This window comes from Sediminibacillus dalangtanensis, from assembly GCF_017792025.1.
GTDB classification, from domain to species: Bacteria; Bacillota; Bacilli; order Bacillales; family Amphibacillaceae; genus Sediminibacillus; species Sediminibacillus dalangtanensis.
Genome location: NZ_CP046956.1, coordinates 690,215 through 747,885 on the forward strand (window position 1 = coordinate 690,215; position 57,671 = coordinate 747,885).

The 57,671-nt window shown below is 42.4% G+C and carries 51 protein-coding genes, 1 tRNA gene and 1 pseudogene (1 of these 53 cut by a window edge); 31 read left to right on the forward strand and 22 right to left on the reverse strand.

Going from position 1 to position 57,671, the window contains the following annotated elements:
• From ERJ70_RS03625 to ERJ70_RS03635, 3 genes are all read left to right on the forward strand, one after another.
• Positions 1-134, forward strand: partial view of a VOC family protein gene (locus tag ERJ70_RS03625; RefSeq protein WP_209367215.1) — the 3' end only. The gene continues 205 nt to the left of window position 1, outside the view; the window shows 134 of its 339 coding nt (coding positions 206-339); its start codon lies beyond the left edge, outside the window; it ends in the stop codon at positions 132-134.
• A 3-nt stretch (positions 135-137) separates the two neighbouring features.
• Positions 138-320 carry a glycine zipper domain-containing protein gene (locus ERJ70_RS03630; RefSeq protein WP_209367217.1) on the forward strand — a complete coding sequence of 61 codons (183 nt, stop codon included), beginning with the start codon at positions 138-140 and terminating at the stop codon, positions 318-320.
• A 282-nt stretch (positions 321-602) separates the two neighbouring features.
• Positions 603-1,088, forward strand: coding sequence for a hypothetical protein (locus ERJ70_RS03635; protein ID WP_209367219.1), 486 nt, complete (start codon positions 603-605; stop codon positions 1,086-1,088).
• Positions 1,089-1,264: 176 nt separating this feature from the next.
• Here the strand turns inward: ERJ70_RS03635 and ERJ70_RS03640 are convergent, their stop codons facing one another.
• The 3 genes from ERJ70_RS03640 to ERJ70_RS03645 all read right to left on the reverse strand — a co-directional run bounded on the left by ERJ70_RS03640 (position 1,265) and on the right by ERJ70_RS03645 (position 2,554).
• Positions 1,265-1,486 (reverse strand): hypothetical protein, encoded by a 222-nt coding sequence (locus tag ERJ70_RS03640; RefSeq protein ID WP_209367220.1) that lies wholly within the window; start codon positions 1,484-1,486, stop codon positions 1,265-1,267.
• 77 nt (positions 1,487-1,563) lie between these two features.
• Complete coding sequence (locus ERJ70_RS20105; protein ID WP_256439072.1) at positions 1,564-1,698, reverse strand: hypothetical protein; 135 nt, start codon at positions 1,696-1,698, stop codon at positions 1,564-1,566.
• A gap of 370 nt (positions 1,699-2,068) precedes the next feature.
• The gene (locus ERJ70_RS03645; protein WP_209367222.1) at positions 2,069-2,554 is read right to left on the reverse strand and encodes a GyrI-like domain-containing protein; all 486 of its coding nucleotides are present in this window, start codon (positions 2,552-2,554) and stop codon (positions 2,069-2,071) included.
• Positions 2,555-2,662: 108 nt separating this feature from the next.
• On the opposite strand from ERJ70_RS03645, the gene ERJ70_RS03650 reads away from it, so the two are divergent.
• The gene (locus tag ERJ70_RS03650; protein ID WP_209367223.1) at positions 2,663-3,625 is read left to right on the forward strand and encodes a helix-turn-helix transcriptional regulator; all 963 of its coding nucleotides are present in this window, start codon (positions 2,663-2,665) and stop codon (positions 3,623-3,625) included.
• Between the two features lie 182 nt (positions 3,626-3,807).
• A pseudogene (locus ERJ70_RS20160) lies at positions 3,808-4,022 on the forward strand (NUDIX domain-containing protein); the annotation flags it as partial.
• Between the two features lie 179 nt (positions 4,023-4,201).
• Here ERJ70_RS20160 and ERJ70_RS03660 read toward each other — a convergent pair.
• On the reverse strand, positions 4,202-5,593 hold the full coding sequence (locus tag ERJ70_RS03660) for a sensor histidine kinase (protein WP_209367225.1): 1,392 nt from the start codon (positions 5,591-5,593) through the stop codon (positions 4,202-4,204).
• Positions 5,590-6,294, reverse strand: a complete 705-nt coding sequence (locus ERJ70_RS03665; protein WP_374099748.1) for a response regulator transcription factor — start codon at positions 6,292-6,294, stop codon at positions 5,590-5,592. Before ERJ70_RS03665 ends, ERJ70_RS03660 begins: the two co-directional genes overlap by 4 nt.
• 145 nt (positions 6,295-6,439) lie before the next feature.
• Between ERJ70_RS03665 and ERJ70_RS03670 the strand changes: the two genes are divergently transcribed.
• From ERJ70_RS03670 to ERJ70_RS03680, 3 genes are read left to right on the forward strand one after another with little or no spacing between them, the layout of a single operon-like run.
• Positions 6,440-7,198 (forward strand): ABC transporter ATP-binding protein, encoded by a 759-nt coding sequence (locus tag ERJ70_RS03670; RefSeq protein ID WP_209367230.1) that lies wholly within the window; start codon positions 6,440-6,442, stop codon positions 7,196-7,198.
• Positions 7,195-7,917 (forward strand): ABC transporter permease, encoded by a 723-nt coding sequence (locus ERJ70_RS03675; protein WP_209367232.1) that lies wholly within the window; start codon positions 7,195-7,197, stop codon positions 7,915-7,917. The genes ERJ70_RS03670 and ERJ70_RS03675 overlap by 4 nt, the downstream gene beginning before the upstream one ends.
• An 11-nt stretch (positions 7,918-7,928) precedes the next feature.
• Positions 7,929-8,702, forward strand: coding sequence for an ABC transporter permease (locus ERJ70_RS03680; protein WP_256439073.1), 774 nt, complete (start codon positions 7,929-7,931; stop codon positions 8,700-8,702).
• Between the two features lie 312 nt (positions 8,703-9,014).
• Here ERJ70_RS03680 and ERJ70_RS03685 read toward each other — a convergent pair whose 3' ends face one another.
• The 6 genes from ERJ70_RS03685 to ERJ70_RS03705 form a co-directional block, all read right to left on the reverse strand.
• Positions 9,015-11,183: a peptidase domain-containing ABC transporter gene (locus ERJ70_RS03685; protein WP_209367236.1), complete on the reverse strand. Its 2,169-nt coding sequence runs from the start codon at positions 11,181-11,183 to the stop codon at positions 9,015-9,017.
• 28 nt (positions 11,184-11,211) lie between these two features.
• Positions 11,212-14,418: a type 2 lanthipeptide synthetase LanM family protein gene (locus tag ERJ70_RS03690; RefSeq protein WP_209367237.1), complete on the reverse strand. Its 3,207-nt coding sequence runs from the start codon at positions 14,416-14,418 to the stop codon at positions 11,212-11,214.
• 105 nt (positions 14,419-14,523) lie between these two features.
• The gene (locus ERJ70_RS03695) at positions 14,524-14,670 is read right to left on the reverse strand and encodes a lacticin 481 family lantibiotic (protein ID WP_209367238.1); all 147 of its coding nucleotides are present in this window, start codon (positions 14,668-14,670) and stop codon (positions 14,524-14,526) included.
• Positions 14,671-15,241: 571 nt separating this feature from the next.
• A complete protein-coding gene (locus tag ERJ70_RS20110) occupies positions 15,242-15,370 on the reverse strand; it encodes a hypothetical protein (RefSeq protein ID WP_256439074.1) in 129 nt (42 codons plus the stop codon).
• Between the two features lie 24 nt (positions 15,371-15,394).
• Positions 15,395-16,657: a helix-turn-helix transcriptional regulator gene (locus ERJ70_RS03700; RefSeq protein WP_209367240.1), complete on the reverse strand. Its 1,263-nt coding sequence runs from the start codon at positions 16,655-16,657 to the stop codon at positions 15,395-15,397.
• A 618-nt stretch (positions 16,658-17,275) separates the two neighbouring features.
• The gene (locus ERJ70_RS03705; RefSeq protein ID WP_209367242.1) at positions 17,276-17,764 is read right to left on the reverse strand and encodes a hypothetical protein; all 489 of its coding nucleotides are present in this window, start codon (positions 17,762-17,764) and stop codon (positions 17,276-17,278) included.
• 97 nt (positions 17,765-17,861) lie between these two features.
• Between ERJ70_RS03705 and ERJ70_RS03710 the strand changes: the two genes are divergently transcribed.
• Positions 17,862-18,449 (forward strand): vWA domain-containing protein, encoded by a 588-nt coding sequence (locus ERJ70_RS03710; protein ID WP_209367243.1) that lies wholly within the window; start codon positions 17,862-17,864, stop codon positions 18,447-18,449.
• A gap of 224 nt (positions 18,450-18,673) precedes the next feature.
• Here the strand turns inward: ERJ70_RS03710 and ERJ70_RS03715 are convergent, their stop codons facing one another.
• Positions 18,674-19,723: an NAD(P)/FAD-dependent oxidoreductase gene (locus tag ERJ70_RS03715; protein ID WP_209367244.1), complete on the reverse strand. Its 1,050-nt coding sequence runs from the start codon at positions 19,721-19,723 to the stop codon at positions 18,674-18,676.
• 306 nt (positions 19,724-20,029) lie between these two features.
• On the opposite strand from ERJ70_RS03715, the gene ERJ70_RS03720 reads away from it, so the two are divergent.
• Positions 20,030-20,851 carry an SDR family oxidoreductase gene (locus tag ERJ70_RS03720; protein WP_209367245.1) on the forward strand — a complete coding sequence of 274 codons (822 nt, stop codon included), beginning with the start codon at positions 20,030-20,032 and terminating at the stop codon, positions 20,849-20,851.
• Between the two features lie 43 nt (positions 20,852-20,894).
• Here the strand turns inward: ERJ70_RS03720 and ERJ70_RS03725 are convergent, their stop codons facing one another.
• The 3 genes from ERJ70_RS03725 to ERJ70_RS03735 form a co-directional block, all read right to left on the reverse strand.
• Positions 20,895-21,740 (reverse strand): aldo/keto reductase, encoded by an 846-nt coding sequence (locus ERJ70_RS03725; RefSeq protein ID WP_209367246.1) that lies wholly within the window; start codon positions 21,738-21,740, stop codon positions 20,895-20,897.
• Between the two features lie 390 nt (positions 21,741-22,130).
• Positions 22,131-23,141, reverse strand: a complete 1,011-nt coding sequence (locus ERJ70_RS03730) for a FecCD family ABC transporter permease (protein WP_209367248.1) — start codon at positions 23,139-23,141, stop codon at positions 22,131-22,133.
• Positions 23,141-24,166 carry a FecCD family ABC transporter permease gene (locus ERJ70_RS03735; RefSeq protein WP_209367250.1) on the reverse strand — a complete coding sequence of 342 codons (1,026 nt, stop codon included), beginning with the start codon at positions 24,164-24,166 and terminating at the stop codon, positions 23,141-23,143. Before ERJ70_RS03735 ends, ERJ70_RS03730 begins: the two co-directional genes overlap by 1 nt.
• 139 nt (positions 24,167-24,305) lie before the next feature.
• On the opposite strand from ERJ70_RS03735, the gene ERJ70_RS03740 reads away from it, so the two are divergent.
• Positions 24,306-25,289 (forward strand): iron-hydroxamate ABC transporter substrate-binding protein, encoded by a 984-nt coding sequence (locus ERJ70_RS03740; RefSeq protein ID WP_209367251.1) that lies wholly within the window; start codon positions 24,306-24,308, stop codon positions 25,287-25,289.
• Positions 25,290-25,357: 68 nt separating this feature from the next.
• Here the strand turns inward: ERJ70_RS03740 and ERJ70_RS03745 are convergent, their stop codons facing one another.
• Complete coding sequence (locus ERJ70_RS03745; RefSeq protein ID WP_153465510.1) at positions 25,358-25,552, reverse strand: DUF4177 domain-containing protein; 195 nt, start codon at positions 25,550-25,552, stop codon at positions 25,358-25,360.
• Positions 25,553-26,085: 533 nt separating this feature from the next.
• Here ERJ70_RS03745 and ERJ70_RS03750 point away from each other — a divergent pair.
• Entirely contained in the window at positions 26,086-26,868 is a 783-nt protein-coding gene (locus ERJ70_RS03750; RefSeq protein WP_209367252.1) for a hypothetical protein, read from the forward strand.
• 76 nt (positions 26,869-26,944) lie between these two features.
• Here ERJ70_RS03750 and ERJ70_RS20170 read toward each other — a convergent pair whose 3' ends face one another.
• Together ERJ70_RS20170 and ERJ70_RS03760 are read right to left on the reverse strand one after the other, a co-directional pair.
• A complete protein-coding gene (locus tag ERJ70_RS20170; protein ID WP_309507298.1) occupies positions 26,945-28,786 on the reverse strand; it encodes a YecA family protein in 1,842 nt (613 codons plus the stop codon).
• Between the two features lie 132 nt (positions 28,787-28,918).
• Positions 28,919-29,287, reverse strand: coding sequence for a winged helix-turn-helix transcriptional regulator (locus ERJ70_RS03760; protein WP_209367260.1), 369 nt, complete (start codon positions 29,285-29,287; stop codon positions 28,919-28,921).
• A gap of 121 nt (positions 29,288-29,408) precedes the next feature.
• Between ERJ70_RS03760 and ERJ70_RS03765 the strand changes: the two genes are divergently transcribed.
• The 10 genes from ERJ70_RS03765 to ERJ70_RS03810 all read left to right on the forward strand — a co-directional run bounded on the left by ERJ70_RS03765 (position 29,409) and on the right by ERJ70_RS03810 (position 40,688).
• Positions 29,409-30,467: an LLM class flavin-dependent oxidoreductase gene (locus ERJ70_RS03765; RefSeq protein WP_209367262.1), complete on the forward strand. Its 1,059-nt coding sequence runs from the start codon at positions 29,409-29,411 to the stop codon at positions 30,465-30,467.
• Positions 30,468-30,490: 23 nt separating this feature from the next.
• Positions 30,491-31,549 (forward strand): LLM class flavin-dependent oxidoreductase, encoded by a 1,059-nt coding sequence (locus ERJ70_RS03770; RefSeq protein WP_209367265.1) that lies wholly within the window; start codon positions 30,491-30,493, stop codon positions 31,547-31,549.
• Positions 31,550-31,561: 12 nt separating this feature from the next.
• Positions 31,562-32,128 (forward strand): NADPH-dependent FMN reductase, encoded by a 567-nt coding sequence (locus tag ERJ70_RS03775; protein WP_209367268.1) that lies wholly within the window; start codon positions 31,562-31,564, stop codon positions 32,126-32,128.
• Positions 32,129-32,657: 529 nt separating this feature from the next.
• Complete coding sequence (locus ERJ70_RS03780; protein ID WP_209367271.1) at positions 32,658-33,938, forward strand: hypothetical protein; 1,281 nt, start codon at positions 32,658-32,660, stop codon at positions 33,936-33,938.
• A gap of 133 nt (positions 33,939-34,071) precedes the next feature.
• A complete protein-coding gene (locus ERJ70_RS03785; RefSeq protein ID WP_209367273.1) occupies positions 34,072-34,248 on the forward strand; it encodes a DUF1801 domain-containing protein in 177 nt (58 codons plus the stop codon).
• A gap of 172 nt (positions 34,249-34,420) precedes the next feature.
• Positions 34,421-36,148 carry an alpha-amylase family glycosyl hydrolase gene (locus ERJ70_RS03790; protein WP_245208109.1) on the forward strand — a complete coding sequence of 576 codons (1,728 nt, stop codon included), beginning with the start codon at positions 34,421-34,423 and terminating at the stop codon, positions 36,146-36,148.
• Positions 36,149-36,160: 12 nt separating this feature from the next.
• Positions 36,161-37,318 carry a glycerate kinase gene (locus ERJ70_RS03795; protein ID WP_209367275.1) on the forward strand — a complete coding sequence of 386 codons (1,158 nt, stop codon included), beginning with the start codon at positions 36,161-36,163 and terminating at the stop codon, positions 37,316-37,318.
• A complete protein-coding gene (locus tag ERJ70_RS03800; protein ID WP_209367276.1) occupies positions 37,315-38,943 on the forward strand; it encodes a sodium:solute symporter family protein in 1,629 nt (542 codons plus the stop codon). The genes ERJ70_RS03795 and ERJ70_RS03800 overlap by 4 nt, the downstream gene beginning before the upstream one ends.
• A gap of 10 nt (positions 38,944-38,953) precedes the next feature.
• Complete coding sequence (locus ERJ70_RS03805) at positions 38,954-39,496, forward strand: hypothetical protein (protein ID WP_209367278.1); 543 nt, start codon at positions 38,954-38,956, stop codon at positions 39,494-39,496.
• Between the two features lie 58 nt (positions 39,497-39,554).
• Positions 39,555-40,688, forward strand: coding sequence for a CdaR family transcriptional regulator (locus ERJ70_RS03810; RefSeq protein ID WP_209367280.1), 1,134 nt, complete (start codon positions 39,555-39,557; stop codon positions 40,686-40,688).
• A 405-nt stretch (positions 40,689-41,093) separates the two neighbouring features.
• On the opposite strand, the gene ERJ70_RS03815 is transcribed toward ERJ70_RS03810, so the two are convergent.
• A complete protein-coding gene (locus ERJ70_RS03815; protein WP_209367281.1) occupies positions 41,094-42,860 on the reverse strand; it encodes an alpha-glycosidase in 1,767 nt (588 codons plus the stop codon).
• A 295-nt stretch (positions 42,861-43,155) separates the two neighbouring features.
• Between ERJ70_RS03815 and ERJ70_RS03820 the strand changes: the two genes are divergently transcribed.
• The 6 genes from ERJ70_RS03820 (at position 43,156) to ERJ70_RS03845 (ending at position 51,104) form a co-directional block, all read left to right on the forward strand.
• Positions 43,156-44,430: a sugar ABC transporter substrate-binding protein gene (locus ERJ70_RS03820; RefSeq protein ID WP_209367283.1), complete on the forward strand. Its 1,275-nt coding sequence runs from the start codon at positions 43,156-43,158 to the stop codon at positions 44,428-44,430.
• 73 nt (positions 44,431-44,503) lie between these two features.
• A complete protein-coding gene (locus ERJ70_RS03825) occupies positions 44,504-45,832 on the forward strand; it encodes a carbohydrate ABC transporter permease (RefSeq protein ID WP_209367284.1) in 1,329 nt (442 codons plus the stop codon).
• Positions 45,832-46,671, forward strand: a complete 840-nt coding sequence (locus ERJ70_RS03830) for a sugar ABC transporter permease (protein WP_209367285.1) — start codon at positions 45,832-45,834, stop codon at positions 46,669-46,671. Before ERJ70_RS03825 ends, ERJ70_RS03830 begins: the two co-directional genes overlap by 1 nt.
• 85 nt (positions 46,672-46,756) lie before the next feature.
• Positions 46,757-49,111, forward strand: a complete 2,355-nt coding sequence (locus ERJ70_RS03835) for a glycoside hydrolase family 31 protein (protein WP_209367286.1) — start codon at positions 46,757-46,759, stop codon at positions 49,109-49,111.
• Between the two features lie 35 nt (positions 49,112-49,146).
• Positions 49,147-50,166 (forward strand): LacI family DNA-binding transcriptional regulator, encoded by a 1,020-nt coding sequence (locus tag ERJ70_RS03840; protein ID WP_209367288.1) that lies wholly within the window; start codon positions 49,147-49,149, stop codon positions 50,164-50,166.
• Between the two features lie 353 nt (positions 50,167-50,519).
• Complete coding sequence (locus tag ERJ70_RS03845) at positions 50,520-51,104, forward strand: spore coat protein (RefSeq protein WP_209367289.1); 585 nt, start codon at positions 50,520-50,522, stop codon at positions 51,102-51,104.
• Positions 51,105-51,190: 86 nt separating this feature from the next.
• On the opposite strand, the gene ERJ70_RS03850 is transcribed toward ERJ70_RS03845, so the two are convergent.
• Positions 51,191-52,009 carry an alpha/beta fold hydrolase gene (locus tag ERJ70_RS03850; RefSeq protein WP_209367291.1) on the reverse strand — a complete coding sequence of 273 codons (819 nt, stop codon included), beginning with the start codon at positions 52,007-52,009 and terminating at the stop codon, positions 51,191-51,193.
• A 163-nt stretch (positions 52,010-52,172) separates the two neighbouring features.
• Here ERJ70_RS03850 and ERJ70_RS03855 point away from each other — a divergent pair, with 163 nt between their 5' ends.
• Positions 52,173-52,616 (forward strand): hypothetical protein, encoded by a 444-nt coding sequence (locus ERJ70_RS03855; protein WP_209367292.1) that lies wholly within the window; start codon positions 52,173-52,175, stop codon positions 52,614-52,616.
• Positions 52,617-53,002: 386 nt separating this feature from the next.
• Entirely contained in the window at positions 53,003-54,784 is a 1,782-nt protein-coding gene (locus tag ERJ70_RS03860) for a methyl-accepting chemotaxis protein (RefSeq protein ID WP_209367293.1), read from the forward strand.
• Positions 54,785-54,833: 49 nt separating this feature from the next.
• On the opposite strand, the gene ERJ70_RS03865 is transcribed toward ERJ70_RS03860, so the two are convergent.
• Together ERJ70_RS03865 and dat are read right to left on the reverse strand one after the other, a co-directional pair.
• On the reverse strand, positions 54,834-55,340 hold the full coding sequence (locus tag ERJ70_RS03865) for a DNA topology modulation protein (RefSeq protein ID WP_209367294.1): 507 nt from the start codon (positions 55,338-55,340) through the stop codon (positions 54,834-54,836).
• Positions 55,341-56,294: 954 nt separating this feature from the next.
• On the reverse strand, positions 56,295-57,164 hold the full coding sequence (dat, locus tag ERJ70_RS03870) for a D-amino-acid transaminase (RefSeq protein WP_209367295.1): 870 nt from the start codon (positions 57,162-57,164) through the stop codon (positions 56,295-56,297).
• Between the two features lie 324 nt (positions 57,165-57,488).
• Between dat and ERJ70_RS03875 the strand changes: the two genes are divergently transcribed.
• Positions 57,489-57,562, forward strand: a tRNA-Gly gene (locus ERJ70_RS03875).
• Positions 57,563-57,671 lie beyond the last annotated feature (109 nt).

Genomic DNA, 57,671 nt, shown 5'->3' on the forward strand with positions numbered 1-57,671 from the left:
ATATTAAGAATACATATGTAAATTTAAAAGAAAAAGGTGTAGAAGTAACTGAATTAAAAGATGATGGTGACAATACGTTTTTTGATTTTTATGATTTAGATGAAAATAAATTGCAGGTTTGCTTTTGGGAGTAAATGATGAGCAAAAATAAAAAAACTACAGGGGATACTTATCTAGGGGTTGGAATTGGTATAGGATTACCTTTAGGAGCAGTGCTAGGGTTACTGATATTTGATGAGCTAGCAATCGGAGCGGGTATAGGTTTGGTTTTCGGAATAACAATTGGAACAGCAATTGACTCAGAGAATAAAAAAGAATAAAAAGTATTTATCCGTAAGCGGGCAGTTAGCTGAAGAAGTTATTAAATATAGGACTACACATCTTGGACATATCTTAAGTGAGATCCTTTTATTATCAACTGTTCTATTTATCTAACCTAAATACGCTTGTTTTTCCGCATGCTAAAATCATTGCCAATTTGATTGTTACGTTTAATGCTATTGATGGTGGCAGTGTAAATCTTCTAGGAAGATAAAGATGTTGTTACCGGTGGCAGACTTCGATGGAAATTTACGATCGGATGAAAGGGACTGGTGATTAATATGAAAAGACTGAAGTATCTAGCCTTTGCGTTAGGTATAATTTTTCTGTCCGTATATCTTTATCAGAATTTCATTTATTATATGATCCCATTCAATCCTATAGAGGAGTATGCAACGGAATCCACAGTTGACTTTCATCTTACGCAAAATCTCTCTGACGGTGAAGAAGTCAATGCAAAAAGCCACGATCAGAAAACTTGTAATTTAATTTTGGAGTATCTTAGTAACCTGAAGTTAAAACCATTAAAGCATAAGGATGCACGGAACGCGCTTGCTAAGAAAGAAAATGAGACCTATTTAACAGGAATGCTAAAGTTTGATCAGTCAAGGGAAATATTTATTTCAGACTTATTTTTAGATGACCCTGATGTCCTTCATATTAGTTCTTCAACAGCCGGGTTCAAGGGAGAAGGTTATTATAAAATTGTAGATTCTACGTTTGATTATGACTATATTATTAATTTGATTGGCAAAGAGGAGAAATAAAAGAGGATATATGGGAACGACACGCTGATTGTAAATCTTTGATGTGCACCTTAACCAGAACCTTTTTTCCATTTCAGAAATAGAAAAGCCCCGTCTTGTAGACGGGTTATAATTGTTAAAACCGTCTACAAGTGGGGCTCGGTATTACTTCAGATCGGTTGGTTTCTTTTTACTTATTAAAGTAATATCCAACCACCATCTGTATGAACCGCCGTAACCATTCCGTTTCCTTGAACAATTCTAAATCCTTCATCAACAAATTCGAGGAACAGTAAATCAACCCTTATAAGGTCATATTGTGGATTGTCATCGAAGAAATATTCGAGTTGTTGTAAATAATCTTCGCCATTTCGGCAAACTTCAATAACGAGAGCACAGTCATTTCCTATGTTACCCATAGCTGAAACTACTCCAGCTGCCAAGCTGACAGGAGTGGGCAACATAAAGGCAAACGATAATACGGTTGCAAACGCGTTTAGACCACTAACAAGTTTCCCTCATCGACATAAGTGAAGCCTTGCATTCTAATTTCATATTGCGCCCTTTTAATCTTGTATAGATTATCACGGGACATCGTGAGATTTCTAATATATTCTGTTCTGCGACCCATAACAACATCCCCTTTTTTCGCTTATTATTGTAAGAGAAACTTCGTTGGCCAACTTAAATCGTCTTACAATATATAAAGGGGATTTACTACGTTAAAAATCAACCAATCTTTTGAAAAATTTCTCGTTAGAAAGTCAAAAAATCTATAATAATCTATCCTTTCCATTAAGTACAAGCAAATCCCCTGGGAAATTTATCACATTTCCCGAGGATAGATGCTTCCATTAAAGAGTTTGGGGCATATAAGGATGTTGAGAGTAACCACGGGTCCATATAGATGTGTTTGGAAGCAGACATATTTTCACCGGTTCCTGTTTACCAGACTTTCCTGATTTTCTTAAGCGGTACGAACTGACTGCGATTTCTATCCTTTATTTCCTAACCACAGGAATCCACATTTCACCAAAAACGAGGCCGTCTCTTTTTCCCATTTCCACTATAGCATTTGGTCCGCCGACATAGGCAAAGTCCGTTGCTTCCGGCAATACTTGCCCAAAGGCAATTCCGGAAACATGGTTGTTCAGTTCATCAGCCGTTTTTCCTTCCCCTTTGACAACCAGGTATTCCCCTTTTGGAAATTCGATCACTCTGGCTTCTTCTGGAACTGGTGCCGATTCTTTTGCCATGACGCCGGCATAATGCATCATTTTGTTGTTCACTGCTTCGTTCACGGCAAAAATGTAGTCATTGACAGCTATGGATTTTAACGTGTCCAATCTTCCATCCTGGCTGGCGGCCTGCCAAAAGTCTGCTTTTTCTTTGCTCAAGCTGGCAAAGTCCCTATAATCGCTCTTCAGCTCCGTTCCTAAACCTATTACCGTAAAACCGTCTTTTTGTTCTAAAGAATAATCTGCCATATTCAAAACCTTCCTTTATTTAGATTTTCAAGTGAATTGTCTGCATCACTTGTTACGTTTATAATAACGTTAAATAGTATCAAAAAGTGATACCTTTTGGAGGACGCAATGAAAAAAGTTGAACGGATTAATCTTATTATGCGGTATATCAACAATCGTGCCTGCTTTACCATCTCTGAACTCATGCAGGAATTTAATATTTCCCGTTCGACAGTGATTAGAGATATCCGGGAAATAGAAGCTATGGGAATGCCGCTTGTCTCCGAGGCAGGAAGGGATGGCGGATATTTTGTCATGCATAACTCCGTCCTGCCCGAGGTCCGGTTTACTGACGACGAAGTCAAAGCGCTATTCATTGCCTTTATGGCCACACGAAATCAGCAGCTTCCTTATTTGAAGAGCAGGCAGTCCATAGCAGAAAAATTACTCGGTCTTATCTCGGAAAGCCAGCAAGATGACCTTATTTTTCTAAACCAGATCCTGCTTTTTGAAGGGACCAATCCACATAACCCTGACTTGCTTGATCTTTCGGACATTCCCCATCCTTTGGTGGAGAAACTCTTCCAAATGTTGCTTTTAGACAGATGTTTAGTCATTACCCTCAAAGAAGAAAAGGAGACAAAAGTTTTCCCGATTTATCTTTTGCACCTTTATCACGAAAAAAGTCTTTGGCTGATAGAAGGCTTTTACTTAAAAGAAGAAAAGAAGCAGATCTTTTCTGTCGACCGAATCATTGATATTCAACCTTGCTCGATGGAAAAAAGACTAAGCGAGCAAGAAATCTTCTCAAAACTAAATGAGCGGAAAGAAGCGACCAATCTTGTCCTGATTCTAGGTCCAGAAGCAATAGGCCAGTTCAAAAAATACCATCCAATAGACATGTCTCTTTCCTATACGGATCCTTACCAAACGACAGCGGTACTTAAGACATTCATCAACGTAGATCAGCCCGAAGAAGTGAAGGAAATAACAAATTGGTTGCTTTTCCTTGGAGAGGATATCGAGATTAGAGAAATGCCGGAAAAAGTTTTAGCGTCTTTGCAGGGGAGAATAGGGTTATTCTGCCCTTAACAGGGAGTGGCTAAAACAAACCATAAGAAGATTGGACTGGTACCAGCTATACAAGAACCATGAAATTACCTCATGTCATCCTGCAAAACGGAAGCGAGATCTTTTTCCTTAATTGGCGTGTTAAACTTAATTAAGAGATAGACTCTCGGCATTTATAAAACTTATCTAAACGGAGGAATGGTATGGAATATTACAAATACCTCAGACAATTCATCGGGCACAGACCTCTTATTTTGCCGGGTTATGTGGTGATTATTTTAAACGAACAAAATCAAGTATTATTGCAAAAATACGGGATGGAAGTTGGGGACTGCCAGGCGGACTGATGGATTTGGGAGAAAGCTTTGAAGAAGTGGCAAAAAGAGAGGTTTTCGAAGAAACTGGATTAACTATTGAAAACCTGACATGAATCTATGTATTTTCTGGCTCTGAATATTATTTAAAAGTATCAAATGGGGACGAGTTATATTCTGTAACCGCTGTTTACTATACAAGGGATGCCAGGGGAGCGGTGAAAAATCCCAAGGATTGAAAATAATTCCTTGGGATGAGTGGGGAGATGTGTCAATAGAATTATTAAGTTACAAGAGGAATGAAAATTTCGGTTTTTAATCCCTTATCCTTCCGGCGGCTAATATCCACATATCCTTGATGAATCAAGACAATCTCCTTGACAATTACAAGGCCGAGCCCTTTTCGATTATCAGGATTTCGGTTAGTAGAATGGAAAAGACTCCTCATCTTGTTTAATTCCTCTAAATCAAGCCCTTTTCCGGTATCTTCAATGGTTATACTCATATATCCTTTATTTTTAGCCAACGCCACTGTGATGTCGCAGCCATCAGGGTTATGTTTTATACTGTTTAGTATCAGGTTGCTAAATGTTCTTTTAAGCAGGCTTTCGTTGCCTAGGACTTTTAGATTGCTTGTAACGTCTTCTGTTTTTAAATGGATAGTGTAGTTTTGATCTAATCCTCTATTAATTATTTCGCTTAGAACTTGTCTTATTGTTTTTAAGGGTGATATTGGCGTTTTGTTAAGTGACATACCGTTACTTTCTAAAAGGGATACCAGATTGAGGTTTTCTACCAGCTCTTTTATGATAACGCTTTGTTCGGATACCACATTTATCCGTTGTAAATCCTTTTCTTTTAATTCAGGACTTTCCTTCAATTCTTCTGCATAGCCCAGTATCAGAGACAAAGGAGTCCGAATGTCATGTGAAATTCCTTTAATCCAGTTCTCTCTGTTTTCTTCCTTTTGAACCAGAGCCCTTTCTCTTTTTTGCAATTCATCTGAAGTCTTGTTTATACTATCTGCGATTTCCTTAAAAGGCTCATTCGCTTGTAAATGTATCGGTTTTCCTTTAGGAAGATCCGTAATTCCGTTTACAATTGGTAAAATGGATCTTTTCATTCTCTGTGACAATATGAGATATAACATTAGTAGTAACAAGAGATTTATGACGACAATCCAAGTGATAAAAAAAGGTATATCTTTCAGTAAAGGAATTGGTATTTCGTTATTTATGCGTGTATAGCTTTCTTTTGGATACCCTATTACTAGTAGACCTTCTTCATGTTCCCATACGAAAACCGGATAGTCTTCAAGATAATATCTGGTGAAATGGGCGATATCACTTAGTTCGTATTTCCTGGGTATTTCATTCGGCAAGTCAAGTTTCCAAATAACTTCACCGGTGGTATTTTGTATTAACATGCCCCAAACTTCTTCATCTTTTAGTTTTTTCTTAATGGAATTTTTTAATTGGTACTGTCCTTCCTGATTAATCAATCCATTTTTTGTCTGCTGGAGGATCTCTTCAGGAGACTGGTCTTTTTTTTGATAGCTTTGTATATTTGAGTATAAAATGCCTGCATAGATCAACATATTAATTATTAATAAGGAGATGGAAAGGAAAAAAGTTAAGAAAATGAATTTCTTGATTTGAAAAGCAATTTTCTTCATATTGGTGGATATCCTTTATTTTCGGTTATTAACTTATATCCAAGCCCTCTCAATGTAATTAAGGATACGGGTTTGGAAGGATTTATTTCAATCTTTTCTCTTATTCGTCGAATATGTGCCATAAGTGAATTTTCATAGCCCCAGACATGATTCTGCCAAACTGTCTCGCATAAGGAATCAATAGTTACAATTCGACCTGCATTTTTATTTAATTTGTCCAGGATTTTAAACTCTGTTGCAGTTAAAGGAATCACTTCTCTGTTTTTGGTGACGTGACCTGTGTGAAAATCAATAGTACTGTACTTTAAAGGGACAACGGAGCTTTCTGGATAAACTCTTCTTAAAATCGCTTCCATTCGCAAAATTAATTCTTTAGGTAAGAACGGTTTGACAATATAATCGTCAGCACCTAAAGAAAGTCCTCTTAATTTATCATCATCTTCTCCTTTAGCGGAGAGGAAAATAACAGGGACATCTGATTTGCGTCGCATAAAGTCCAGCAAGTCGTAGCCAGATCCGTCCGGAAGCATGATATCAAGAATTACAATTTCAGGGTTAAAAGCCATGAATAATTTCCTCCCTTGAAAAACACTTCCGGTAGCTTCAATATGTGTAAACCCATAGTCTTGGAGGATAGAAGTGATCATACTTTGCAGTTTTTCTTCATCGTCAACTACCATAATTTTTTTATCAATCATCATTACCTCCCTCATTATAAGTTTATCATACAAAATTAATGTCTTGATGACGTATTTGGAAAAAGTAAGGTAATTGTAAGGCTGATAGAAGTTTAGCGTAAGGTTATATTGATATACTTCTTTTTAAAAGAAGCAAAGGAGAGTTTGTATGAATATCATTGAAACAAATAACCTAACAAAAAAGTATAAAAACTTCACGGCCGTTAACAAGATTAATTTGAATGTTAAGAGGGGGCGAATTTACGGTTTTTTAGGCCCTAACGGTGCAGGTAAATCGACAACAATGAAAATGTTGCTTGGAATTACCAAACCTAATTCAGGAGGCTTTCATATTAACGGTATGTCTTTCCCAAAGGACCGCGAACAAATTTTGAAAAGTATTGGATCCATTATTGAAAGCCCCTCTTTTTATGGGAATTTAACAGGAAGAGAAAACTTAGAAATTATCAGGCGGATACTTCACTTGCCTAAAGAATCCATTAATCATAGCTTAGAATTAGTCGGATTGGAGGAATTTGGAGATAGGTTGGCTAAAAAATATTCTTTGGGCATGAAACAACGATTAGGTATTGCTTCAGCCATCATCGGTAATCCCTCTATCTTGATTTTAGACGAACCTACAAATGGATTGGATCCGATTGGGACCCATGAAATACGGAACTTGATAGTATCTCTTCCCCAAAAAATGGATTGTACAATTTTTATTTCTTCCCATATGTTATCAGAAATACAACTGATGGCGGAAGATGTAGGGATTTTAAATAAAGGGAAATTATTGTTTGAAGGAAGCATGGATGAACTCAATGTAAAAGCGGAAGAGGAAGGATATGGTTCGGAAAATCTGGAAGATATGTTCCTCGGTATGATTCAAAGAGACAATCAGAAAGATAACAGGTTGATTGTATGAAGTCATTGGTAATTGAACTGAAGAAACAACGAAGAGCAGGAGTAATTGAAGTTTTGATATTGGGAGGAATAGCTGGATCTGTATATTCGGTGATGAACTGGTTTGTGCGTAAAGAATTTTTTCTTACAGCAGATAATCCCATGTCTACATTACTGACCCAATTGTATGGGGTTATAATTTTAATGAACATATTCGCTATTATTGTAAGTGCCAATAACATTTACCATATGGAATTCCAGTACAAAGGGATAAATAAAATACGTACCTTGCCGATTAAAATTTCAGCTATCTTTACAAGTAAATTAATTATCCTGATATTCACCCTGTTTTTAGCGTACACAATGGAATACATCACTCTGGCTATTTTAGGAAACCACTTCATTCCTACAGGTTCTTTTGATTTATCTACACTTTTTAAGTTTGCAGTATATTCTTTTCTTATAGCAGTGCCAAGTCTGACTTTTATGCTTATTATTTCTATGCTTTTCACCAACATGTGGGTCACGATTGGAATTGGAGTAGTTGGTTTTTTCAGTGGTATGTCCATGGTCAATGGTGATAGCATAGTTAGCTTGGCTAATCCTTTTGTTCTTATTTTAAAGCCAGCTGTGAGTTTGTCATCAGATGTTGATGTGTCCATATTGCTAATATCGGTTGTGGAGTCCTTTGTTTTTGTAATAGTGGGAAGCATGATAGCAAATAAAAAAATGTATGAATAGGGGTTTGATAAATGAATTTCTTTAATTTAGTGAGGATAGAATTTATGAAGGTAAAGAGATCGAAAATAATTCCTATATTGGCCATATGCCCGTTTTTGATTGTAGCTACTGGAATCAATAGTTTGTTGAATTATATCTCTCCCGAAACAGAAGGGGCATGGCAAGCAATGTTTGTACAAAGTTGTCTGTTGTTTTCCTACTATTTACTGCCATTCACCATGATTGTTGTATCTGTCTTAATATCACAGAGAGAAAAAGCTAATAAAGGTATTTTAAAAATGTTGACACTGCCTGTAAACAGACAAAAAATTTCTATGGCAAAATTCGTAGTCTTTCTGTTCTTTTTGTTTCTACAGGTTGTTATTTTCTTTACGCTCTTTCTACTGGTTGGACTATATGCTTCTAACAACATCGGCTTGCAGGAACCTGTTCCGTACTTCTATATAGTAAAGTGGAGCCTGATTATATTTTTCACTGCAATCCCTCTTGTTTCGATTATTTGGCTGCTGACTGTTATGTTTCACAAAGTTGTTCTGACAATTGGATTAAGTGTTCTGATGGTTATTGCCTCTGTATTCGTAGCGAATGTAAATCTAGTTTGGACCTTGTTCCCATTCAGTTACAGCGGGAAGTTTGTATCAGAAGAGTTAAGCAGAGTTTCAAGCGGTATTAGTGAACTGGATGTACAACTCTTCCCTTTTATCCCTTTTGCTGCTGTAATCACCTGTTTATGTTTATTGTTGGCTTCCAAGCGATTTGGCAAGAAAGAGATGAGGGTTTATTGAATTAGTGCAAATAATTTAAACTATTATTAAACTGTTACTTTTTCGGATTCCATTTATCCTATGAATGCAGGTATGACAAAACGCTGAAATGCTTGATAAGCAAGATTTCACATTAAAGAAAATTCCTAAAAAAATCACAGTGTCGCCTAAAATATTTATTAGGAGAGCTTCTCTCTAAGGAAGCTCTCCTTTGTACTTTTAGTTATGGATCGGCTCGAACTTAAGTAAGGGAGATAAGGGAAAACGGCATCAACCAAATTAAATACACACATTAAAGTATGTTTCTCAATGCTTGGCTTTGTTACTCTTTCTTCAGACACTTATTATCCCTTCTTTGTCTATAGAGCTATTTGAATAGAGGTTTTGATATTTACTGGAATAAATCATAAGTTCCTCATGGGTACCCACATCAACAATCTGTCCATCCTCCAACACAATTATCTGATCGGCATTCTTCACTGTAGACAGTCTGTGTGCTATCACTATTCTTGTACAATTCAGAGATTGAATACTTTTTTCGATTCTTGATTCTGTAATAGAATCAAGTGCACTAGTTGCCTCGTCTAATAACAAAATAGAAGGGCGTCCTACAAGAGCCCTTGCTAATGCAATTCTTTGCTTTTGCCCACCTGAAAAGTTAGAACCTGTTTCTGAAACCACTGTGTTAAAACCCATAGGCATGTCTTTAATGTCATCTGTAAGGGCAGCCATTTCTGCAGCCCATTCAACATCTTCCGAAGTAACATCCTCTTGATTAATTATGATATTTTCGTAAACCGACTTATTAAATAAAAAGTTTTCTTGTAATACCACACCAATGTTTTTTCTGAAAGAGGATTTATTCAAATGCTCATATGGAAGTTCGTCAAAGAATATTTCTCCTTTAGTAGGTTTATATAATCCGACTAACAGTGCAGCTAAAGTACTTTTTCCAGATCCTGATTTCCCTACAATAGCAACTTTTTGTCCAGGGTCTATGTTCAAGGATACATCTTGAACTACTTCATGTCCGTTATCATGGTATTTAAAATAGACGCTGTTTAGTTTTATCGCCCCTTTCAATTCCTTAATTTCAAGTGTATTATTCTCTTTTTCTACGGGAGACTTTAAAACGTCATCTATTCTGTCTAGCAATGCTTGCATTGTCACAATGTCATTTGCTAAAGTAGCTAAAGAATTTAGTGGACCTAGAAAAGACATGGAAAGAGACTGAAAAGCAAACAGTGTGCCGAGAGTAATATCGCCTTGCTGGATTTGATAAATACCTAACATAACAACTACCAAGGGAGCTGTATAATGAAGTGCCTTTGTTACAGTATCAATTTTAACCTCAAAGTCCGCTTTCTTCTTAGTTGAGCTGAGTTGTTGTTTGAACAGCTTCTCCCATTTTGTATATATTTGATTCTCTATACCTAACGACTTAACAGTTGAGATCCCACCAAGAACCTCCGTCATAAAGCTGCTGGTCATTGTTTGATTGTTAATCTCATCCTTTGTTAAGTATTCTAAATGTTGTTTAGAAAAATAGACTGTTAGTACTTGCATCAGACCAATGCTTAATATAGTAAGTGCTAGAAGCTTCGATTCAATCAGCATATATCCGAATATTACAACTACCAAAAAAATATTAATGATAGATGAAAGTAGTTGTTGTGATAAAAACTCTCGTATTCTTATATTACTATTTGCTCGATAAATCAAATCACCACGAGATCTAAGTTCAAAAAATTTGTATGGCAGTTTGAATAAATGTGACACAAATCTATTCATTAGCTGCTTATCAAGTGAGTTTTGCAATCTTACCACCGAAAAGTTTTTTATTGCCAAGAAGCAAACTTGAAAAATGATAATAGAGAAAAAAGCTAATATTAATTGTAGTGCTCTACCTTCTAATTTTTCTGTTACCGTTAAATCAATAATATATTTCGTAACAATTGGAACACCCACGGCCAACAACTGTAGCAGGAGAGATATAAGCAATATGTAATACAGCAGTTTTTTGTGGGAGAACACAACATTTATTATACTGAAATTTCTTTTTTGTTTTTTTTGTTTGAAGTTCGGATTTGGCGCTACATCTAAAATAACGCCAGAAAATGATTGGCTGAAGGAATCTTTGTGTAATTTTATGCGCCCTTTGGCGGGATCAACGATATAGATAATATCTTTTTTAACTTTATCAATTACTACGTAGTGGTTCTCATTATAAAAGGCAATGGCAGGTAATTGCATATTATCACTTCCGAGTAACTCGGTAGGAACTCGTTTAGCAGTGGCAGCTAAGTGGAAGCTTTCGGCTGCTCTTTTGATTTGCAAAAGGTTGATTCCATCCCGGCCGTTACCAAAGTATTCTCTTAGTTCCGTTAAACCCACATCATATCTATAATAAGATAAAATCATGCTTAAACAGCAAATTCCGCACTCATATCGGTTCAATTGTTTAACTACGGGAATTTCAACCTTAGTTTTTCTGGCTAACATTTAAATCACCTCCCATGTTGTCCAGTCTTTAATGATTTGGCATCTCTAGAACCCCTAAAACAGAGGGGATACTGTTATTGTAGAATCTTAGTAACTGGTAACCTATTCCTGATAGTCCAACCATAAAATTAGGGGTCTGTTGGCCACCGGGAATTCCACATTTCCAATTATTTTTACCATCTTTATTTACCTTTAATATAATTTCGAAAGCTTTTTTATAGGCAAAGTCCCTTAACGCATAATCATCATAAAACTTAGAGGATAATAGAAGAAGTTCTAAGTTGCCTAAATCTCCATGACACAAGCTGTAATTTAATCCGGTAATACCACTAACAACAGTCTTCTTAACAGCTCGATCTAAATCAGTAGTAACTTGACTATCTTGATAGTACTCAAGCATTTTTAGTCTTCCAAGACCAATACCGGCAGCTCCATTACACCAATGGACAACTGATTCAGCTTTATGATCGTTATCAAATAATCTTAAATCTAACCAGTTATTCAACTCCGAATCATATAACGAATTTTCATATTTTAAACTTGCTTGTCCCGCGGACAAGTATTTTTGGTTTTTCGTTTCTTTTGCCAGCATCATCAGTGCTAATGCGATGCCTGCCGAACCATGAGATAATCCTGAAAGTGGGGGCATATCTTTATTTTTAGGCAGTAACCAACCATATCCAAATTTATTACTTACGGCATGTTTTAATAAATGGTCTCCACATTTCACCGCTACACCTCTTGCTTTATCGTAATGAGTTAAATGATAAAAATTGAGACAAACAATTAAGGTACCTGCACTTCCATTTAATAAATCAAAATTTTTGTCTTTATCAACATTACGGTCTATAACGTCCACAAGTTCTTTGGCTTTATCTAAATATGTTTCGTTACTCCAGAGTTTAGATAAATGAGATAAAACATAAATCGCTGAAGTATATCCTGAAAAAGCTGATGTATATTGCCTTCTGGTCATCATCTGTTCTTTTAAAGCTGTTTCAAGACAAGCCTCGGAGATATCCTTGAACTCTTCTAATTTAGACTCACTTGCTAAATACGCATAAAATAAACTCATACCCAATAGTCCATTATACAATCCCATATCCATTACCTTATATTGAAGCTTTTCATCAGAATTCATTCCCATACCAAGCCATGTTACATCCTTTTTATCTTCCCCCCATATAGCGTCTTTTTTCATTAGGCTTCCTATTTTAATTGCTTCAGTTAAGAATGCCTCTTTGTTGATTTGTTCCGAGTCCACTTTATTGAGAGGTTGTTTTTGTTTACTTTCCATCATAAGATCTTTACTAATATAATGTTTAGTCAGCAAAGACTCTTCAATAAATTTGATTTGCCTTTCGCAGTCTTCCAAGCTTAAATTATTTAGTTTTTTTAATACTAATAATAGGCTATCCTCTTTTATAACGTTTCTTATTATCTGTTTTTCATTTCCTACGAGGTTTGTAGAGTTTATTTTACAACTGAAGTAGGGAATGTCTCCTATTAGCATTTCTTTGCATTCAGAAGAAATAGTTTCTATCCTGTCAGGCAGGTCCTTCGCTAAACGCCATAGAAAATCAAAAAGATTTACTCTGTCTAATCCATTTTTAAGGTATTTAGGGTGTGTACTAGCTTCTAGTAACCAGCTATAAACAGGTGTATTTCTTAGTATTACTCTCACGGTGTCCTCTTTGAAGTGATGTATTGGTCCATCGGTAGATAACAACTCTTCAAGGTTTTCCATAGTTATCTTGTAAGTATTACGAAATCCATTTTTGATTCTTTGTACGTGATCAGTCGAATCTATTATTTCCTTTTTAAAAACAGGTAAATTGTTACCTTGTGGTGAATGAATAGTTTTCTTTACAATTTTCATATTGTCTGTGTTTTTATTTACTATCATCGGTCTGACTAGCTGTCTGCTTTTTCCACCACCCAGACCACTCACATCCAAGTCATAAATTACATCCTCTGCAAACACCGGGAGAAGGCTTGTTCTAATTACCGAGTTGGAGATAATATCGATAGCTTTCTTAGTGGATGAAGTAGTATAACTTTTATTTGAGTTAGATATCACATTATGAAAGAGGGATTCCAAATCAATAAGAAAGGGATGTTCTCCCTGGGCAATTATATTACCATAGTGAAAATCGGTCGCGTTTAGTAAATATAAAACTGCTAAATATTGACCTTGTCTTTCAAAAAAGTTTTCAACTTCTTCCTCAGTAGAACACTCCTTGAACTCTATATAATCTTGCCAACCATAATCCTTGCGATTAATTGTCGATAAGGTGGCAAATTGTTTATTAATGCCTTTAGCGTTATACCATTCTAAGAGTTTTTGGAAGTGTAAATCTATCGATAATGATCTCGGTTTGTAAAGAAGTTTTTCACCGTTGAGGAAAGATAGCTTTAAAACGCTACCACTGTTATGTGCGTCACCAGTTTGTTCAATATTAATTACACGGTCATATGTTTTATTAAATCTTTGCTCTATGTGGTCCATATCCATTAAATATCTATTTAGTGATTGGATAATATTGGTGATTATATTCGGAATGCTTTCACATATCAAACGACCTAATAAGGGGTATTCCAGCAGTAACGTGAGTACCTTTTTCTTGTTACCAAGCTTGTAGGTCAAGAAAAATTCATATCTTTCTTCTGGTGTGTCCCCGATCAATTCATCATTTATTCTGTTAAGTTCATAAATAAGGGTTTTTCCAGCAAAGTTAGTAATCTGACTAACAACTGCTTTAAATACGATTTCTATTAGAACAGAATAATCTAATACCTTTTCATATATTGTATGATTAACTTTAACCTTCAGTGAAGTTTTTGCTTTTTCGAGGAAAGGGATCATGAAGGTTTTAAACGGAAAATCATTATTATTTATAAAATCTTGTTCTTCTTCACTTAACTCTTCATTGTTTTCACTGAAGACAGATATTAAATAATGATACCAACTGTATTCTTTGGGATTACTTTCCGTATATTCATCATTTATAAGATTTAAAAAAAGATCATAAGATATTTTGTCTTGTTCCAAACGTAATTTAATCAAATCATTATCGTTTTCCAGTCGACTTAACCACTGTACTAGTCTATCTGAGTTAGGGATGGGTGGCTTGTCCTGTATATTCTTAATAGACCTTTCTGTTAAATAAAGTGCTTTTGACCATTCCGTATTATTGAGCATAGAGTCCAATGTATTATCAGTTTTTTTAAGCAAAAGATCACCTTCAATTTATGTTTTAATAAGAAAAGAACGCTTTTAAAGCGCTCTTTTCCAAGAAAGTTAAGTAAATATTCATAGATGAAGTGCATGTAACTTCTTTTAGAAGCAGCAGGTAAAAATAAATTGCCAAGTGTTCATGTGACATTCGTGAGAGACAGTGGAGATAGCACCATCCGCACCTACGATATCTGCTAATTCCTCATCCGAAATGTCTTGGATTGCTTCTAGGGCTTTGTTTTCTTTCATCTTAAGTCACCTCCAAATAGATTTTAAGATGCATCTTGGTTTAGAATATAGCAGACTTTATATTATTGGTAAAACAGGATATTTTTTCAAAAAAATGTTAGTAATATATGGTTAACCCATAATTCGGAATAATCGGGAAAGTTTCCGAAGTAGAACGAAACATTTACGTTTTTTTTCTAGGTTGATTTATCAAAATTGAAATAAACTTTTCAGAATGTTTTTTACATAAAAGAGAATATATAATATAATGAAAAGTTAGGGTTTACATTCAATTAAATCTATTTATTTTTAAAATTCTTGCCTTCAAGATTAATCTTTTTTTCTTTTAGTCATGTTTGAGGACAGAACTCAATTGATGAAGTTGATTTTAATTCTATTGGACTTACTTGGTTGATTGAGATTTTTTCATCAAATCCGTATTTTTAGTGACTAGCTTTTTTGATGATCTAAATAATTTTTTATATTTATTTTTTTAGTGCACAGCATTGTTATAGATTAATGTTAAAGGAATTTATATCTTAAGAAATAAACAAGGTGCACAGAAGCCTGTTCACCTTGTTTAAAGAAGTATTCAACTTTCAAATTCGATACTATCATGGTCAGGATGTTCTTCATAGGCAAAGTGCGTTTCGTCCATCATAGTGGAGAGTCCCAAGAGTACAACTAAAGTTAATACGGTAGTAACGAGTATTTTTCTCATAAGTAAACAGCCTCCTAAATAATTTTATATATTTACTTCCATTGCAAAATTAAAATACATTGCTGATAATTTATACTTCCGTTTACTAAAATAATGTTCTCCTAAAAGCTTATAATAGCTAAACTTTTGGTGATGTAACCCCTTTGATTCTAGAAAAGGGATGATTTTATTAAGTATCAATTCTTCCAAGGCATCATTGTCACCTTTAATTAAATGCTTGTACACATCAAATTCATGTTGGTAAATATGGCTTGTTTTTATATGCGAGAGAAGACTCAGACCAGTTTTCATCCATTTTTCTGCGTTCCTAAGATCGCCTATTTGATAGTATTCTTTCATTAAACTTGCAATAGGGGTTATATGGTGCGGTTTTGGTTTATTAGCCCTTAGTTCATAGCTTTTCAAGAAATACTCTAAAGCCTTTGGTGAGTGATTGATCTTTGAGTAGAGGTTACCTATATTTTGCACTGAAATAGATAAAAGTTCTTCATCATCAGTTTTTTCAGCAATATATTGGGCTGACTGATAACTTTCTAATGAGTTTTTGATGTCATTTATGCGTAAGTAAGTTATACCTAATAATATATGACACTGTGCACATTTTTTTAGATTGTAATATTTTTGATAATATTTCAATGCCTTGTTTGCGTATTTAAAAGTAAAAAAGGATTGATTAGTGTGGCTTGCTGATAATGCAATCATATAATATAGGCTGCCTTTTTCTTTTAATTGGGAGTGGCAAACGTCATTGATATAATCTTTGGCTTCTTGAAAAGATTCTAGTGCTTTTTGATAAGCTAAATTATAAAAAAAGTAGTAACCCCTGAATTTAAGCCAATAATATTTTTGATTTCCGGATAAGTTTTTAGAATGGCTTTTCAAGTATTGGTATTGCTCATGTGCCTTCTTTTTATCTTTTAATAGAATATAATATCTAAGCTTATGTATATCTATAAGTAGCAACACATTATTATCAGTTATTAAATCGTGGTGTGAATTAATTTGGTGAAAATTCTTTTTCATTTCTTCCAAATTTTGTTCAAATAAATTTTGAAACCAAATGTTACAAATCTTGTTCATTCTTTCGCTTTTTTCAGAAACAGGATCAATCTTGAGTTTTTTACACAAGAGATTAATAATTTCATCAGGAGGTTTTACAAAGCCATTTTCAATTTTAGACAAATAAGAATTAGATATGATCCCTTCTGATAATTCACTTTGTGTCAGGCACATTTTTTTCCTATAATATTTAATCCTATTTCCAATCTCCTTTGTTATTTTCGTCACACCTTTCTTTTTGTTGATTTAAAACTGATATGTAAGTTGTATAAAGCGTCATAGCATCCTAATAACTCTTAGATGCTGATTTAGGAGATTTTACTAAAAAAGTAAATTCTAGTATCTATTATATTAGTAAATGCTGATTAAGCCAATTGCATTTATAACTTTCTCAAATAATTTTTCTATACGATAATCTTCGTGAATTATTGTCTTATTTTAAGAAAATTTTCCTTTTTGACGGGCCTTTATAATTTTTATTGATAGAATACCTTGTAGTTTTATTGGCAGAGTGAAAGGGATTGTGAATAATAAGTAATAATGTATATTTTCTATATAGCTTCCCTGTAGAGTGAGATGATTGTTATTTTATGTAAACTTTTCTAGTGCACTCCATAAAGAAGTTTATATTAATTCTTTAAAGGGAAGTAAATCTTGCTTCTATTGTTCCTCCTAGTTTGTTTATTACGTAATCATCACACTACATGGTTATTCCTGCCAAGAATAAGCAACAATTTATAAAGATCAATTTACTCTCTCCAAAGGTGGCCATGTTTCGGATTCTTAACCAGTTTTTGATTGCAAAACAGAAAGGTTGTATTTAAGAAGCATTCTTTAAACTGTCGTTTACCACAACGTCTTTACTCCCATATATTCCAGCGCCTGGTTCACTTCGTCGACATCATACGTGCCGTTTTGCAAACAAAAACGGATGACGAGGTCAAAGGGATCATTGTATGAAAGGGAATAACCGGCGGCATCTAACAATTCTTCGGTTTTTGTTTCATCTAATCGCAATCCGATTGCTAGAGTGGCAACGGTTTGTTTGCTTGTTTTGTAATCCGGGTTGGATCTGATTTTGGAGAACAGTCTTCTGTCGAGTCCGGCCCGTTTATACACCTCAGAATCGGTATATCCTTTCTCGTCGATGAACGCAAAGAGTGTTTCAGAAAAGGAGGGGGACTGGTTTTCCTTTATATAGTCTTCTAAATCCGCTATATTCGTTTCGCTGTCTACGGAAAAGATACTTTCTGACTCATATAGCGGCATGTTCATGCTGATTCGATGCATTTCCACATATTCCTGCAACGCTTCCAGCGTGTTTTGATCAAGCATGATCGGGCCTCCTCATTGTCGCTTCACAGGCGACCTGTTCCTTTGTTTTTGTTGTTAACATTATAGAATCGAAAGCATACGAAAGGATGAGGAATCGATGAAACAAAAGGTGACGGAGATTATTTTCTTACTCGATCGGAGCGGCTCGATGAGCGGTTTGGAAAGTGATACCATTGGCGGCTTCAATGCTATGATGGAAAAGCAGCGCCGTTTGGAGGGCACTACGACAGTAACCACTGTTTTATTTGACCATGAATACGATATATTGTGGGAAGGGATGGACGCGGAGCAAGCTGTGTTGACAAGCAATGAATATGTTGTCAGAGGTTCGACCGCCTTGCTGGATGCTGTTGGGAGGACGATTCTAGATGTCGATCGACGACATTCACAAGCAGGATTTGAAGACAGACCGGATGAGGTGTTGTTTGTCATCACTACCGATGGAATGGAAAATGCCAGTAAAGAATTCAGCTATGAAAAAGTGCAACGCTTGATTAAGCGGCAAAAACAGCTGCACGACTGGCAGTTTATTTTTCTGGGGGCTAACATCGATGTGGCAGTCGAAGCGAGCCGGATGGGGATCGAGGAAGAAGATGCCCATGCATTTGAAGCGTCCGCCGAGGGCATGGCAACCATGTATGATCAGGTAAACGAAATGATGATGGAGAAGCGAAGCAAACGATGATACAGTGCCTGAGCTCCAACACCTTATCCGGGCATGGTTAATAAATTAGCCGTCTTGATTTATAAAGGTTATGGGAAGCGTATGGAATCTGGCGCAAAGATAATGGAAAGAGGAAACAGACGATCACCTCCGATCGATACTTTTACTGAGAGATTGCCAATATTCCATAGTAAACCCGGCAGTCCAAAGAGGGCTGTCGGGTTTGCCATTTCAGTCGACCTTGTTTATTTCACCATCTGGTTGATCAACGCCTTGTTGCGTTGCTTGAAAATATCGTTGTGGGAGGATACCATGCCGTACTCTTGGGCATCCGGCTCAATATATTGCTTTGCCCGGTTGACGGCATTGGCTGCATCCTGGAAAGCACCGGCGATGAGGTGTACTTTCCCGTCATATTTGAGAATATCTCCGGCAGCAAACAGTCCGTCCACCGATGATTCGCTTGACGGGGTTCCCTCGATAAAATAATCGTCGCGTTTTTTTATGTCCATGGAGCAGTTTTTCAACAGCTCCGTGTCCCGTTCGTAGCCATGGTTGATGATGACTTCATCAATGGGAAGTTCGGTTACTTCGTTTGTCAGGTGGTTGGTCAACTCCACTGATTTTATTTTCTCTTTTGTTTTACTTGCGACCAATTTGGTGATGGAAGTGTGGAAGTAACATTCCGCCGGACTGTTTTTCAACTGTTCGACCTGCGCTTCATGTCCCTTGAGAGCATCCTTTCGATACGTTAAATAAACCTGTTTGGCGAATGGGATAAGTTCGTTTGCCCAGTCTACTGCAGCATTTCCTCCACCTGAAATAATGACGGTTTTATCCTTGAATTGATTCAAAGATTTCACCGTGTAATGCAGGTTGGCTACTTCGTATTTTTCCGCACCGTCGATTTCGAGCTTTTGCGGCTTCAATATACCACCGCCGACAGCGACGATGACCGTTTTTGAATAATGTTTTAGTCCGGCTGCCGTATGCAGAACAAAATGGTTTTCATCGTTCCGGGTGATTTTCACGACTTTTTCATTCAGTGCAACTGTCGGCTCAAAGGTAAGCCCTTGTGCAACCAGTTGCTCTATCAGTTTTTCACCAGAAACGGGGGTCAGGCCCCCGACATCCCATATCATTTTTTCCGGATAGACATGGATTTTGCCGCCGAGATGCGGCTGATATTCGATCAGTTTTGTTTTCATCGCCCGCAGTCCACTGTAAAAAGCGGAATATAATCCGGCAGGACCGCCTCCTATGATGGTCACATCGTACAATTCTTCTTCGTTCATTTTCTTCTCCTCCTTGGTTGAAAAGTATTGATGCGGTGGATGTAAGTAGCGACTTCTCGAGCTGTATGTAATGAATCATCGTTTAAATGATAATGATTTTCAATATCAATTAAATCTTACCACAAGCAAAGAAGTAACTCAATAACATGTGATAGAAGTATCGAAAAGAGAATGGGAAACGAAACTCCGTATTTCTTGAGATTTACGGTATTTCCTTCAAGCGATATATGATTGCAAGCTGTTTAAAACAGGGACAGACGTGGAACGACATGAAAATACAACCCCAATGAAAAAAGGAGGAAGAGCATGGGCAAGTTAAACGATAAAGTGGCGGTCATCACAGGCGGTGCGACCGGCATCGGAGAAGCGACTGCAAAAGTTTTTGCGAACGAAGGTGCGACGGTAGTGATAGCGGATATCAAGCAGGAAGAACTGGAAGGTACTGCGAAAGAAATCCGGGATAATGGAGGCACTGTGAAAACATACCGGGTTGATGTATCCAAGGAGGAAGAAGTGGAAGGCTTTGCTGATCAGGTAAAAGAAGAATTTGGACGGATTGATGCTTTGTTCAACAACGCAGGGACGGATCAAGAGGGCGGAAAAGTACATGAATACCCAGTTGAACTGTTTGATGAGATTCAACAAACGGACCTGCGCGGTACTTTTTTGATGAGCAGGTATTTTATCCCGCTGATGCTCGATAAAGGAGGCGCGATCGTCAACAACGCGTCGATGTCGGGCAGCTTTGCCGATTTAGATCGTTCTGGCTACAATGCGGCAAAAGGGGCGATCATTAATTTTACGAAATCCATCGCGATTGACTACGGAAGGCAGGGGATCCGGGCCAATTCCGTTTCGCCGGGTACGATCGAGACGCCACTGATCGACAAGCTTGCTGGCACGAAGGAAGAGAAAAGCGGTCGGCAGTTCAGGGAATCGAATAAATGGCTCGCACCGATAGGGCGGCTCGGTGACCCGGAAGAAATCGCAACGGCTGTTCTGTTTCTGGTATCTGATGACAGCTCTTATATGACGGGACAGGACATGATTGTCGACGGCGGAATAACCGCTTATACGTGGCCAGGAAAAATGGTCATGGACGATAGCTGGAAAAACACCACAGAATAAAAAGAGAGTGTTCATCCCACGTGCAGGATGAACACTCTTTTTTTTAATACTCTTCGTAAACGGCAGGATCCTGGTCGTTGATACGTCCGTCCGGTTTGGTCATGGAGGAAATACTGTTCATTTCCGCGTCGTCCAGTGAGAAATCAAAAATCGAAATGTTTTCCAGTTGCCTGTCCGGATTTGCGGATTTCGGGATAGAGATAGCCCCTAATTGATAATGCCAGCGTAACACGACTTGTGCCGCTGATTTTTGATGGCGTTCTGCGATTTGCTGGATCGTAACTTGCTGTAGGATGTCGTTGCCATGTCCAAGCGGACTCCACGATTCTGTCTTGATGCTGTTTTTTTCATGCCACTTTCTTTGTTGTTCTTGGTTGAAGTAAGGATGCAGTTCGATCTGGTTGATGCTTGGTTTTTCTCCCGTTTCCTTCTCCAGTCTTTTTAAGTGGTCGGGAAGGAAATTGCACACGCCTATCGAGCGGATCAGGCCCTGTTTTTTTGCATCGATCAATGCTTGCCATGCTTCTACGTAGTGATCCTGTTTCGGATTGGGCCAATGAATCAGGTAGAGGTCATAATAATCCAGGCTGGCACGATACAAGGATTCCTGCACTGTTTTGATTGCTTTGTCATAAGTTTGATAACGTCCCGGTAATTTGGATGTGATGCGTAGTTTTTCTCGGGGAACAGCACTGCGTTTCACCGCTTCGCCAACCGTACCCTCGTTTTCATAATTGTAAGCGGAGTCGATCAGCCGATAGCCGTTTTCTTCGATAGCACGCTGGATCGCAGTCGCGCCTTCATTGCCGTTAAGGGCATACGTACCCAAGCCGATTACCGGGAGTTCCAAACCATCATGCAGGGTCACTTCTGGAATTTGGTTGTTCATTCTATTCGCTCCTTTCTATCATTGATTTATAAGATTATCATAATTCGGACTATTTTTCCTGCTATTGAATCGGAGTGCTGTTCTTGATTATATAAAAATCAGACCCCGAAAACGTAGCGGAGGCAAGATACGGAGACTCCAACGGGAACAGCACGAGCTGAAAATCCCGCAAGAAAGCGTCTTTTGCTTTCTGAGGAAGTGGAAGCCGTGCCCGTGGAAAGCGTAGTATCCTGTCGTAGCGATTCCAGACACGAATCAAACAACAGGATAATAAGAAGTTTATCTAAGGAAAACAAATATTAAAAACCGAGCGAATTTGATTGTTAGTTCAAACTCGCTCGGTTGTTGCTTTGGTGGCCATGCTTTTGTCCCGGCCGCCTGCAGTTTTTATTACGTTTTCATCAATAAATAGATAAAGTAACTACCGCCGATGATGGATACGATGAGACCGACTGGTATTTCGGATGGTGCCAGGATATTGCGTCCGATGGTGTCTGCCACAACCAACAGCAGTGCTCCCATCAATGCGGATATCGGCAGGAATCGTTCGTGGGTCGGTCCGACTAGCTTTTTCGACAGGTGCGGAACGACTAGTCCGAGAAAGGCAATCCCGCCGCCGACTGCCACGCTGGCGCCGGCCAGGGCAACTGCGATGAACAGTACGGTCATGCGTTCCCGTTCCACTTTTGTTCCAAGTCCCTGGGCAACGTCTTCCCCCAGATAAAGCGTGTTTAATGATTTCCCTTTATAAATTGCCAGTGGGACAAAGAGAAGGATCCATGGCAGTAATGCGAGTACGTAACTCCAATCGGTTCCGGAAATGTTCCCGGACAGCCAGACGGTTGCCCGGGTAAAATCGTCCGGATTCATTTTCAATTGAAAGATGATGATCAGCGCGGCGAACGCACTGTTGATCCCGATTCCGACCAATACGAGACGGATTGGCGATACTCCGTTTTTCCAGGAAATTGCGTAAATCAGTACCGCAGCGGTTACTGCCCCGATCAATGCCGATAAGGGCATCATATAAATCGATAAAGAGCTGGATGCAACAGCGTTTCCTTCAAACAAGAAAATGTACAATACTACAGCGAATCCCGCACCTGCATTAATTCCAATGATGCCGGGATCAGCCAACTCATTGCGGGTCACGCTTTGCAGCAGGGCACCGGAGATGGCCATCCCAGCTCCGATTAGTAAGGCGATGGTCATCCGCGGCAGGCGGAATTGGAACAATACCATTTCGTTTTGGGCATCACCGTTCCCGGTCACGGTCCGAAAAATCTCCAGCGGGGAAATCCGGATAACGCCAAGATTAAGGCTCAAAACCAGTGTCGCGATGATACTCAGGAATAAAATAAAGCCGATCAGCCACGTTTTTTTCTTTGTTTGCTTGCTCATTATAACGATCTCCCTTCACGGCGTGCTAGATAAAGAAAGAAGGGAACACCGATCAAAGCAGTAACCGTTCCGACCGGTGTTTCGAAAGGCGGATTGATCATCCGCGACACGGTGTCGGCCGCGACTAACAGGATCGCACCCAAAATAGCCGAACAGGGAATGATCCAGCGGTAATTGATCCCCACGAGGAAGCGGGTGATATGCGGAATCACCAAACCGATGAACCCGATAGTCCCCGCGACCGATACGGCCACGCCGGTAAGCAGCAGGACGACGATCGTGCCTGCAAATTTAATCAAGCCAGTCCGTTGGCCGAGTCCTCTGGCCACATCTTCGCCTAAGTTCATGACGGTAATCGAATGGGCGAGCAGCAGAGCCAGAATGATACCGATAATGACCACAGGTGCGAGCAATTTCACATGCACCCACTGTACGCTGGATACACCCCCTGCATACCAGAAACTCATATCTTTGGCGATATTGAAATGAATAGAGATACCTGATGAGAGCGAATTAAGCATTGCGGTCACCGCCGTACCTGCCAATGCCAGTTTGACCGGAGTAAGTCCGGTTTTGGAAATCGAGCCGACGGCAAAAACAATTCCAGTACCCAATCCCGCGCCGGCGAACGCCCACAGCATCATGGCGATATTGGAAGCTCCTGGTGTGATAACCAATGCAACGGCCATCATAAATGCTGCACCAGAGGTCACCCCCATAATCGAGGGAGATGCAAGCGGATTACGTGTCATCCCTTGCATGATCGCTCCGGACATTGCCAGAGCTGCTCCGATCAAAGCGGCTGCAAGTGCTCTTGGAATCCGCAAATTCCGGATGATTTGGTGCGAAGTGGAGGAAGCATCGAATTGGTAGATACTTTGCCAAATCGTTGCATATTTCACGTCTGCGGCTCCATATAAAATAGACAGTCCCATCGTCAACAGTAGAACTGCCAGTCCGCCTATTAAAATAACCGTAGCAAGGAGAGGGCGGGGTCCTTTGTCAGCAGCTGTAATGTTTGCCATATGTAATACTCCTCATGGATAATCGGTAGTGAGAATACCTATCATTATAATATACTGCCAATATAAAATAAAGCTTGTCATTGATAATGAGAATTGTTATCATTTAAGATGTCAATTAGATAATCAGGAGGATAAAGATATGAAAAAGAAAAGTTATCTTTACATATTTACCAGCTTGCTAGTCTGTTTCTTTGTTTTATCTGCTTGTGGAAATAATCAGGATGAGGATAATACCTCTGATAGCGATAATGAGAATAAACAAACCGAAACGGAAAACGAATCCGGTGAACGAACGGTGACTGATGCAATGGGAAACGAAGTCACCATTCCCGAAAATCCAGAGCGAGTGATTGCTTCCTATTTGGAAGATTATCTGGTGGCTTTGGATATTACACCTGTCGCACAGTGGTCTGTACAGGATGGAGCAAGCATCCAGGATTACTTGCAGGACTCGCTGGGCGATGTCCCGACCATTCCGCATGACCTTCCGTATGAAACGGTCGCAAGCCATGATCCCGATTTGATTATCATGGATTCCGCAGAAATGGTGGAAGGCAACAAATATGAGCAATACAGCAGCATTGCCCCGACGTATGTCGTCGGAACCGAACAAAACAATGACTGGCGGGAAGAGTTTAAGCAAATCGGCGAGATCTTCGGCAGGGAAGATGATGTTCAGAAAGAGTTGGATGAATATAAACAAAAAGCAGAAGAAGCCGGCGAGAAAATTCAAACAACGATTGGCGACGAATCTGTAGCCGCTATCTGGCTGGTAGGAGGAACTTTTTATATCGTGAGTGATAACCTTTCCAGCGGTGACGTCCTATACAATGATCTTGGTCTGGCACTGCCGAATGTTGTGAAAGAGATATCTGAAAGCTCTGAAGCGAACTGGTCAGAAATTTCCCTGGAGAAGTTGGCTGAGCTTGACGCTGATCATATCTTCCTGATCAACAGTGATGGGGAAGGTGCTGAAGCGCTGCAGGATGACATCTGGCAGAACATCCCTGCTGTCAAAAACGACAACATTTACGAGTATGGACCAGAATCCAGCTGGCTATATACCGGACCGGTTGCGAATGAACAAATGATTGATGATGCAGTGGAGAGTTTGACAGAATAATAACCAGTAGAGACTGGAAGAGCCTATCCGTACAGGATAGGCTTTTTTTGCGTTAAAAACAGTGGACTTTAGTTGCTTTCATGTTTTTTTCGTTTGAAAATCAGTTCGAAAAAGGAAGCTAATCCATAGCTTTTTGTTGGTGGGGCGAAAATTTGAACCAATTCCCATCCCTCTTTTTCATGTTCGGAAACAATACTATAGTAATCCTCTTTAGGCTTTTGTTTGTAATCCAATTCGATTTTTATAAATTTATGTTCATACAAAGCAATTACCTCCTTTTTAAGTGAATACGCTTTAAAAAGGAGGAAGGTTTCAATTTCTAGGAAACATGAGTGTATGGCTTTGAAATCATAGGGCGACAGCCAATCCACTTAAGCTATCATTTATATTTTCATTCTATCTCTGAGAAATCACTTGGCAGTTCTTCCTCATAGTTCCCGTAAATGTCTATGACTTCAAAAAACTGGTCGTCTTGATAATGTATGCCATATATATTTTTGATGATATCTTCAGCGTCTAGATCTTCATCATATTTGCTTTCAAGCTGGAAATAATCTGGGTTTGGCAGTTTTGCAAGCAGTTAAACCAACTAGAGCAATTACTGCAATTAAAATATATATTTTTTCATGTTGAAATCCTTCCTGATAATTAGATTCTGAACAAAAATATTCTACACCTTATTGATGCCAACATTTCTATATTTCTTCTATGGACAAAAACTGTATACTAGAACTATAAAAGGAATAAACGAAGATAGACTTGTTACAACAGGTCAGGAGTCGTCAAGGAGTGGCATATGGTGAAAGTAAAACAAACATATAGATTAATGGAACTAGGGAAGCTGACATCTTTTGAATTAATTTGTCTATTTGGAACAATTTTTTCTCCGCTTTTGCTTCTATTGGTTCCGACTTTTTTAACAGTGCTTGGCATAGTGGGATTATTAGTATTTAATGTTTGGTTGATTTTTAAAAGCGATAAGAATCAGCGAAAAAAACCAATTTTGTTTAGGGGTTTACAAGTTGCACTGGTTTCATATGTTGTTTTCTTACTTCTTACATATTTTATTACATATCATATAGGTATAAAAAATGAATTTATACTTGGGTTCCTTATAATTTGTTGTTTTTTCGCTTATTTATTTGCTTTAGGGATAGTTACTCTTTACTTATTAAATACTGTTTATATTTATGTTCTTAAAAAAATATTTCCAAAACATAGTGAAAATTTAAATGAACAACAAAAGTACCCAAAATTAAGAACTCTATCACAATTCATTGACTTAACTACTCAAAAACTATATCTCTCGCTATTATTAATAGACTTGTTTCTATATTTATTATTGATTGGTTTTATAATGGTAATTATCTTTAAACATAGTGATGGTGAGAGCGGCTCTTCTTTATTTATTCTTTCTGGTATCATTCAATGGGCTAAACAACAAGGAGAGGTTTTTAGCGTCTTTAATGCTGTAGGGTTGTTATCTTTAATACTAACTATCTATTCCATCACTTTCCCAAAAAGAAATGAAATAGTGAGGAATGCAATAGATAAACAACAAAAAAGATACCAAATATAAAGCTGTTTTTATATTTTAGCATAAGGACAGCAAAATCTATAAAAAGTGAAGGGCTTTTTACAGCCCTCCACCTTTATTAATACTGATATTCTGTTTCATAGATTTCCAGCATTTTCGTTTGGTAGTCTTTCGCGGCAGCGGCAACCTGTTTGTCGATTGTGAGCTTGCCTTCATTGGCCAGCCACTTGGTCAGCGCTTTTACAGTTGTGACCATATCCTTAATCATCGACTTGCTGACTTCTTCGTTTAAAGCGAAGAAATCGACCAATAATAGATCACGCCAGAAAGCCAAATCACACGCTTCCCAGCTTTGCTTGTCCCTTGCTTCCAAAGCCTCTCTTATATCAAACAGACTGTTACGGTATTTACGTTCCGTTCCTTCCGATTTTCCGTCCGTTTTTTCTTTGTAACAAGCAACGATGTCTTTAACGTAAAATGCATTTACCGTGTCCGCCGTGAATCCGAGTTTTTCATAAATCGGGATATCAGCTTCGGCAACCACATGTCCACGAGGCTCGGGAGAAACCGGACGGATGCTGGTATGGCGGTTTTCTCCTCCGGTCACAAATGGTGACAGCGGCAGTCCGAGCTCTCTCCTGACGGTATTGAAGTCGGGAGTGATATCGACAGCTCCGTATCTTTCATGAACCATTCGATGCATATCATTTTCGGCCTGCTTCAGCCATTGTTCGGCAAGTTCCACTTGTCCGGCTGAGACGAGTTCCCGTAAAGATTGGTTGTCATAAACTGGGATTTTCTTATCCACATCGGTATGCAAGGAATGATGGGCGTATAAAGCGATATATTCCGGCACTCCTTCATCAGAGGAAATCGCCAATTGCTTACTGTCTATCTGTACGGGAAGCATGAAGCGCTGTTCAAAATCTTCCGCATAAGAAATCGCACCGTTGGTCTTTTCCACCTTTCGCAAGAAGGCGTCGACGGTTTCCCGGTCGGTTGTCGTGAAGGTCAATGACTTGTTTTCGATTTCCAAGGTAGCGTTGACCTCTGATAAACGGACTTTTCCATCGATTTCGCTGTCGGTATATTCTTGAACGTTACTTAACCAATTCAACCTTTTGTAGGTCACTCCCCATTCATCGATGCCGAAATCCTCATCGTTGTATAAAAAACGTTCTGCCTCGTCTTTGTCGTTCAACAGGAACATGTAAGTGTAAGTCACTTTTTCCTGTTTGGCGCGTTCTTCTGTTTCTGGACCGTTCACAAGGGCTCCCAGTATTTCAGGATAGTATTCCAGCAAGACTTGTTCCAGGTCCGCGCCGCTTTCCGCTCTTAAATCCCTGACGTAGTTTATGGCGTGGTAAAATTGTTTCGGCGTAACCAGCGATCGGACCCCGTTGAAGTAGTAAGAACCATCGACAGGCTCAAGCAACGCCAAGGTTCCATGCCAAGGAAAAACTTCCGGAAGGTTTTCCTTCGTGATGGGAAGGTTGAATGTTTCCCTGTTGAAATGATCACGGAATATGGCCTCTTTCTCGTTGCTTTCGACAGCCTCGATCATTTTCGGCTTCATCTGCACCCAACGTTCCGCCATCTGTTTTTCTTCCGCGGTAAGCCGCTGTTCATTTTCAGCCAGAAACCATTCAATGCCGCGCAATCCATTGTCATACCGATGGAAAAAATAGAGCCAGAAGTTGAAAAAACCTCGTTGATTTCCTCCTAGCGCATGGTTTGTCCGTTTTTTGAATTCGGCCTCCAACGGATGATAATGATTGACAGACAGCTTGTCCAGGATGAAATCGTTCAACTGGTTGACCATGTTGAGCTTTTGCTGGGCAAAACGTTCTTCTTTCACCTCTTGCAGTTGAACGACATTGTCTTTCTTCATACAGCATTTTTTGTATTTTTTCCCGCTGCCGCAAGGGCACGGATTATTCCTGCCAACTTTCGTAATCATCTGTATTCTCCTTTGTGTTAGGTTTTTCTCCTGATGTTTCGTTTGCCTGCCCGGATGTACAGAAAGCATTTCAATCTATGTAGGAGCTTGCACACCAAAAAGGCTGCCGTAAGCAGCCTTGCTATTGTAATATTATTCGTCTGAGGAAACGGTTTTAAGAGCTTCGTTGTTGTTTTTCTGTTGCTTGTGGAGCGTATGCCGGGTTCCCCATTCATGCATCGCCTCCAGAATCGGTTGTAAGCTCATGCCGTATTCCGTGATCGAATATTCCACTTTCGGCGGTACTTGCGGATAAACGACACGCTTAATAATATCCTCTTCTTCCAGTTCACGCAACTGTTTTGTCAGCATTTTTTGCGTGATTCCCGGCACACTACGTTTAAGATCGCTGAAACGTTTCGTGCCGTCCTTCAGCAAATGAAGCAGGATAATCGGCTTCCATTTACCAACCAGGATGCCCAACGCATCTTCTACTTTACACAAATCCGGTTCGATCGTCATGGAGTTCACCTTCTTATGGTATCTTTTAGTATACTATAGCACTTCTAAGTGGGTACTTATATTATTTGTTTATATCTTTTATAATAACAGTGCACCGGGAAAAAAGAAAGGCGGAAATTATGTGGAAGCTTTTCCTATCACCCAAAACAAAGCAATGGAATTAGGTTTATATACATTGGGAGATCTGCTCCCGCCAATCCGTGATGGTGAAGAAATCAGTGAACAGGAAAGGATCGGCCAAATTATTGAAATGGCGAGGCTTGCCGAGGAAGCCGGATTGGATGTCTTCGGGGTCGGGGAAAGCCATCAGAAGCACTTTGTTGCATCCTCTACGCCAACCATCCTGGCAACAATAGCGGGCGTGACGAAAAACATCAAACTGACCAGTTCGGTGACAGTGCTGAGTACGGCAGATCCGGTCCGTGTTTGTGAAGATTTCTCGACCCTGGATCTCTTGTCAGGAGGCAGAGCGGAAATTGTAGCCGGACGCGGGTCGCGTTACGGAGCCTATGAATTATTCGGCTATGATTTGAATGATTATGAGGAATTGTTCGATGAGAAGCTGGAGCTTTTACAGCAATTGAACCAGCAACAGCCGGTCACCTGGGAAGGTAATTTCCGACCGGCTTTGCAGGAGGCAGCGCTTTATCCAAAACCGTTGGGTGGGAGCCTGCCGATTTGGTATGCAGTCGGTCAGCATCATGCGAGTGCGATGAAGGCTGGCAGGCTGGGGATGCCGATCCAGCTTGCCGGTTTGTACGGGGCGTCCAGTGTATTTGAAAAACGGGTACAGGGCTACCGTCGCAGTGCCGTGGAAGCTGGCCATGATCCGGAAAAACTTCCGGTTTCCATGGCCTCGATGCTGTATGTGGGGGACGATACCAGTACAGCGATGAAAGAATATTACCCATACTTGAACCATACCTCGAAGGTCAATTGGGGCACTTCTTTTCCGAAGGATCGTTTTGCAGAGGCATCCAGCATCAAGAATGCGATGATGGTAGGGAGTACGCAGCAAATCATCGAAAAAATTCTTTATCAATATGAGTTGTTCGGGCACCAGCGTTTTCTCGTCCAAATCGATCATGGCAATATCCCGTATCGAAAGGTAATGGACATGATCGAACTATTTGCTTCTGAAATCGCACCGGTTGTCCGGAAAGCGACAGCCAAGCAGTAATTTTGCAGAAAGGTGGAAGAAACATGGAAAAATATCGAATCGATAAAAACAAAGGATTGGAATTCGGCATTTATACATTGGGCGACCATTTGCCGAATCCATTGACAGGAGAGAGGATTTCAGCAGAACAACGGCTGCATGAAATTATTGAATACGCAAAACTGGCCGAGCAGGCTGGAATCGATTTCTTCAGCGTTGGAGAAAGCCACCAGGAATATTTTGCGACACAGGCACATGCGGTGGTGCTTTCGGCTATCGCACAGGCGACGGAAAAAATCAAAATCGCCAGTTCATCGACGATAATCAGTACCTCCGATCCGGTACGTGTTTACGAAAACTTCGCCACGCTCGACTTGATTTCCAAAGGCAGAGCGGAAATTATTGCCGGCCGAGCCTCCCGGATTGGATTATTTGATTTATTGGGCTATAATATCCGCGACTATGAAGAACTGTTTGAAGAGAAGTTTGAGTTGTTGCAGCAAATCAATGAACAGGAAGTAGTCAACTGGAGCGGTGAGTTCCGGGCGCCATTAAAAAATGCGCGTGTCCTGCCGCGTCCTCAGTCCGGCTCCATGCCGATTTGGCGTGCGGTCGGCGGTTCTCCTGCGAGCGCGATTAAAGCCGGTTATGCAGGGGTGCCGATGTTCCTCGCGCACTTGGGTGGTCCGGCAACGGTGTTCAAACGGTCCGTCGATGCATACCGGGAAGCTGCCCGCAGCAGAGGCTTCGATACGGACGAACTGCCAGTAGCAACTGCAGGCTTTTTCTATGCGGCTGAGACTTCTCAGCAGGCGCTGAAAGACATGTATCCATTTATCAACGAGGGCATGAAAAAGACAAACGGACAGGGCTTTCCAAAGCAGCATTTTGCACAAGGGGTCGATCCGCATAATATCATGAACATCGGCAGTCCGCAGGAAATTATCGAAAAGATTTTATACCAGCACGAGTTGTTTGGTCATCAGCGGTATATTGCCCAAATTGATTTCGGCGGCATGCCGTTTGATAAACTGCAGAAAAATATCGAGTTGATCGGAACGGAAATTTTACCAGCGATCAGAAAATATACAGCAAAGGATTAGGGGGAAGCGGAAGTGAAGATTGTCGGATTATCCGGTTCAAAAGTCGGCAGCAAGACGAGAACAGCCATGAACTATACAGTCAAAGCGCTTCAGGAAAAATATCCGGATACAGAAGTGACGTTAATCGACTTGGCTGAATATGACGTCCAGTTCAGTGATGGACGGAATTATATGGAATATGAAGGAGATACAAAATATGTTGCGGAAACCATTATGGAAGCTGATGCGATCGTCATCGGGACTCCCGTGTTCCAGGCGTCGATTCCGGCTACGTTGAAAAATGTGTTCGATCTGCTTCCGGTCAATGCGTTCCGTGATAAGGTCGTCAGTATATTGGTGACAGCCGGTTCGGCGAAGCATTACTTGATGGTCGAGCAACAGTTGAAACCGATTCTTGCTTACATGAAAGCACAAATGGTGCAAACCTATGTGTTTATCGAAGAGGAAGACTTTCACCGCAAAGAAATCGTCAATGATGATGTGTTGTTCCGTATCGGGCGGCTGGCAGAAGATACCGTCGTATTAACCGAGACATTCAGCCAAATCAGGGAAGCAAAGGAAGCAGAATATGATTTTTAAATAAGAGTGGCCGGACAAAGGCATGGCGACTAAAGCAAAAACCGAGCGAATTCTAATTTCTATTCGAATTCGCTCGGTTTTTTTTGATTTGTAAGTTCCTTAGATAGATTTCCTTTTTACCTGTTGTTGGATGAGTCCTTCGTATCACTACGGTAAGCTACTGCGTTTTTCTTTACCAAGTTAGCTGAAGCCGTGTCCGCAGAAAGTGAAGTACCTTGCCGGAGTGGAGAGTTACACTATTCATAAAAGAAGGTTAGAACGGTTTGCTTTTTTTGCTGAGCCAGGTTATGAAAAAATAAGAAAAGCAGAAGCACCTTGGTCACTATGCTTTTTTCCAGCCTCTTTTTTATCGCGCCAGCATATTTGCAAGTTCTCACGTTAAAGTTCTCGGTGTCAATCCTATCGAGGGCTTAAATGGCTGGGAGTTATCATTCGAAGATCATGAAACGAATGGGGAAGTTCTATCGTATTAGCTATAGATCAGTCATTATTGAATGATACATAAGAGGCTGAAGAAAGGAGAGGCATATTGGACAAGAGAATACAAGCATTGGTTGATTTGACGAAAGAGAAATTCGGTTTGCAAAACTATTATCTGGGGAGGCATGATTTAAACCGCAGTGTAACCATTTTTAAAGAAACGAATTACACATTAACGATGGAATGGTTTCCAGCGCATGCCCCAAAGCCTGGTGAAGATGATTTAAACCCGGAAGGAACGGCCGTAATCGAAATCGACATCCATCAACAAGTATTTATAAGTGCTATATTTGTCGGCGGGAAATCATTTGCCGAAAACGGCATTTCTTTTTCTTCTTTATCAACGGACGCTGTCATTGGTTGGGTGGAGAAAGAAACGGGGCTGGTATTTGGAAAACAATTCTCTGTGCAAAAAACTTCCCGACAGGAATACCGGTTTCAAGCATGTGTAAACGGGACTGCTGTCTCTCCCGGTGGCCAAATAGAAGTAAAGATGGATAAAAAAGGGCAGCTCCTATTCTTTTCGATAACTGGAGATTTTCCGACAACTGATGTGGTGGAAGAAGCTGTTTATCAACTTTCACTTGAAAGCATCGAACCGCTGGCGAAGAAGCAAGCACAATTGGTTGAATTTCCTGCTCTCGAGCAGGAGAAGCTGATTCCGGTTTACGCTATGGAAGAAATATACGTGAAAAATGATCAAACCGGTACCATAACTTTTGACATAGGCACTCCGTCCGGAACCGTGGAGACGATAGACAGACCAATCGTATGGGATGAGCAGCAAGTTGATTCATTAAATTCTTTTACTCCTTTAAATAGGGGCTGGCAGGATAAAGTAACAACAGACCAGGCTTTTTCCTTGGAAGCATCACCGGATGTACTCCCAATTACATTAGAGCAGCAGGCGGGCTGTGTGGAGGCAGTAAAACAAGTACTGCTCCAAGAATACCCGGATGATTCAGGAAAGTGGATTATAAAGACAATCCACCGTGATAATGGAAAAATGGTTGCAACGCTAAAGTCCAATAATCATACTCAGAGGGTTTTTAGTAGAAAGCTGCTTGTATTTATCGATGCTGATCGTCTAATCCCGGAAAATTATATCGATAATCAAGACTTGTGGGAAGTGTTTGAGTCCTGGGAAGTCCCTGAATCTGTAACCATTCCTAAAGAAGTAGCATTTGAGAAAATAAAGGGTCATGTGGAGTTGGAACCGGTATATGTATATGATTCTTCCAAGAATAAATACGTTCTCTGCGGAAAGTTGGATTGCCATCATGGAGTGTCTGCAGCCGATGGAGAAGTCATAGCGTTAGAAGATTTATAGCCTAGGGCGGGGCTGGTCAAACTGTAACTATGAAGCAGGACGGGCAGATCAATCGAAGAAAAATCAACTTCATCACAAAGACACGCTATTTTTTCTGATATATTCCCCGCGCAAGGCACGCATCACCCAGGCTATGGCAACCGGTGATCCTGACCGTGAAAAATTGCTTCCTGAACTGGGAAAACATAAGGCCGGGAAAGGTTGTATTTATATCAACAAGCTTGCGGATATCAATCATGATGTTCTAAAAAAGATGATCAACCAGTCCGTGACGTATTTGCAGGAAGCATTTCCGGCAAAAAAGGGATGATTGGCTATTATCGCCGCACCTGGCAACAGGCAGCGGTATTTTTTTGGATACTGTACTGTTTCATAAAACAAAACAAAGGGTAAAAACAAGTGTTATTTTGTTATCGATAACATTGAAAGCGTTTTTTTGCTTTGATAGAATGTAACAAACAAAGCTGGAGGAGGCGAACAACATGGAAATAGACAAGAAAACGCTTCACGCTATGGAAGAAAAATTGCAATTTATTTATGAACAGCAGGACGCTGCTTACTTACTGACCAATATACAACGATTAATGGGGGAGTATGAGTCAACTATTCCAAGTCAAAGCAGGAATCGTGATTTTGTCTCGGAGAAGGATACGATTTTGATCACCTATGGCGATACCATCAAAGAAGACGGCAAAGCCCCTTTACAAAGTCTTCATGAGTTTCTGAACGATCATGTAAAGGAGACCTTGACCGGTGTACACGTACTGCCTTTTTATCCATTCAGTTCAGATGACGGCTTTTCTGTAATCGATTACTTTGCTGTCGATCCGAAACTAGGCAGTTGGGAAGACGTGGAAAGCCTTTCAGATGATTATGAGCTGATGTTCGACGCCGTTATCAATCATATTTCTGCTAAAAGTGAATGGTTCCAGGAATACCTGAAAGGGAATCCCGCTTACCAGGATTTTTTCATCGAAGCCGATCCGGAAGCCGATTACAGCAAGGTCACCCGTCCAAGAGCATTGCCGCTGTTGACGAAGTTTGAAACCGCTAACGGATCGAAATACATTTGGACAACCTTCAGTGAAGACCAGATTGATTTGAATTACAAAAATCCGGAGCTCGTTCTGAAGATCATCGAGTTGCTTTTGTTCTATATCAGCAAGGGAGCCAAGCTGATCCGGCTCGATGCCATCGGATTTTTATGGAAAGAGATGGGCACTAGCTGTATCCATCTGGATCAGACCCACGAAATGATCCAGTTGTTCCGGAATATCGTCGACACGATTGCGCCGGATACGATTCTGATCACCGAAACGAATGTGCCGCATAAAGACAATATCAGTTATTTTGGCAACGGTTTTAATGAAGCACGCATGGTGTACCAATTCCCATTGCCCCCGCTGACGCTTCACACCTTTTTGACCGGAGATGCCAGTCATCTGGCTGATTGGGCAAGCAGTCTGGAAGAAACGACGGAAGAGACCACGTATTTTAATTTTCTGGCCTCGCATGACGGCATTGGTGTCCGCCCGGTGGAGGGCATTCTGACCGACGGGGAAGTAGAAGCGATGATCGATTCAGTCCACGCACATGGCGGCTATGTTTCTTACAAAGATAATGGGGACGGAACAAAAAGCCCGTATGAATTGAATATCAATTACTTTGATGCTTTGTCCCATCCCGAAGATCCACAGGATCGAAAAGTGAAGCGTTTTGCGGCTGCACAGTCGGTATTGCTTTCGGTAACCGGCGTCCCGGGCATCTACATTCACAGTATGCTTGGTTCCCGGAATTATCAGGAGGGTGTCAAGGAGACTGGCCGCTATCGTTCCATCAATCGGGAGAAGCTTGACAGAGGGAAGTTGGAACAAGAGCTTGCCGATCCAGCCTCGGTTCGCAGTCAGGTACTGGAAAACATGAAACAATTGATCAGGATCAGAACCGCTGAACGGGCATTTCATCCGAACAGCCCGCAGGAAGTATTAAAATTGAACAAACACGTCTTTTCGATCGTGCGGACAAATAAAGACAGTCCGGAAGAAAAAGTATTTGTTCTTATCAATGTATCCGATAATCCGCAAAGCCTGTCCCTTGATAGCGACAGCCAAACGGCCCACGACCTTATTTCAGGAAAAACCTATGTTTCTGGATCGGGTAAGCTGTCGGTTACCCTTCAGCCATATCAGGTTGCCTGGCTGAAGGTCTAAGGGGGGAGCAGGATGAAATATGTAATTGCTCCTGATTCCTTCAAAGGGTCCATCACGAGTATCGAGGCAGCAAAAGCGATCAGTCGTGCTGTCCGGGAGACAGATGGACAGGCTGAAGTTGTAGAGCTGCCGATGGCCGACGGCGGTGAAGGGACGGTCGATGCCGTACTCCTCAGCAGAGGCGGGGACAAAATAACACGCCAGGTGGAGGATCCGCTAGGCAGGGTGATTGAGGCAAGCTATGGATGGATGGAAGAAGAAAAAACGGCAGTCATTGAAACGGCAGCAGCTTCCGGGTTGCCGCTGCTGAAGACGGAGGAGTTGAACCCTTATGAAGCATCGAGTTATGGAACCGGCCAACTGCTCCGTGATGCGTTGGAAAAAGGGGCGGAGACCATTATCCTCGGACTTGGCGGAAGTGCGACCGTGGATGCCGGTGTCGGGTTGTTTCAGGCGTTAGGATTGAAAGTCTACGGTGAAAACGACCGGGAAATCAGTCGGGTCGGCGGGCGGCTCGATCGGATAACCAAAGTTGATGCCACTGGGCTCGAACCAAAGTTAAAACAGGTCAATATTATTGTTGCCTCCGATGTGACCAATCCATTGCTTGGAAGAGACGGAGCTGTCGCCATCTTCGGACCGCAAAAAGGGATATCAGCGCAACATCTGGAAACATTCGAAGCAGGGATGGCCTCATTTGCCAAAGTAACTGCCGAAGCAGTAAAGCATAACGTCGCAGAAGAGCCGGGAAGCGGTGCAGCCGGAGGAATCGGCTTTTTGCTCCAATCTTTGTTGAAGGTCGAATTCCGCAGCGGCCTAGAGCTTATGGTTGAATTAAGCAGGCTGGAAGAACACCTGGTCGGAGCCGATGTGGTATTCACCGGGGAAGGAAAAGTGGACGGCCAGTCGTTATTCGGCAAAGTACCTGTAGGTGTCGCCCGGGCGGCAAGGATGAAGGGTGTACCGACTGTGGCATTTGCCGGCATGATCGGCGATGGTCTCGATCGTCTCCAGGCGGAAGGACTGACTGTTGTCATTCCGATTGTCGATCAGCCAATGGCACTGAAAGAAGCAATGGCCGAAGGGGAAAGGTTGTTATATACAGCAGCAACACGTGCAATGCAGTTAATTCGATTAGATAAAAGGGAGATTGGGAGGGAAACAAAATGAATAACTTTACAACAATCGATTTTATCGTATTGATTGTTTATGTACTGGGAATCGCATTTTTCGGTGCTTTTTTCGGAAAAAATCAAAAAACGACAAAGGACTATTTCTTAGGCGGACGCAGCATTCCCTGGTGGGCAATCGGCTTGTCGGTAATGGCGACCCAGGCAAGTGCGATTACGTTCATCGGTGCGCCGGGTTGGGGATATTCCGGTGGTCTGGAACGAATCAACACGTATATCAATGTTCCGCTCGTCATGGCGTTTTTGATGGTGACGATTGTCCCGTTCTTTTACCGGACGGAAGTATATACGGCCTATGAATATCTGGAAAGACGCTTCGATGCGAAAACAAGGTCGCTGACAGCCGGTTTGTTCCTGGTGGCTCGCGGTCTTGCTACAGGTGTCGTCCTGTACGCTCCTGCGCTGGTTTTGTCGGTTGTGACCGGCTGGGATGTAAACGTTACAATTATTATCATGGCGATCATCGCGGTGGCCTATACCGTTCTGGGTGGCATTTCCGCGGTTATCTGGACGGATGTTATTCAGATGTTTGTCCTGTGGCTAGGTGCGGCATTAGCTATCATTAAAATTATCAGTACCATGCCGGACGGTTTTTCCGGTGCGATGGATATCGGAGCGGAAGCTGGTTTGCTGCAGTCGCTTGATTTCCGATTCGACTTGTCTGTCGAGTATAGTATTTGGGCCGGTGTCATTGGTGGTTTCTTCATGCATGCCGCCTATTTTGGAACAGACCAAAGCCAGATTCAGCGGGTGTTGACGAGTAAATCGATCAAGGAAAGTAAAATGTCCTTGATTGTCAGCGGCCTGTTCATCTTCCCGCAAATGATGCTGTTCTTGGTTATAGGAATTATGCTGTATGCGTTTTACTCGCAAGCCGGCAGCCCTGGAGTGGAAAATTTGAATGAATTGTTCCCATTGTTTGTGGTCAACAATTTGCCCGTCGGAATCACTGGTTTGATCATTGCCGGTGTCTTCGCGGCAGCGATGTCGAGCCTTGATTCGGCATTGAACTCACTGTCAGCGGTTTCGGTCCGCGACTTTTACGCAAAATTCTTTAAAAAGGATGCCTCGGAAGCCCATTATTTAAAAGCTTCCCGTTGGGCGACGATTTTCTGGGGATTGTATGCAACGGTTTTCGCCTTCTTTGCCGGGAATCTCGGTCCGGTTATTGAAGTGGTGAACGAAATTGGCTCTTACTTCTATGGTGCCCTGCTTGGTGTGTTCATTCTGGCGATCTTTTTCCGCCGGGCGAACGGCACAGGAGCCTTTGCCGGAGTCATCGCGGGAATGCTGGCCGTTTGGGCGGTAGTTACGTTTGCCGATATTTCGTTTTTATATAATAATGTTGTCGGGGCAGTCGTAGCAGTCGCCGTCGGCTATGTCGTCAGCCTGTTTGGCAAAGCACCAGTGAAGGAGAAGCTTGCCGGCCTGGTCTTCGGCGATACGGAGCCGGTACAGGAAGAATTGAAACGACGCCAGTCAGAAGCAGATAAAGTAAAAGAAATCGAAGAGGAAAAATCGATGAAAAAATGGCCATACATCTTGATCGGCTACTTCTTCGTCACCTTGCTGATTTTATATATCATTCAAACCACAACGATGTAGGTGAAAGCGTATGGATAGCTATGTTTTGCAACAAGCTGTTGGACAAAAGGAAGCGGTACGATCAATCAAACAGCATCAAAACAACCTGATTGCCAAATGGCAGCGGCTGTTCCGATCCGGACGGCAGCTGACCTCCATCGAGTTGGTCCATCTTCCTTACTGGTGCTTTTCTTACCAGTATCGAAGCAAGCAGATGAAAGATCCAATCCGCGGAAAAGTAGCAGTGGAAACGTATCAGCATCACACGGCTATTCTTCCTGAATCGGCACAATATCGTCCGGTATCGAACGAAACTTCTTTGCTGGCGCCATTCGGAGAACCAGTGCCGGAGGTTGCCCGGAATGAAATATACTGGGAGGCTTTCAGTCGTGAAAAGAAACGTAAAGACATAGCGGTGGAAATCCTGGAAACAGCAGTCTTATATGTGCCGTACTGGATTGGTTATCTGCAGGGAGATACCATCGATATTATTGCGGTAGATGCTGCAAATGGAAAAATCGATTTAGGGATAAAAGAATCATTGTTGGAAGCCATCATGGCTTCCAACAAATAAAGGGCTGCCTCGACGGCAGTCCTTGCTGTATTTCAAAACAACACGCGGGGGATGGCAAATGGCACTTTTATCTGAAGCAATCGCACAGCAAATCGTTTTGGAAATGGAAAAAATCATTGAGCGCAATATTAATATCATGGACGAAACGGGCATTATCATTGCCAGCAAGGATACAGAGCGAATCGGGAGCTTTCATGAAGGAGCATTGAAGGTGATTCAGGAAGGGGAGCCGGTTCCGATTTATTCGGATCAGAGCCACCAGGGATCCAAAGTGGGAATGAACATGCCGATTTTTTTCAAAGGAGCGTTGATCGGCGTTATCGGCATAACCGGAAACCCCGAGGAAATCAGTGACTATGCCAAAATTATTCATAAAATGACCGAGGTCATGGTAAAAGAAGCGTATGTCAGTCAGGAGTTGGAGCTGGAAAAAAGCGTGAGGGAACGATTTGTCCATGAATGGATGCGGCGCCAATGGTCGGATCGAAGCGACTTTCTGCTGCGTGCCAAAACGTTGCAAATCGAAATGGCAGCATCGAGGCAGGTCTTGTTGTTCGAGCTTGTCCATATAAAGGAAAAGCAGGATTCAGAGCTGACCAGGCAGGAACGCTTACGGTCGATCATGAAAGAGATCGGTGACATGCTCGGTATTGGGGCACAGGACATCCTTGTACTATGGCAGTCCAACCAATTTATTTTGTTGAAGCAGGAACCGCCTGTATCCTTTCCGTCTCAGATTAAGGAGTGTCTGCGGAGGCTTTGCAGCAATCAAATTGGCATTCATTGCGGGGTGGGCAGACAGCAGCATGACATGGATGGAGCCGTGAAATCGTTCGAGGAGGCCCAACAAGCGTTGTTTTTCGCCAGGCAGAAAAAGCAGTCGGTAGTGGCATTCCATGACTTGGGAATCGAATCGATCGTTTACCAGATTCCCGAAGCAGTGAAAATAGATTTTGTTGAGCGGTTTTTCCCTGTTTTTTACGAAAAAAAGCACCAGCAGCTTGTGGAGTCCGTAAAGGTGTTCCTCGAACACGAGCAAAGCATTGCTTCGGCCAGTGACGCCTTGTTTATCCATAAGAATACTCTGCAGTACCGTTTGAAAAAAATGGAGCAATTGACCGGTTTTGATCCTCGGAAATTTAAGGACGCAGCCTTATACTGGCTGGCGCTGGCGTTTTTGGAAAAACAATGAAACGGCTTGGGACAAAAGCATCGTGGCCAAAATAAAAATGTTCTTATGTATCGTGTATCAATCTACTCCGGCAAGGTACTTCGCTTTTCGCGGGTACGGCTTCAGCTAACTTGGCAAAGAAAGGCGCTTTGCCAAGTGGCTTTTCAGCTCGTGCTGTTCCCGTTGGAGTCTCCGTATCTTGCCTTCGCTTCGTTTTCGCAGTCTGAGTTTCAAGACAAGATGAATAGAACCGAATTTTGTGGACATGCTTTTGTCCCGGCTTCGTTTTTTAAAGTGATTTCTGTCCTTGTACTACTTGGGTGCAGTGTACTTACTTTCGCAGGAGGAAAAGTGTTCAATCGTCACTGCGGAAAAAAATTGGCGTTTTTAATCTGTCTCCGCTACCGGTTGGTTAAGTCAGGCTATTTAATGCTCGAAAATGCGAAAGCCATATGGCGGCAATTCCAGTTCGTCGGGTACTTTTGCTGACTGTTTTTTTAGACCGTCTTCAGCTGAAAGATGCCATTCCCGCGAAGTGGATTGGTTCCCGAAATTGCCAGTCGGCAGCAGTACAGGATTGGAGCTATTGTTAAGGAAGAATAGCAGCCGGCCGGTTTTGCCGGACTTTTCATAAACCAGGCAATTTTCATTAGGGGTTTCGAGAAAGCGGAAGTCCGCATGATTGCCGAAAAGCGGTTCGTTTTTTCGAATCCCGATCAGAGATCTGACAAAGGCGAGCAGCGCCAAATCCTGTTTATTTTCATCCCACTCCATGCAGGCGCGACAGCCCGGATCTTGCCCCCCGGTCATGCCGATTTCATCCCCATAATAAAGACAAGGCGTGCCAATAAAGGACAATTGGAACAAATAAAGCAATCTAATTTTATTTTTATCGCCGCCTGCAAGTGTTGCTATCCGCGGTGTATCATGGCTGTCGAGCAGGTTGAAGGCTGTTTCGTTGACGTTCGCCGGATACATATGCAGGACCTTCGTAATTGCTTCTGCGAACGCAGTAGCAGTAATCTTCTGTTCGGCGAAAAAATCGATTGCCTGATTGGTAAACGGGTAATTCATCACTGCATCGAACTGGTCTCCCCTCAGCCAAGGCATCGAATCATGCCAAATTTCCCCAAGGATATACACATCGGGCTTGATGCTTTTCACAGCCTGACGAAACTCTCTCCAGAAGCTATGGTCGACTTCGTTGGCCACGTCGAGCCGCCAGCCGTCGATATCGAATTCCTCCACCCAGTACTGAGCTGTCCGGAGTAAATACTCTTTTACTTCCTGGTTGTTTGTGTTCAGTTTCGGCATGGAACCGACAAAGCCGAACGTGTCGTAATTTGGGTGCTTTTCCGATGTGACCGGAAACTCCCAAAGGTGGAACCAGTCTTTATACCGCGACTTTTCCTGATGGGTGAGGACATCCTGGAACGGCGGGAAATAATAGCCGCTATGATTGAAAACTGCATCGAGCATTACCCGGATGCCGCGCTTGTGACAGGCATCGACCAGCCGGCGGAATACTTTTTTGTCGCCAAATTGCGGATCGATCTGCCTGTAATCGATCGTATCGTATTTATGATTCGAATAGGCGGTGAAGATAGGGGTGAAATAGATACCGTTGATCCCAAGTTCCTCCAGGTAATCGAGATGATCTATCACCCCTTGGAAGTCACCACCGAAGAAGTTTTCCGGTGTCGGTTTAGCACTTCCCCATGCCAGTGTGTCCGGCGGATCGAGCGTTGCGTCTCCATTCGCGAAGCGTTCCGGAAAAATTTGATACCAGACCGTGTCCTTCACCCAGGATGGTGGGGAAAATACATCGACGGCATGCAGGTAAGGAAAGCAAAAGTAATTGGCGATATCATTTGGCATGGAGTCGAAAAACCCCCCCTCTGTGTAATAACAGACTTCTTCCTCAGACTCACAGCGGAAACCGTAACGGAGCCGGCGAAAGGGCGGTTTGATCTCAGCAAACCAGTAGTCATGCAAATCAGTGGAGCCGGATCTTCTCATCAGTTTGCTGTCTGCTTGCCATTTTTTCTCCTTCCAGTCATATGGGTCCCCAAAAATTAGGGAGACGCTTTTGACATCATCTTTTTTCGTTTGAAGCAGGATGTGCAGTGTCTCTTGATCATACATGTAGGCGAAGTTATCCTTCGGCCGGTGATAAACAGCTTCTTTTAACATGGTTAAACCCTCCAGGGAGAGCAAGAGCTGTTGGCATCCATATAAAAAACCCCGTTTTCCAGTTGGAAAACGGGGTTGTGGCCGGTGCCAGGCATTGCCCTCAGATTATTGTCCATTAATTGTTATCAATATACAGAAAGCGCTTTATTTCGTCAACCCCACCCTTTGTGTTTTTTTTGGGGTCAGTCCCCATGTTCGAAAAAATTTGTGAAAACGGTTGCACAAATGAATGGAGCGGTGTAGAATGTAGTTAATTTAGTGCAAACGTTTGCGCAAAAGAAAAGGGGAGAAGAAAATGGACAAAAAACGAGGAATGTGGGTCCAACTTATCATGATGCTGAGCTTTTGTTTCTTGCTGGCGGCTTGTGCGCCGGAGCGTGAAGAGCCGGCAGGGGGAGAGGATTCTGGACAAGAAACAGCTGAAAAACCGGAAGAGCTGACGATTTGGGCAAATGACGAAGAGGCGCAGTTGGAAGCAATCGAAGACATAGCAGCAGATTATGAAGAACAGGAAGGAATCAAAGTCAATGTGGTGGCGAAATCGATGCTGGACCAGGAGCAGGAACTGGCGCTTGCCGGACCGGAAGGGAAAGGTCCAGATTTATTTTTCCAACCGCATGACCGTATAGGAAATATCGTTGCACAAGGACTTGCAGAACCGCTCCAATTGTCGGATGAAGAGATCAACGGTTACAGCGAAGCTGCGATGGAAGCAGTCTCTTACAATTATGACGGGCAAACCGATTGGTATGGAGTCCCGATGGTCTTTGAAACGTATGGCATTTTTTACAACACGGATATCATCCCGGAAGCTCCGGAGACAATAGAAGATTTACAGACTGCGATCAGTGAGCATACCAATCCGGATCAAGAACAGTATGGGTTTTTGATGAAGCCGAATGATCTATACTTCACTTATCCGTTCTTCAAAAACTACGGTGCCTATATTTTTGGTGGGGATAATGGTGAATACGACACATCCGATATCGGCCTGAATAATGAGGGAGCTGTGGAAGGCGGAGCGCTTTATCAATCGTTCTTCGGCCAGGGAAAAATCCCTGCTTCCACTACCTCCGACGTGATAGACGGATTGTTTACGGAAGGCAAGGTTGGTGCGGTTATTAACGGTCCGTGGGCAATCCCAGGTTACAGAGAAGCGCTTGGTGACAGTCTTGCTTTTGCTCCGTTTCCTACAATAAACGGGGAGCCGGGAGAAACGCTGGTCGGCGTAAAATCCTGGATGGTTTCCTACTACTCGGAAAACAAAGACTGGGCAACCGACCTGGCGTTGTTTTTAACGAATCAGGAAAACTTACAGCATTACTATGAAATAGCAGGCGAGCTGCCGCCGAACACGAAAGCCCTGGAAGCGATAGAAGATCCGATTCATGCCGCATTTGCAGAACAAATCCAACATGGTGTGCCGATGCCAAGTACTCCGCAGATGTCTCAGGTTTGGGAGCCGATGAACAATGCTCTGCAATTTTTGGCAGATGGTGAGGATATCCAGCCTGTGCTGGATGAAGCGGTTGAACAAATCGAGGCGAATATAGAAGCTTCCGGACAATAAGTATAGCGGATAATGGGAAGGATATCTTCCCATTATCTTTATGAAAAAACCTTACATTAAAGGGGTGAATCCAATGACTTTGCCTGATTACCAGCAAGAAGGCAACAAAGAAGCTGGCAGTAGACAGAAAAAGAAGCACAGTCCGGCCATAGCGATGTTTCTATCGATATTGTTTGCCGGTTTCGGACAGTTGTACAACCGTCGCTATGTAAAAGGGATTTGTTTTATCGTCATCGAAGCAGCCTTTTTGACGACCATGCTGCAGTGGATTAATTATGGTCTGTGGGGGCTCCGTACACTTGGTACAATTCCGGGAACGGACCATTCCATTCGGTTGTTGGTGTTTGGGGTGCTTTCTTTAATTGGCGTGTTTTTTGTTCTTGCGTTGTACATTGCCAATGTCTTTGACGCCAGAAACCAGGCACGCAAGATACAGAATGGGTGGAAGCCTTCATCGTTCCGGGATGCTATCAGCGCCTTTTATGAGTACGCTTTTCCTTACTTGATGACTTTTCCTGGCCTGTTGCTGATGATATTTGTCGTCATCTTTCCTTTGTTATTCTCGGTGCTGCTGGCGTTTACCAACTATAACCTTTATAATTCGCCACCCCGCAATTTGGTCGACTGGGTAGGCTTCGACAATTTCGTCAATTTGGTCACCGTTCCGCTTTGGCAGGATACCTTTGTTAGTGTGTTTTCCTGGACCATCGTCTGGACGATCGTAGCCACTACATTGCAAATCGCGTTGGGTTTGTTTCTCGCCTTGATCGTGAATGATCCGCGCATTAGATTCAAAAAATTAATTCGGACCGTTCTGATTTTGCCTTGGGCAGTACCTGCCTTCGTAACGATTTTGATTTTCTCGGCCATGTTTAATGATGACTTCGGTGCCATCAATAGAGACATCATCATCCCGTTAATAGGCGGCGGTGGTCTGCCTTGGTTGAGTGATCCATTCTATGCCCGGACTGCTATCATCCTGATTCAGACATGGCTGGGATTTCCATTTATCTTCGCCTTGTTTACCGGAGTTCTGCAAAGCATTTCAAAGGACTGGTACGAAGCGGCAGATGTGGACGGTGGTTCCAGACTGCAAAAATTCCGTCATATTACGCTGCCGCATGTCCTGTTTGCGACTGCTCCTTTGCTGATTATGCAATATGCGCAAAACTTCAATAATTTCAATATCATTTATTTGTTCAATGAAGGTGGACCTCCTGTGAGAGGACAAAATGCCGGTGGGACTGACATTCTGATTTCATGGGTTTATAAATTGACCTTCGACACCAATAATTACAGTATGGCCGCGGTCATTTCCATTATCATGGGGGGCATCGTTTCCTGTTTTGCCTTTTATCAGTTCAGAAAGACGCGATCCTTTAAGGAAGAGGGTGAAATTTGATGAACCAGAAGAAAAAATCGAGAATCGAAGTCACTGCCATGTACCTGGTATTGTTGGTTGTTGCTGTGGTGATTTTTTATCCATTGGTATGGACAGTCGGTATCTCTTTTAACCAGGGAAACAGCCTTTACTCATCCTCTATCATTCCAGAAAACTTTTCTTTGGATCATTATAAATGGCTGTTCAGTTCAGAGAGTGACTACCTGATCTGGTACAAGAACTCCCTGGTCGTTTCCGGGGCTACTGCTGTCGGCAGCGTTATTTTTACCTCGCTCGTAGCTTATGCCTTTTCCCGTTATCAATTTGTCGGCAGAAAAAATGGTTTGTACATCTTTTTACTGCTGCAAATGTTTCCAGTCATGATGGCGATGGTCGCATTGTATATTTTCCTGAACATGATCGGACTCCTCGATACGCTGACAGGGCTGATATTGATTTACCTGGGAGGCCAAATTCCGTTCAATGCCTGGCTGGTTAAGGGGTACTTTGATACGATTCCGAGGGAATTGGATCAAGCAGCTCGAATTGACGGCGCTGGTCATTTACGGGTGTTTTGGAGCATTATGCTGCCGTTGGCCAAGCCGATTCTGGCGGTAGTTGCCTTGTTCAATTTCATGATGCCGTTGTTCGATTTTCTGCTTCCATCGATTGTGCTATCGAGTGCAGACAATTATACACTGGCGGTCGGTCTCTACAACTTTATCAATGATCAATTTGCCAACAATTTTACTAGATTTGCAGCCGGATCCATCCTGGTGGCGGTGCCCATCGCTGCTATCTATCTCTATTTACAACGGTACTTGATTTCCGGTTTGACGGCAGGCGGAACCAAAGGATGATGCCGGCATGCCTTTTACTTTGAATCTCTTATGAAAACGTTACAATAAATGATATACCTACAGCTTGAAGAACAGGAGGGACGATATGTTAGAAGATAGTAGTTTTGCGATTCATCCAGGAGCCGAACAGCAGAGTGAGGCAGCTGTCTACCGAGATATCGGCAGCGTTAAAGATCACAAGAAGGAGAATGGTTCGTATCAATTTGTCTGTGAGAACGGACGGGTCGCCATCCGTTTTTATACAGAATCGATTGTACGTATCGTGATGAATCCGAAGGGAGAACCAATATGGGACAAAACGCGTTCCGTAGTGGCAGAAGCGAAGCAGGTCCAAGTAGAAGAGAATGACACGGCGGAATTGTATGAACTGAAAACAACGGACCTGCATTTGTCTATTACGAAGTCTCCTTTCCGAATCCGCATTTTTGACAGAAGAGGAAGGGAATTGGTATCCGAAGCGGAACACGGGATGGCTTGGCAGGAAAGCGGTGAAGTAGCTGTCTTTAAACAGATGCAGGAGAAGGACCACTTTTACGGATTTGGGGAGAAAGCCGGTTTTCTCGATAAACGCGGTGAAATGTATGAGATGTGGAATACGGATGTTTATGCCCCGCATAATCCGGAGACGGATCCGCTCTACGAATCGATTCCGTACTTCATGACCCTTAGAGACGGAAAGGCGCACGGCATTTTTTTCGATAACACCTACCGTTCCTGGTTTGATATGCGTACGTTCACAGATCGTTATGCTTATCGCGCGGAAGGGGGACAGCTTGATTATTATGTGATGGCTGGTCCCGACCCCAAGCAAGTATTGGAGCAATACACATACCTGACAGGAAGAATGCCTCTGCCGCCGAAATGGGCGATCGGTTACCATCAGTCGCGTTACAGTTATCAGACGGAAGAAGAAGTGCGGGAAGTTGCTCAACATTTTATCGACCGGGATATCCCACTCGATGTGTTGCATCTAGATATCCATTATATGAACGGATACCGTGTTTTCACTTTTGATGAGGAGCGTTTTCCGAAACCGGAAAAACTAGTGCAGGATTTGCATGAAATGGGAATCCGGGTCGTACCAATTGTAGATCCCGGAGTAAAAAAAGACCCGGAATACCCGACTTACCAAGAAGGTGTAGCGAGTGATTTGTTTTGCAAGTACCTCGAAGGGGATATTTACTTCGGGGATGTCTGGCCGGGAACTAGTGCATTTCCCGACTTTACCGATGAAAAGGCACGGAAATGGTGGGGGGAAAAGCATCGTTTTTACACAGAGCTTGGTGTCGAGGGTATCTGGAATGATATGAATGAACCGGCTGTTTTCAATGAAACGAAAACGATGGATGTACAGGTCATGCACCGGAACGATGGAAGTCCTGCTACCCATCGGGAGCTCCATAACCTGTATGGAATGTTGATGGGAAAAGCGACCTATGAAGCGTTGAAAAGACAGCTTGACGGAAAGCGTCCATTCCTGCTGACCAGAGCCGGTTTTGCAGGTATCCAGCGTTATGCGGCTGTATGGACGGGAGATAACCGCAGCTTTTGGGAGCATCTGCAAATGGCGCTGCCGATGGTCATGAATCTCGGGCTTTCAGGCATCGCGTTCACCGGACCGGACGTCGGAGGATTTGCCCATCATTCCAATGGCGAGCTTTTGACCCGTTGGACACAGGTAGGAGCGTTTACGCCGTTTTTCCGGAACCATTCGGCCATCGGCTTTGTGCACCAGGAGCCATGGCGTTTTGGGGAAAAGTATGAAACGGTGATCAAGGAATATATCGAAATGCGGTACCGCTGGATGCCTCAGCTGTATTCGCTGTTTGCCAAAGCCAGCAGTTGTGGATTGCCGGTGATGCGGCCGTTGTTCATGGAATTCCCGGATGATGAAAAAACGTACAATCTAAATGATCAATTCATGATCGGCGATAATGTGATTGTCGCTCCAATCCTGGCACCTGCCGTTGTGGACCGTGCCGTTTACCTTCCGGAAGGGGAATGGATCGAGGCGTCCAGCGGAAAGGCGTATCAAGGAAAAAACACCTATTTGATTCACGCCGAACTGGAAGACTTGCCGTTGTTTATTAAAAAAGGGACGACGGTAATGCAGACTGATTGGACTTCCAACGAGGATAAGTCATGGAAACGGGTGCGGATGGATATTTATGCTGGTGACCAGGGCGACTGTTACCGTTTTACGTACTATGATGATGATGGCGAAACCTTTGCTTATCAACATGGAAGCTATTTGGAGCTGGAATTGGAAGTCGTGTCGACCGAAGATGCTGTCAAGGTAGATATCGTTGATCGTCGAGGCGATTATGTACCGGCATATCAGCAAATCGATATCCATGTAATTGGTCGAAAGGACGGCCAGGATGTTATACTGAATGGAGAAAAAGAAAACGGGAACAGTTACCTGTCGTTGACAGAATGAACGAATAATAAAAAAGTAGAGGGTGGACTTGGCAGATGGTGACAATAAAGGATGTAGCAAAGGAAACAGGTGTATCACCCTCTACAGTGTCCCGCGTAATTGCGGACAATCCGCGGATCAGTCCGGATACAAAGCAAAAAGTACGGGAAGCAATGGAACGGCTCGGGTATCATACCAATATCCATGCACGTAACCTGGTGGCTAAGTCGACTAAAGCAATCGGTGCCATCATGCCGTCGTCTGCTAATAAAGCATTGCAGAACCCTTTTTTTCCCGAGGTTCTTCGCGGGATCGGTTCTGTCATTCATGAACGACAGTATTCGTTGACCCTTTCCAGTGGGGAGACAGAACAAGAAATTCTGGAAGAAGTACAGCGGATGGTGTATGGCAGTTATGTCGATGGGCTGATTTTGTTGTATTCACGTGTGGGAGATCCGGTCGTGGCGTTTCTCGAGGAGTGTGATTTTCCGTATGTCATGATCGGCAAGCCCTTTGCCAGGCTGGAAGAAATCACCCATGTCGACAATGACAATTTTTTGGCGGGAAAACAAATCACCAATCATCTTATTGCAAGGGGCCATAAGAAAATCGCTTTCATCGGGGGTTCCAAGGACCTTTTCGTTACAAGGGACCGGGAATCCGGCTATCTGGCGGCGTTGACAGATGCAGACTTGCCGCACCAGGAAGACTATGTTATCCATACGGAGTTTTTGAAATCGGGTGGAAAGGAAGCGGTCGAACAGTTGCTTTCGCTTCCTATCCGGCCAACCGGAATTGTTGTGACCGATGATTTAATGAGCCTTGGGGTACTGAGTACCTTGGAGGAGTCAGGTGTCCAAGTGCCGGGTGATATTTCACTGGTAAGCTTCAACAATGCCTATTTGTCGGAGATAACCAGGCCGGCGCTGACAACGGTCGACATCAATATTTACGAGTTGGGCGCGCAGTCAGCAAGGGCATTGATTGAACGGACGGTCGATAAAACAATCTCTCCGAAGCGGATCATTGTGCCATATACAATTATTTACCGCGAGTCGGTGAAAGAATATAAGTGATAGCTTGTAGAGAAAATCCTCTGCAAGCTTTTTTTAGTGTATAGGAAATGATAAATTTAACTGTCTGTGGATCATTATTGGCTGAACCAGCCACGTCCAGCTCCAGCGCCTACCCCCTCGAGGTCTTAAGCTTGTCGGAGGCCCAAACGATGTGGGTCATGCAGGCGTTGCCACAGGACGTGGCGGCTTTAGCCTGTACTCCTTTAAACAGGCGCTTGCGCTTTTGTCCGTGGAAAAGGTAGTTTGAGGGCAATTGATGTGTGCAGTCTGGGTAATCGTGTATGGAATGTTTTCATTTGGAAAACAATAGGGACTGGATAAAATCCAACTATACTTACTGGAGGGACTTCTCAATGAACGCACCAGCTCACGAGCTTTTAGAGACGCAGGAAGCACTAAGAACCAAAGCGGCAGAAATCGAGCAACACGGTTTCTTTGCCAATCAATGTAACGATCAGCAGCTAAAGGGCATGCTGACCAGACATCAGCAGCAAATGATAACGGCCTACCAGCAGGGTGTCAATTTGATGCAAGGCAAGAATGTTCAACTTGCCCACCAATATCCGAACTTCCAAGCAGTCAATGCAACACCGGGCATGCAGCAGAACAATACATCGGCACCGACAGCGAATACACAGTCGTTATCAGATCAGACGATGGCGACATTAGCGCTCAATGCTCATAAGGCAGGAGCCATGATGGGGATGCAGTGGGCAAACGAATGTGTGGACCCACAGCTGCGAAGTTACCATGTAAATGGCGCTAATTTGTGCCAGGAAATGGCATATGAGATGTGGAGCTGGATGAATCAAAAAGGCCACTATCAACCAGCTCAATTTAACTCCCAGCAAACTTCCAGCATGGCCACTTCTTTTCAGCCGATGCCCAATCAAATGGCCAGCCAGCCGAATCAGTTTCAATCCGGACAAATGCAGTAACCGCAAAAATACACCGCAACTCCCAGAGGCTGCGGTGTATTTTTATGGAATAAAAATTCTGGCGTGGCCCAACAGTTACGGTTTGCTTAGCTTATTTCCAAATGCTCCAAAAAGGCGGTTGCCACAAGTGTTGGTTGGTCAATCATGGAATAATGGCTGGCATTTGGTATGATCGTAAAGGAAGACCCGGGAATGGTCTGATGAAGGACCCTTCCCCAGTATGGGACAAGGAATCGGTCGTGCTGTCCCCATAGCAGGGTAACGGGTTTGTTGATTTTTGGTAGAAAGTGAACAAGGTCTTCTGTTTGATGATGGTTCAGGGCGAAGGAGGCTTGTTGGAGTTCCTCTGGTCCTGATGGGGTATGAAATGGAGTTGTGAATTTTTTCAGCAGGCCAGGCGTCAACATGGAAGGAAAATAAACCCCTTCCCGCAGCATTCGTTCAATGAACAACGGTGACGGAACGAATTCTTCCGCAGTTGGATATCTGATTGATTCCACGATAGGCAACGGCCAGTTGGCATACGTAACGCCATCAATAACGACCATGCTTTTCATCCGTTCGGGATGATGGACTGCAATAATTTGCACAATTCCTCCGCCAAGATCGTGACCGATAAAATGAGCTTTTTCGATTTGAAGCTGATCCATTGCTTTAAGAATATATTGGCTTTGTTTCGGTAAGGTCAAATCTTCGCTGGGTCCCCGATCTGATTTTCCGTATCCGATCATGTCTACTGCTACTACCGTATAGTTTTTCTTTAGGTAAGGTATTACATAGTCCCATAAGTGGGAATTTGTCGGGATTCCATGGATCAAAACAACGACATCCCGCCCATTTCCTTGATTGAAGAGACGGACATTCATCCTATACTTTCCTACATTAATTTTACATTCTTTATCCATGTTATCTGCCCCTTTCTATATCCTTTGTTAATTTATGCAATACAACGGCTCCGTTGCCTGTCTAAGCGGCAATCTATCATGATATCGTTTAGGTTTTGCTGAAAAAGGATATAGATTATTAGCACAATTATTTATTACGGCTAATTAAACGGAGGGGATTCATATGAAAAAATCAACGATGGGTATGATTGCCGGATCTACGGCTTTGGTGTCAGCAGGAACAGTAATGGCTGTAAAGAAATATCAGGAGAAATCAGGAAAAGGCAGCGTGAACAGTAATGATATGATGGAAAAAGTCAAAACAGGTGCGAGCAAAACCATGCAAAAGGCCAAAACGGTCATCGATAAGCAAATGGAAATGATGAATAAGGAAAAACAAATGATCGATCAGGCAGACGCAAAAATGCAAAGCGGAAAGGGTTCTTCCAATCTTGATCCAACCATCCAAAAAAAAGATGAAATCGCGAGCCCTGACGCCCCCGAGGATGAGGCGGAAAAAGGGTTGACAGGACTAGATCATGAGTATCGATCAGAGTGGGTTGCCAACGGTTTCCCGCAAACACACCGGGAAATGGAACGGCTCGAAGAGGAAGACGATCGTAAATAAAGAAAGCAAGAGCTTGGGACAAAAGCATCGTAACCAAAATGAAAACCGAACGATTCCGCCATTCGTTCGGTTTTTTTGATGAGAAAAGCAAACGTTCTACCCCCATGAAAAGTGCAACTCTCCACTCCGGCAAGGTACTTCGCTTTCCGCGGGAACGCGTAGTATCTTGCCGTAGCGATTCGAAGCACACATCAAACAACAGGATAAAAAGAGAAGATACAAATAAAAACCGAACGAATTTGACCGGAATTACTCTGCTCAAGACCCTTCCCGTTTTCTCATTTAAAGTTTTTGTAAAGTATTGCCGAATGTATGGTATTCCCCGACAGGTTCTTTTAAAATTTGCTACAGATAGACAAAGCAGAATAAGAAGGTGGTAGGGGGAAATGGGGATAAAGTTTTGGACAGGCAATAAAAACAAAGAGCATGCAACAAGACGATCAGCCATAAGTCGCTTCCTATTAAAAAATGGAAAATGGAAGAACATTACCATTAGTCGTAAACTGTTGTTACAGGCATTTTTGACGATTGGCCTTTATCTTACAGCAGCGGTTATTATGGGTAGTTTACTGATTAGTTTGGTGAAGGATATCCACCATATAAAACTTCAGGAAGAACGGGCGGTACAGATGACGGAAATAGGTTCTTTGATAAGATCGAAAGACATTCGTATCGCCGATTACATAACCTTTTTACGAAGTGAGGACCAGCAAGAATACCGCCAGCTTCGCAATAGTTTGAATGAAAAAATAGAAGAGGTCTCTTCAGCTGTAGCTGATACCCCGGCGGCTGGGACGTTCCAGCAAATAGAAAAAAACAACCAGAAAATCGATAAGCTGTTTGTCGATAATGTCGTCCCGTCGGTAGTAAGAGGAGACACGTCGATTTATACCGATGCACGTTTGGAAATTTCCTCGCTGCGCAATCAGAATGTCGAACTGCTTGATCAGCTTAAAGCGGAGGTTCAGGCAGACAGTAACAAATTGATCTCTATCGCAGAAAACAGAATCCGGACAGGCATGATTTCCATGGCAGCGGTTGTACTGATTGTCAGTATTGTTAGTGCCGGCATGGCGATCCTTATTGCCCGCTCTCTTAGACAAGGGCTGAAGCAAATCGTGGAAGTCAGTCATCGAATTGCCGATGGCGACCTGACCAACCAAGAAATCGATTACCAAGGGGAAGATGAAATCGGCCAACTGACTCAAGCGGTGAACAAGATGAATCAGAGAATCAAGGAGATGGTCGGCCATATAAAGCAAACATCACGCAAAGTTTCAGGGCAAAGTAACTTTTTGCACCGTCATTCCAACGAAGTACAGCAGGCAAGTGAAAATATAGCTTCCACCATGCAGCAATTATCGGCGAGCTCCCAGGAGCAAGCTGGTTTTTCACAGAGTATCCATGGAATTGTCAGTAGTTTTTACCAGGATATTGATCGGGTAGATGCAAAAGGAGCCGAGCTGGCTGATTCTTCCCGACAAGTTCTATCTGCCACGCAGGCCGGAAGCGAGTCGATGAAAAGTACAACAAGTCAGATGAAAGAAGTCCATGCTATTTTTGAAGGTGCAGTTAAAAAAATGCGCAATTTGGATCAGAGCTCCAAGGAAATCTCTCATTTGGTGGAAGTGATCAAAGGAATTGCTGCACAAACCAATTTGCTTGCGCTTAATGCTTCGATTGAGGCAGCCAGGGCAGGCACTGCCGGAAAAGGCTTTGCCGTTGTCGCCGAAGAAGTTCGGAAGCTCGCAACACAGGTCGAGCTTTCAATCAGTGAAATCACCAGGATGATTTCTGGAATACAGACGGATACAGCGAAGGTTTCCGCTTCCCTAACGGACGGCTATGAGCAGATCACAGAAGGAAAACAGCAGTCATTGGAGACGGAGACAAGTTTCAACCATATCCGGGGAGAGATGGAAGGGATGGCCGAAGGAATCCAAACCATCTCTCAGACAATCAGACAGCTGAGTTTAAACAGCAAAGACATTAACCAATCGGTCGATAAAATTGCGGCTATCACCAACCAATTTTCAGGTGGTTTTGAGCAAGCCTCTGTTTCGATTCTTGAACAGAAACAAGAAATCAGCGGAGTTTCGGACAGCGCCGCGACTTTGGCGGAATATGCAAGAGAGCTGGATAAGGCAGTCGCCCGCTTTACCATTTGATCGAACATGCTGTGAAGCAACAGAACCGTAGCTATGTAAAGTCAGGTGATCAAGCTTTTAGCTGGTTGAGCAATTTTTTGGTGTGCTTGGGTGTTTTTAAATGATAGATGGTAATGTCGTTGGTGTTCCTCAGCTTGTCTTTGATGGCTGGGGCTCTTCTTTTTTTGAATCTGGCAACCCATAGAAAAAATTCGAGGTCAAGTTTTTCCCGGCAATCAACTCCCATGTCGGGACGGGTTTTCCCCTGGTATTGAATCCTTCGTTTGACGATGCCATACAAGCATCTCAAGGTGGAATAATCGAGAAAAATCACGGTGTCTGCTGCCTGCAGCCGTAATTCCATGGTGGATCCGTAGTTCCCGTCAATGATCCATGCATCCTGTTGAATGATTTCCTGCTGCAGTTTTTGCAGTTCTTTTTTACTGATTGGCTGCCATCCTGGTTTCCAAAAGTAAGCATCCAAGTGGTAGACGGGCAAGTGGAGAATCTCGCCCAATTGTCTGGCCAAAGTTGATTTTCCGGCTCCGCCGCTGCCGATAATGGCGATTTTTTTCAAGGGTTAATCCCTCCCGATAACCATAGTTTTAAAGCTTAGATGTGGATGTTTGTGGGTTCGATGATGAAGAAAAACTGCAAAAATGAATGGGAAATTTTGTTTTGTTTTTCTGGTGACAGATTTTTAATCATACCATTATTTTTAGAAAAATCAATCACTTTTTAGAAGAAAGCTGAATCGTGGTTCGTTCCGAAGGAAAACCAAAAGAGCCTGGGAGAAAAGCATCGTGACCTAATAAAAACCGAACGATTCCTAAATTCGTTCGGTTTTTATAGATGAGCAAAAAGCAAACCGTTCTACCCTTCTCATGAAAGTGCAATTTTCCACTCCGGCAAGGTACTTCGCTTTCCGCGGGCACGGCTTCAGCTAACTTGGCAAAGAATATCGCATTGCCAAGTGGATCTTCAGCTCGCGCTTATCCCGCTGGAGTCTACGCACCTTGCCTCCGTTGATGGAGAAGTTTTCTCTCTTGGTGTTATATCCGCTTTGCCTATTGCCGTTACGGATAGAAAGCGAAGCTGCGTGGAAACCAGGAGTACTTCTTTATCCTTATGCTTTTGTCCTATTTTTAAAGAATAAAGGAATCCCCATGCTGATTTTTCCTTTTCGTCACTGTTTAGATACCTATCAGCCAATAGAAGAATACGGTTCATCTTGTCTTTATCGTGTGGAAATCAGAGCACAAAAACGTAGCGAAGGCAAGATACGGAGACTCCAACGGGAACAGCACGAACTGAAAATCCCGCAAGAAAGCGGTTGGTGCTTTCGGAGGAAATGGAAGCCGTGGCCGTGGAACGTGTAGTATCTTAGTATCTTGCCGTAGCGATTCGAAGCACACATCAAACAACAGGATAAAAAGAGAATATACAAATACAAACCGAACGAATTTGATTGGCAGTTAGAATTCGTTCGGTTTGTACTTTAGTGGTCTTGCTTTTGTCCCGACCTCTTACGTTATCTTACTTGTGCGAATATAGATGTAGTCAGACCGGCGTCTTCTTCATACGCCTTTTGCAGTTTTTTCGTAACAGGTCCGGGTTCTCCTGAGTGAACTTTATTCCCGTTGATTTCCACAATCGGCATGACTTCGGCCGTGCTGCTCGAAAGGAACACTTCGTCTGCTTGTTGCAGGTCATCAATGGAGAACGCTTTTTCGATAATAGAGATATCCAATTGTCGAGCGAGCACCTTTACTCTGGAACGGACACAACCGTGCAGAATGTTGTTCGTTTCCGGGTGGGTATGGATTTTTCCATCCTTCACGATGTAAACATTGGAGGAACTGCATTCTGTTACCGTCTCATCACGATGGAGGATTGCTTCAAATGCACCTCGCTCTTTTGCCTCCTGTTTAGCAAGCACATTCGGAAGCAGGTTCAGACTTTTGATGTAACAGTTTTGCCAGCGCACATCCGGCTGGGTGATTGCGGCTACACCGTTGGTCAATTTTTCGATCGGTCGTGGCAATTCCTGGACGTAGGCATAAAAGTTGGCCTCCACATCTGGAAAGACATGATCGCGCAATGCCGAACCCCGGGTTGCCTGAAGATAGACTTTGGCATCTCCTTTTACCTGGTTCACTTTCAGCAAATTATCCAGTAGTTGAAAAAGCTTTTCCTTCGTAAATGGCAATGTCAGTTTGACTGCTTCTGCCGATCGGAAAAGCCGGTCGACATGTTCGTTCATTAAATAATATTTTCCCTGATAGACACGGATGACTTCATATATACCATCCCCGAACTGAAGTCCGCGTTCCTGGAACGGGTACATTAATTCGTCTTCGTTCACAAAATTTGTTTGGGACAAAACTTGCGAATAAATCATGGAAGGAGTCCTCCTTTTTCAAAGTTAACAGTTATAAAAGAGTATAGCATAGAATAACCTTGTATTATATGATGGAATGGTTGTCGGGCATGAATCACATTACCGTTTTCCATAGCGTCCATTTCACAATGTTTGCCAGGTTGCGATCCTTGGTTAAAAGATCAGTAAATTTTTTCGACAAAAAATGATAGTTACCTATTGCAACACCTGAGTCCGGTTGTTATAATGATAAACATCACTTCAAGGAAATAACAAATTCGCCGGAACATTTGAGATGCAGGTGCGGATTCAAATAAAGAACGTGGAAAACAATGTAATGAATATGCGGGTGTAGTTTAGTGGTAAAACCTCAGCCTTCCAAGCTGATGATGAGGGTTCGATTCCCTTCACCCGCTCCAATGGACTTATGAGCTAACGCAGTGTTTCGTTTTTAAAGCAACGAGGCATTGCGTTTTTAATTTGGTTAAAATTAACTGGATGTCTCCGAAGATGCTCGCTTGATAGGAA

What these genes read in the sequence shown, in the direction of transcription:
- ERJ70_RS03740 (WP_209367251.1), top strand. Translation starts at nt 24,306, where the DNA reads ATGAAAAAGAAAAGTTATCTTTACATATTTACCAGCTTGCTAGTCTGT.
- ERJ70_RS03675 (WP_209367232.1), top strand. Translation starts at nt 7,195, where the DNA reads ATGAAGTCATTGGTAATTGAACTGAAGAAACAACGAAGAGCAGGAGTA.
- ERJ70_RS03860 (WP_209367293.1), top strand. Translation starts at nt 53,003, where the DNA reads ATGGGGATAAAGTTTTGGACAGGCAATAAAAACAAAGAGCATGCAACA.
- ERJ70_RS03730 (WP_209367248.1), bottom strand. Translation starts at nt 23,141, where the DNA reads ATGAGCAAGCAAACAAAGAAAAAAACGTGGCTGATCGGCTTTATTTTA.
- ERJ70_RS03840 (WP_209367288.1), top strand. Translation starts at nt 49,147, where the DNA reads ATGGTGACAATAAAGGATGTAGCAAAGGAAACAGGTGTATCACCCTCT.
- ERJ70_RS03785 (WP_209367273.1), top strand. Translation starts at nt 34,072, where the DNA reads ATGGCAACCGGTGATCCTGACCGTGAAAAATTGCTTCCTGAACTGGGA.
- ERJ70_RS20110 (WP_256439074.1), bottom strand. Translation starts at nt 15,370, where the DNA reads ATGAGAAAAATACTCGTTACTACCGTATTAACTTTAGTTGTACTCTTG.
- ERJ70_RS03830 (WP_209367285.1), top strand. Translation starts at nt 45,832, where the DNA reads ATGAACCAGAAGAAAAAATCGAGAATCGAAGTCACTGCCATGTACCTG.
- ERJ70_RS03660 (WP_209367225.1), bottom strand. Translation starts at nt 5,593, where the DNA reads ATGAAGAAAATTGCTTTTCAAATCAAGAAATTCATTTTCTTAACTTTT.
- ERJ70_RS03845 (WP_209367289.1), top strand. Translation starts at nt 50,520, where the DNA reads ATGAACGCACCAGCTCACGAGCTTTTAGAGACGCAGGAAGCACTAAGA.
- ERJ70_RS03640 (WP_209367220.1), bottom strand. Translation starts at nt 1,486, where the DNA reads ATGGGTAACATAGGAAATGACTGTGCTCTCGTTATTGAAGTTTGCCGA.
- ERJ70_RS03835 (WP_209367286.1), top strand. Translation starts at nt 46,757, where the DNA reads ATGTTAGAAGATAGTAGTTTTGCGATTCATCCAGGAGCCGAACAGCAG.
- dat (WP_209367295.1), bottom strand. Translation starts at nt 57,164, where the DNA reads ATGATTTATTCGCAAGTTTTGTCCCAAACAAATTTTGTGAACGAAGAC.
- ERJ70_RS03695 (WP_209367238.1), bottom strand. Translation starts at nt 14,670, where the DNA reads ATGAAAGAAAACAAAGCCCTAGAAGCAATCCAAGACATTTCGGATGAG.
- ERJ70_RS03770 (WP_209367265.1), top strand. Translation starts at nt 30,491, where the DNA reads ATGGAAAAATATCGAATCGATAAAAACAAAGGATTGGAATTCGGCATT.
- ERJ70_RS03805 (WP_209367278.1), top strand. Translation starts at nt 38,954, where the DNA reads ATGGATAGCTATGTTTTGCAACAAGCTGTTGGACAAAAGGAAGCGGTA.
- ERJ70_RS03665 (WP_374099748.1), bottom strand. Translation starts at nt 6,294, where the DNA reads ATGATGATTGATAAAAAAATTATGGTAGTTGACGATGAAGAAAAACTG.
- ERJ70_RS03680 (WP_256439073.1), top strand. Translation starts at nt 7,929, where the DNA reads ATGAATTTCTTTAATTTAGTGAGGATAGAATTTATGAAGGTAAAGAGA.
- ERJ70_RS03790 (WP_245208109.1), top strand. Translation starts at nt 34,421, where the DNA reads ATGGAAATAGACAAGAAAACGCTTCACGCTATGGAAGAAAAATTGCAA.
- ERJ70_RS03720 (WP_209367245.1), top strand. Translation starts at nt 20,030, where the DNA reads ATGGGCAAGTTAAACGATAAAGTGGCGGTCATCACAGGCGGTGCGACC.
- ERJ70_RS03670 (WP_209367230.1), top strand. Translation starts at nt 6,440, where the DNA reads ATGAATATCATTGAAACAAATAACCTAACAAAAAAGTATAAAAACTTC.
- ERJ70_RS03815 (WP_209367281.1), bottom strand. Translation starts at nt 42,860, where the DNA reads ATGTTAAAAGAAGCTGTTTATCACCGGCCGAAGGATAACTTCGCCTAC.
- ERJ70_RS03735 (WP_209367250.1), bottom strand. Translation starts at nt 24,166, where the DNA reads ATGGCAAACATTACAGCTGCTGACAAAGGACCCCGCCCTCTCCTTGCT.
- ERJ70_RS03825 (WP_209367284.1), top strand. Translation starts at nt 44,504, where the DNA reads ATGACTTTGCCTGATTACCAGCAAGAAGGCAACAAAGAAGCTGGCAGT.
- ERJ70_RS03630 (WP_209367217.1), top strand. Translation starts at nt 138, where the DNA reads ATGAGCAAAAATAAAAAAACTACAGGGGATACTTATCTAGGGGTTGGA.
- ERJ70_RS03795 (WP_209367275.1), top strand. Translation starts at nt 36,161, where the DNA reads ATGAAATATGTAATTGCTCCTGATTCCTTCAAAGGGTCCATCACGAGT.
- ERJ70_RS03820 (WP_209367283.1), top strand. Translation starts at nt 43,156, where the DNA reads ATGGACAAAAAACGAGGAATGTGGGTCCAACTTATCATGATGCTGAGC.
- ERJ70_RS03645 (WP_209367222.1), bottom strand. Translation starts at nt 2,554, where the DNA reads ATGGCAGATTATTCTTTAGAACAAAAAGACGGTTTTACGGTAATAGGT.
- ERJ70_RS03760 (WP_209367260.1), bottom strand. Translation starts at nt 29,287, where the DNA reads ATGACGATCGAACCGGATTTGTGTAAAGTAGAAGATGCGTTGGGCATC.
- ERJ70_RS20170 (WP_309507298.1), bottom strand. Translation starts at nt 28,786, where the DNA reads ATGATTACGAAAGTTGGCAGGAATAATCCGTGCCCTTGCGGCAGCGGG.
- ERJ70_RS03705 (WP_209367242.1), bottom strand. Translation starts at nt 17,764, where the DNA reads ATGCTTGATCAAAACACGCTGGAAGCGTTGCAGGAATATGTGGAAATG.
- ERJ70_RS03725 (WP_209367246.1), bottom strand. Translation starts at nt 21,740, where the DNA reads ATGAACAACCAAATTCCAGAAGTGACCCTGCATGATGGTTTGGAACTC.
- ERJ70_RS20105 (WP_256439072.1), bottom strand. Translation starts at nt 1,698, where the DNA reads ATGGGTCGCAGAACAGAATATATTAGAAATCTCACGATGTCCCGTGAT.
- ERJ70_RS03750 (WP_209367252.1), top strand. Translation starts at nt 26,086, where the DNA reads ATGGTGAAAGTAAAACAAACATATAGATTAATGGAACTAGGGAAGCTG.
- ERJ70_RS03715 (WP_209367244.1), bottom strand. Translation starts at nt 19,723, where the DNA reads ATGAACGAAGAAGAATTGTACGATGTGACCATCATAGGAGGCGGTCCT.
- ERJ70_RS03810 (WP_209367280.1), top strand. Translation starts at nt 39,555, where the DNA reads ATGGCACTTTTATCTGAAGCAATCGCACAGCAAATCGTTTTGGAAATG.
- ERJ70_RS03685 (WP_209367236.1), bottom strand. Translation starts at nt 11,183, where the DNA reads ATGTTAGCCAGAAAAACTAAGGTTGAAATTCCCGTAGTTAAACAATTG.
- ERJ70_RS03855 (WP_209367292.1), top strand. Translation starts at nt 52,173, where the DNA reads ATGAAAAAATCAACGATGGGTATGATTGCCGGATCTACGGCTTTGGTG.
- ERJ70_RS03635 (WP_209367219.1), top strand. Translation starts at nt 603, where the DNA reads ATGAAAAGACTGAAGTATCTAGCCTTTGCGTTAGGTATAATTTTTCTG.
- ERJ70_RS03850 (WP_209367291.1), bottom strand. Translation starts at nt 52,009, where the DNA reads ATGGATAAAGAATGTAAAATTAATGTAGGAAAGTATAGGATGAATGTC.
- ERJ70_RS03710 (WP_209367243.1), top strand. Translation starts at nt 17,862, where the DNA reads ATGAAACAAAAGGTGACGGAGATTATTTTCTTACTCGATCGGAGCGGC.
- ERJ70_RS03800 (WP_209367276.1), top strand. Translation starts at nt 37,315, where the DNA reads ATGAATAACTTTACAACAATCGATTTTATCGTATTGATTGTTTATGTA.
- ERJ70_RS03650 (WP_209367223.1), top strand. Translation starts at nt 2,663, where the DNA reads ATGAAAAAAGTTGAACGGATTAATCTTATTATGCGGTATATCAACAAT.